The sequence below is a fragment of the Mesorhizobium sp. CA12 genome (assembly GCF_020165255.1).
Lineage (GTDB): Bacteria > Pseudomonadota > Alphaproteobacteria > Rhizobiales > Rhizobiaceae > Mesorhizobium.
In genome coordinates this window covers 113386-170027 of the sequence record NZ_JAIUHT010000008.1, presented here as the reverse complement: position 1 = coordinate 170027, position 56642 = coordinate 113386, and the positions used below count along the sequence as shown (strand labels likewise).

The 56642-nt window shown below is 63.9% G+C and carries 54 protein-coding genes and 1 pseudogene (1 of these 55 running past the window's edge); 31 read left to right on the top strand and 24 right to left on the bottom strand.

Going from position 1 to position 56642, the window contains the following annotated elements; all coding sequences use genetic code 11:
* Nucleotides 1-135 carry the 3' end of an AraC family transcriptional regulator gene (locus LB520_RS15590; RefSeq protein ID WP_224638073.1) on the top strand. The gene continues 726 nt to the left of window position 1, outside the view, so the window shows 135 of its 861 coding nt (coding positions 727-861); its start codon lies beyond the left edge, outside the window; its stop codon occupies nt 133-135.
* Nucleotides 136-312: 177 nt separating this feature from the next.
* Here LB520_RS15590 and LB520_RS15585 read toward each other — a convergent pair whose 3' ends face one another.
* Complete coding sequence (locus LB520_RS15585; protein ID WP_027169177.1) at nt 313-786, bottom strand: MarR family winged helix-turn-helix transcriptional regulator; 474 nt, start codon at nt 784-786, stop codon at nt 313-315.
* A 372-nt stretch (nt 787-1158) separates the two neighbouring features.
* Here LB520_RS15585 and LB520_RS15580 point away from each other — a divergent pair, with 372 nt between their 5' ends.
* The 5 genes from LB520_RS15580 (at nt 1159) to LB520_RS15560 (ending at nt 7143) form a co-directional block, all read left to right on the top strand.
* Nucleotides 1159-2184 (top strand): CobW family GTP-binding protein, encoded by a 1026-nt coding sequence (locus tag LB520_RS15580; protein ID WP_224602292.1) that lies wholly within the window; start codon nt 1159-1161, stop codon nt 2182-2184.
* 229 nt (nt 2185-2413) lie between these two features.
* Nucleotides 2414-3388: a WD40 repeat domain-containing protein gene (locus tag LB520_RS15575; protein WP_224602289.1), complete on the top strand. Its 975-nt coding sequence runs from the start codon at nt 2414-2416 to the stop codon at nt 3386-3388.
* Between the two features lie 138 nt (nt 3389-3526).
* Nucleotides 3527-4903: an aspartate aminotransferase family protein gene (locus LB520_RS15570; RefSeq protein ID WP_224638072.1), complete on the top strand. Its 1377-nt coding sequence runs from the start codon at nt 3527-3529 to the stop codon at nt 4901-4903.
* Nucleotides 4904-4914: 11 nt separating this feature from the next.
* Nucleotides 4915-6321 (top strand): glutamine synthetase family protein, encoded by a 1407-nt coding sequence (locus tag LB520_RS15565; protein WP_224638071.1) that lies wholly within the window; start codon nt 4915-4917, stop codon nt 6319-6321.
* Between the two features lie 48 nt (nt 6322-6369).
* Nucleotides 6370-7143, top strand: coding sequence for a UdgX family uracil-DNA binding protein (locus tag LB520_RS15560; protein WP_224638070.1), 774 nt, complete (start codon nt 6370-6372; stop codon nt 7141-7143).
* A 284-nt stretch (nt 7144-7427) separates the two neighbouring features.
* Here the strand turns inward: LB520_RS15560 and LB520_RS15555 are convergent, their stop codons facing one another.
* From LB520_RS15555 to LB520_RS15540, 4 genes are all read right to left on the bottom strand, one after another.
* Nucleotides 7428-8687, bottom strand: coding sequence for a glycerate kinase (locus LB520_RS15555; RefSeq protein WP_224638069.1), 1260 nt, complete (start codon nt 8685-8687; stop codon nt 7428-7430).
* Entirely contained in the window at nt 8684-9187 is a 504-nt protein-coding gene (locus LB520_RS15550; protein WP_224638068.1) for a heme-degrading domain-containing protein, read from the bottom strand. The genes LB520_RS15555 and LB520_RS15550 overlap by 4 nt, the downstream gene beginning before the upstream one ends.
* A gap of 305 nt (nt 9188-9492) precedes the next feature.
* Entirely contained in the window at nt 9493-10809 is a 1317-nt protein-coding gene (gene guaD, locus LB520_RS15545) for a guanine deaminase (protein ID WP_224638067.1), read from the bottom strand.
* Between the two features lie 2 nt (nt 10810-10811).
* Nucleotides 10812-12038, bottom strand: a complete 1227-nt coding sequence (locus LB520_RS15540) for a urate hydroxylase PuuD (RefSeq protein ID WP_224638066.1) — start codon at nt 12036-12038, stop codon at nt 10812-10814.
* Nucleotides 12039-12170: 132 nt separating this feature from the next.
* On the opposite strand from LB520_RS15540, the gene LB520_RS15535 reads away from it, so the two are divergent.
* The gene (locus LB520_RS15535; RefSeq protein ID WP_140844725.1) at nt 12171-13091 is read left to right on the top strand and encodes a LysR family transcriptional regulator; all 921 of its coding nucleotides are present in this window, start codon (nt 12171-12173) and stop codon (nt 13089-13091) included.
* 90 nt (nt 13092-13181) lie between these two features.
* Here LB520_RS15535 and LB520_RS15530 read toward each other — a convergent pair whose 3' ends face one another.
* Complete coding sequence (locus LB520_RS15530; RefSeq protein ID WP_224638065.1) at nt 13182-14012, bottom strand: PhzF family phenazine biosynthesis protein; 831 nt, start codon at nt 14010-14012, stop codon at nt 13182-13184.
* Between the two features lie 225 nt (nt 14013-14237).
* On the opposite strand from LB520_RS15530, the gene dps reads away from it, so the two are divergent.
* Nucleotides 14238-14726 carry a DNA starvation/stationary phase protection protein Dps gene (dps, locus tag LB520_RS15525; protein ID WP_140628686.1) on the top strand — a complete coding sequence of 163 codons (489 nt, stop codon included), beginning with the start codon at nt 14238-14240 and terminating at the stop codon, nt 14724-14726.
* 37 nt (nt 14727-14763) lie between these two features.
* On the opposite strand, the gene xdhC is transcribed toward dps, so the two are convergent.
* Genes xdhC through uraH form a run of 4 tightly spaced genes read right to left on the bottom strand, consistent with a single transcriptional unit; the run spans nt 14764 to nt 19936 of the window.
* Nucleotides 14764-15666 carry a xanthine dehydrogenase accessory protein XdhC gene (gene xdhC, locus LB520_RS15520; protein WP_224638064.1) on the bottom strand — a complete coding sequence of 301 codons (903 nt, stop codon included), beginning with the start codon at nt 15664-15666 and terminating at the stop codon, nt 14764-14766.
* Nucleotides 15667-15719: 53 nt separating this feature from the next.
* The gene (gene xdhB / locus LB520_RS15515) at nt 15720-18083 is read right to left on the bottom strand and encodes a xanthine dehydrogenase molybdopterin binding subunit (protein ID WP_224638063.1); all 2364 of its coding nucleotides are present in this window, start codon (nt 18081-18083) and stop codon (nt 15720-15722) included.
* Complete coding sequence (xdhA, locus tag LB520_RS15510; RefSeq protein WP_224638062.1) at nt 18083-19558, bottom strand: xanthine dehydrogenase small subunit; 1476 nt, start codon at nt 19556-19558, stop codon at nt 18083-18085. Before xdhA ends, xdhB begins: the two co-directional genes overlap by 1 nt.
* Nucleotides 19559-19561: 3 nt before the next feature.
* Nucleotides 19562-19936: a hydroxyisourate hydrolase gene (gene uraH, locus LB520_RS15505; protein ID WP_224532603.1), complete on the bottom strand. Its 375-nt coding sequence runs from the start codon at nt 19934-19936 to the stop codon at nt 19562-19564.
* Nucleotides 19937-20105: 169 nt separating this feature from the next.
* Here uraH and puuE point away from each other — a divergent pair, with 169 nt between their 5' ends.
* From puuE to LB520_RS15485, 4 genes are all read left to right on the top strand, one after another.
* Nucleotides 20106-21530 (top strand): allantoinase PuuE, encoded by a 1425-nt coding sequence (gene puuE / locus LB520_RS15500; protein ID WP_224638061.1) that lies wholly within the window; start codon nt 20106-20108, stop codon nt 21528-21530.
* Nucleotides 21531-21628: 98 nt separating this feature from the next.
* Entirely contained in the window at nt 21629-22489 is an 861-nt protein-coding gene (locus tag LB520_RS15495; protein ID WP_224638060.1) for a bifunctional allantoicase/(S)-ureidoglycine aminohydrolase, read from the top strand.
* Nucleotides 22486-22977, top strand: coding sequence for an ureidoglycolate lyase (locus LB520_RS15490; RefSeq protein WP_140844707.1), 492 nt, complete (start codon nt 22486-22488; stop codon nt 22975-22977). Before LB520_RS15495 ends, LB520_RS15490 begins: the two co-directional genes overlap by 4 nt.
* Before the next feature lie 15 nt (nt 22978-22992).
* A complete protein-coding gene (locus LB520_RS15485; protein WP_224638059.1) occupies nt 22993-23586 on the top strand; it encodes a nucleoside deaminase in 594 nt (197 codons plus the stop codon).
* A gap of 10 nt (nt 23587-23596) precedes the next feature.
* On the opposite strand, the gene LB520_RS15480 is transcribed toward LB520_RS15485, so the two are convergent.
* The gene (locus tag LB520_RS15480; protein WP_140679043.1) at nt 23597-23908 is read right to left on the bottom strand and encodes a BrnA antitoxin family protein; all 312 of its coding nucleotides are present in this window, start codon (nt 23906-23908) and stop codon (nt 23597-23599) included.
* Nucleotides 23895-24148 (bottom strand): annotated as a pseudogene (locus LB520_RS15475) (BrnT family toxin). The gene LB520_RS15480 and the pseudogene LB520_RS15475 overlap by 14 nt, the downstream one beginning before the upstream one ends.
* A gap of 185 nt (nt 24149-24333) precedes the next feature.
* Between LB520_RS15475 and LB520_RS15470 the strand changes: the two are divergent.
* The 9 genes from LB520_RS15470 (at nt 24334) to LB520_RS15430 (ending at nt 35530) form a co-directional block, all read left to right on the top strand.
* Nucleotides 24334-26319: a CocE/NonD family hydrolase gene (locus tag LB520_RS15470; protein WP_224638058.1), complete on the top strand. Its 1986-nt coding sequence runs from the start codon at nt 24334-24336 to the stop codon at nt 26317-26319.
* A 148-nt stretch (nt 26320-26467) separates the two neighbouring features.
* On the top strand, nt 26468-28054 hold the full coding sequence (locus LB520_RS15465) for an ABC transporter substrate-binding protein (RefSeq protein WP_095769414.1): 1587 nt from the start codon (nt 26468-26470) through the stop codon (nt 28052-28054).
* A 16-nt stretch (nt 28055-28070) separates the two neighbouring features.
* Entirely contained in the window at nt 28071-29030 is a 960-nt protein-coding gene (locus LB520_RS15460) for an ABC transporter permease (protein WP_095769415.1), read from the top strand.
* Between the two features lie 12 nt (nt 29031-29042).
* Nucleotides 29043-29867 carry an ABC transporter permease gene (locus LB520_RS15455; RefSeq protein WP_224532594.1) on the top strand — a complete coding sequence of 275 codons (825 nt, stop codon included), beginning with the start codon at nt 29043-29045 and terminating at the stop codon, nt 29865-29867.
* Entirely contained in the window at nt 29867-31522 is a 1656-nt protein-coding gene (locus tag LB520_RS15450) for an ABC transporter ATP-binding protein (protein ID WP_224638057.1), read from the top strand. Before LB520_RS15455 ends, LB520_RS15450 begins: the two co-directional genes overlap by 1 nt.
* A 220-nt stretch (nt 31523-31742) precedes the next feature.
* A complete protein-coding gene (locus tag LB520_RS15445) occupies nt 31743-32582 on the top strand; it encodes an alkaline phosphatase family protein (protein ID WP_224638056.1) in 840 nt (279 codons plus the stop codon).
* A gap of 281 nt (nt 32583-32863) precedes the next feature.
* Nucleotides 32864-33430: a sigma-70 family RNA polymerase sigma factor gene (locus tag LB520_RS15440; protein ID WP_224638055.1), complete on the top strand. Its 567-nt coding sequence runs from the start codon at nt 32864-32866 to the stop codon at nt 33428-33430.
* Nucleotides 33427-34092, top strand: coding sequence for an anti-sigma factor (locus LB520_RS15435; protein ID WP_224638054.1), 666 nt, complete (start codon nt 33427-33429; stop codon nt 34090-34092). The genes LB520_RS15440 and LB520_RS15435 overlap by 4 nt, the downstream gene beginning before the upstream one ends.
* On the top strand, nt 34082-35530 hold the full coding sequence (locus LB520_RS15430; RefSeq protein ID WP_224638053.1) for a S8 family serine peptidase: 1449 nt from the start codon (nt 34082-34084) through the stop codon (nt 35528-35530). The genes LB520_RS15435 and LB520_RS15430 overlap by 11 nt, the downstream gene beginning before the upstream one ends.
* Before the next feature lie 46 nt (nt 35531-35576).
* Here LB520_RS15430 and LB520_RS15425 read toward each other — a convergent pair whose 3' ends face one another.
* The 3 genes from LB520_RS15425 to LB520_RS15415 form a co-directional block, all read right to left on the bottom strand.
* Entirely contained in the window at nt 35577-36923 is a 1347-nt protein-coding gene (locus tag LB520_RS15425) for an NAD(P)/FAD-dependent oxidoreductase (protein WP_224638052.1), read from the bottom strand.
* 139 nt (nt 36924-37062) lie between these two features.
* A complete protein-coding gene (locus LB520_RS15420; protein WP_224638051.1) occupies nt 37063-38085 on the bottom strand; it encodes a substrate-binding domain-containing protein in 1023 nt (340 codons plus the stop codon).
* A gap of 16 nt (nt 38086-38101) precedes the next feature.
* Nucleotides 38102-38326, bottom strand: a complete 225-nt coding sequence (locus LB520_RS15415) for a hypothetical protein (protein WP_224638050.1) — start codon at nt 38324-38326, stop codon at nt 38102-38104.
* A 118-nt stretch (nt 38327-38444) separates the two neighbouring features.
* On the opposite strand from LB520_RS15415, the gene LB520_RS15410 reads away from it, so the two are divergent.
* From LB520_RS15410 to LB520_RS15390, 5 genes are all read left to right on the top strand, one after another.
* Entirely contained in the window at nt 38445-39800 is a 1356-nt protein-coding gene (locus LB520_RS15410; RefSeq protein WP_224638049.1) for an ABC transporter substrate-binding protein, read from the top strand.
* Nucleotides 39801-39965: 165 nt separating this feature from the next.
* A complete protein-coding gene (locus tag LB520_RS15405; RefSeq protein ID WP_095768190.1) occupies nt 39966-40979 on the top strand; it encodes a carbohydrate ABC transporter permease in 1014 nt (337 codons plus the stop codon).
* Nucleotide 40980: 1 nt separating this feature from the next.
* Nucleotides 40981-42135 (top strand): carbohydrate ABC transporter permease, encoded by a 1155-nt coding sequence (locus LB520_RS15400; RefSeq protein WP_224638048.1) that lies wholly within the window; start codon nt 40981-40983, stop codon nt 42133-42135.
* A 4-nt stretch (nt 42136-42139) separates the two neighbouring features.
* The gene (locus LB520_RS15395) at nt 42140-43804 is read left to right on the top strand and encodes an alpha-glucosidase (RefSeq protein ID WP_224638047.1); all 1665 of its coding nucleotides are present in this window, start codon (nt 42140-42142) and stop codon (nt 43802-43804) included.
* 35 nt (nt 43805-43839) lie between these two features.
* Entirely contained in the window at nt 43840-44952 is a 1113-nt protein-coding gene (locus tag LB520_RS15390) for an ABC transporter ATP-binding protein (RefSeq protein WP_224638046.1), read from the top strand.
* A gap of 185 nt (nt 44953-45137) precedes the next feature.
* On the opposite strand, the gene LB520_RS15385 is transcribed toward LB520_RS15390, so the two are convergent.
* Nucleotides 45138-45371 (bottom strand): DUF680 domain-containing protein, encoded by a 234-nt coding sequence (locus LB520_RS15385; protein ID WP_095768186.1) that lies wholly within the window; start codon nt 45369-45371, stop codon nt 45138-45140.
* 69 nt (nt 45372-45440) lie between these two features.
* A complete protein-coding gene (locus LB520_RS15380) occupies nt 45441-45647 on the bottom strand; it encodes a DUF680 domain-containing protein (protein ID WP_095768185.1) in 207 nt (68 codons plus the stop codon).
* A 621-nt stretch (nt 45648-46268) separates the two neighbouring features.
* On the opposite strand from LB520_RS15380, the gene LB520_RS15375 reads away from it, so the two are divergent.
* The 5 genes from LB520_RS15375 to LB520_RS15355 are packed head-to-tail and all read left to right on the top strand — an operon-like array spanning nt 46269 to nt 50672.
* Nucleotides 46269-46691 carry a PqqD family protein gene (locus LB520_RS15375; protein ID WP_224631468.1) on the top strand — a complete coding sequence of 141 codons (423 nt, stop codon included), beginning with the start codon at nt 46269-46271 and terminating at the stop codon, nt 46689-46691.
* A 33-nt stretch (nt 46692-46724) separates the two neighbouring features.
* Nucleotides 46725-47774 carry a serine kinase gene (locus LB520_RS15370; RefSeq protein WP_224638045.1) on the top strand — a complete coding sequence of 350 codons (1050 nt, stop codon included), beginning with the start codon at nt 46725-46727 and terminating at the stop codon, nt 47772-47774.
* Nucleotides 47771-48526: a glycosyltransferase family 2 protein gene (locus tag LB520_RS15365; protein ID WP_224638044.1), complete on the top strand. Its 756-nt coding sequence runs from the start codon at nt 47771-47773 to the stop codon at nt 48524-48526. The genes LB520_RS15370 and LB520_RS15365 overlap by 4 nt, the downstream gene beginning before the upstream one ends.
* Complete coding sequence (locus LB520_RS15360) at nt 48523-49200, top strand: glycosyltransferase family 2 protein (RefSeq protein WP_224638043.1); 678 nt, start codon at nt 48523-48525, stop codon at nt 49198-49200. Before LB520_RS15365 ends, LB520_RS15360 begins: the two co-directional genes overlap by 4 nt.
* Nucleotides 49200-50672: a nucleotidyltransferase family protein gene (locus tag LB520_RS15355; protein ID WP_224638042.1), complete on the top strand. Its 1473-nt coding sequence runs from the start codon at nt 49200-49202 to the stop codon at nt 50670-50672. Before LB520_RS15360 ends, LB520_RS15355 begins: the two co-directional genes overlap by 1 nt.
* Before the next feature lie 25 nt (nt 50673-50697).
* Here LB520_RS15355 and LB520_RS15350 read toward each other — a convergent pair whose 3' ends face one another.
* The 7 genes from LB520_RS15350 to LB520_RS15320 form a co-directional block, all read right to left on the bottom strand.
* The gene (locus tag LB520_RS15350; RefSeq protein WP_224545298.1) at nt 50698-51102 is read right to left on the bottom strand and encodes a type II toxin-antitoxin system VapC family toxin; all 405 of its coding nucleotides are present in this window, start codon (nt 51100-51102) and stop codon (nt 50698-50700) included.
* Nucleotides 51099-51332 carry an AbrB/MazE/SpoVT family DNA-binding domain-containing protein gene (locus tag LB520_RS15345; RefSeq protein ID WP_095768178.1) on the bottom strand — a complete coding sequence of 78 codons (234 nt, stop codon included), beginning with the start codon at nt 51330-51332 and terminating at the stop codon, nt 51099-51101. The genes LB520_RS15350 and LB520_RS15345 overlap by 4 nt, the downstream gene beginning before the upstream one ends.
* A 67-nt stretch (nt 51333-51399) precedes the next feature.
* On the bottom strand, nt 51400-52140 hold the full coding sequence (locus tag LB520_RS15340; protein WP_224638041.1) for a ferredoxin reductase: 741 nt from the start codon (nt 52138-52140) through the stop codon (nt 51400-51402).
* Nucleotides 52141-52164: 24 nt separating this feature from the next.
* Nucleotides 52165-52776: a molybdopterin-dependent oxidoreductase gene (locus LB520_RS15335; protein ID WP_224531746.1), complete on the bottom strand. Its 612-nt coding sequence runs from the start codon at nt 52774-52776 to the stop codon at nt 52165-52167.
* 113 nt (nt 52777-52889) lie between these two features.
* On the bottom strand, nt 52890-54428 hold the full coding sequence (locus LB520_RS15330; RefSeq protein ID WP_224531745.1) for a DegQ family serine endoprotease: 1539 nt from the start codon (nt 54426-54428) through the stop codon (nt 52890-52892).
* Between the two features lie 189 nt (nt 54429-54617).
* On the bottom strand, nt 54618-55364 hold the full coding sequence (locus tag LB520_RS15325; RefSeq protein ID WP_224610165.1) for an MBL fold metallo-hydrolase: 747 nt from the start codon (nt 55362-55364) through the stop codon (nt 54618-54620).
* A 14-nt stretch (nt 55365-55378) separates the two neighbouring features.
* Nucleotides 55379-56545, bottom strand: a complete 1167-nt coding sequence (locus LB520_RS15320) for a diphosphate--fructose-6-phosphate 1-phosphotransferase (protein ID WP_224638040.1) — start codon at nt 56543-56545, stop codon at nt 55379-55381.
* Between the last annotated feature and the right edge of the window lie 97 nt (nt 56546-56642).

Sequence of the window (56642 nt, the reverse complement as noted above, 5' to 3'; positions counted from 1 at the left end):
ATCGCCGAGGGCGAGTCGCTGGCGGAAATCGCCGCCGGCGCCGGCTTCAGCGACCAGAGCCATTTCAACCGGCATTTCAAGAAGGCGTTCGGCATGACGCCGGGGCGCTGGGCAGCGCTGGTGCGCGACGCGTAAGCGCGACGCGCAGCGTCGTCGCTCAGGCGCGAGGCGCAGCATCGTCGCCTTTTCCGCTAAGCCGTTGCTTAGATGGCGTGTGGAGCGACGATGCTGCGCATCGCGCTTAGCTCGAGACGACGCTTCGCGTCGATCGTTAATGGGAACGTCTCGCGGTTGAGCGATGACGCTCACGCGTCACGCTTCATCCAACTCCGCGTCATCGTCGATCAGCACCAGATCTTCGTTCGACAGATTCGCCTCGATGCGGGCGAGCAGCTTGAACAGCGCCTTCTGGTCCTTCTTGTCGAGGCCTCTCAGCGCCTGTTTCTCGGTCTTCTTGACCGACTTCTCGATGGCGCGGATGGTTTCACGGCCGGACTCGGTGAGGAAGATATGGGCCTGGCGGGCATCGGCGTTGGAGGCGCGCTTTTCCAGGAAACCCTGCGCCTGCAGCCGGTTGATGGTCTTGGTGATGGTCGGCGGGCGCACGCCGAGCCGGCCGGCGAGGTTGCCGGGGGTCTGGCCGTCCTCGCGGTCGAGCGCCAGCATGATTTGGTCCTGGCCGGCATAGAAGCCGTGCGCCAGAAGCCGCGCGGCGAGCGCTGTACGCGCCAGCCTTGCCGCCGAATGCAGCCGGCTCATTGTCGCTGTCTTGTCCGCCTTGGCCATGGTCGTTCCCTCTTCGGCCGAACCGGCGCGGACAAGCATAGAGGCTGTCCGACGGCTGGCAAATGACGATTTAAAGAGTCCGGCTTGCGGAACGCTTTGCCGGCAAGCATTGCGGTGCCCGCGCAGGTGATGCCAGATGTTTATTTCAGTTAGATGACAAACGACTTTTGCACCGGCGAGATTCACAGCGGACGCTGATGAAGGCGCTTGGGCGCCCGAGCAGTTCCTGCGTCTGGCCTGCCTCGGCCGCCGCCGATCCGTGCCTGGGGCCATTCCGCTTGGAGGGTCGGCCTGGCCCATCGGTTTGGCGCGTGCAAAAGCTCGACACCCATCCTATATCAGGCCGACAATCCAGGATTTTCGAGGCAACCCATGAGCGACGCACAGACGCAAATCCCCGTAACCGTTCTTACCGGCTATCTCGGCGCGGGCAAGACGACGCTGCTCAACCGAATCCTGTCGGAGAGCCACGGCAAGCGTTACGCCGTCATCGTCAACGAGTTCGGCGAGATCGGCATCGACAACGACCTGATCGTCGAATCCGACGAGGAAATCTACGAGATGAACAATGGCTGTGTCTGCTGCACGGTGCGCGGCGACCTGATCCGCGTGGTCGAAGGCCTGATGCGGCGACCCGGCCGCTTCGACGCCATCGTCGTCGAGACCACGGGCCTCGCCGACCCGGTGCCGGTGGCGCAGACCTTCTTCATGGACGACGACGTGCGCACCAAGACCAAGCTCGACGCGGTTGTGGCGCTGGTCGACGCCAAGCACCTGCCGCTGCGCCTTAAGGATTCCAAGGAAGCCGAGGACCAGATCGCGTTCGCCGACGTGGTGGTGCTGAACAAGACCGACCTCGTCACGCCCGATGAGCTTGAAAAGGTCGAAGCGACGATCCGCGCCATCAACCCGGCGGCAAAAATCCATCGCACGCAGCGTTCCGGCGTGGCGCTTGACGAAGTGCTCGACCGCGGCGCCTTCGACCTGTCGCGGGCCCTGGAGAACGATCCGCATTTCCTCGACGCGCACGACCATGACCATCATCATGATCATGACGGTCACGATCATCACCATCACGACCATGCTTCCGACATCCATGACGTGACGGTGAAGTCGGTGTCGCTGCGCGGCGGCGAGATGGACCCCAAGAAATTCTTTCCCTGGATCGAGAAGGTGACCCAGATGGAAGGGCCGAACATCCTGCGGCTGAAGGGCATCATCGCGCTGAAGGGCGACGAGGACCGGTATGTGCTGCAGGGCGTGCACATGATCCTCGAAGGCGACCACCAGCGCGCCTGGAAGGATGGCGAAAAACACGAAAGCCGGCTGGTCTTCATCGGCCGCGATCTCGACGCCGAGCGGCTCAGGAAGAGTTTTGAAGCCTGCCAGGCGGCTTGATTTCCTGGCTTTCAAACGCTAGCGCTGCCCGTTCTTCCTTCTCCCCTTGTGGGAGAAGGTGGCTTCGCGAAGTGAGGTCGGATGAGGAGTGCTCCAGTTCGGCGATGACGGCGTTCCGTCACCCACCCCTCAACCGTCTCGGCGCTGCGCGCCGATCCACCTTCTCCCACAAGGGGAGAAGGCAAGGCCGCACCTAGCCGCGCTGGCTAATCTCGAACGGACCGTTTGCATGCCCACAGTCGCCCCGCTTGATCTCGAAGGCCATTGCGTTGCCGCCGTCTTCTTGAATGACGTGCCGCATTTCGCGCTCGCCGACGGCGCAATCCACCGGCTCGATAATGGGCACAAGACGGTTCAGGCCAATGACGGCCTGCTTGCCGCCTTCCATGACGCGGCCAACGACCGGCTGATCACCGGCGGCGAGGATGGCAAGGTGTTTGCCGTGAAGGCCGGCGGCGAGGTGAGCGAGCTGGCCAGCGCCGGCAAAAAATGGATCACCAGCGTCAGCGCCGGGCCGCAGGGCGCGGTCGCCTATGCTTCGGGCAAGACGGCCTTCGTGCGTTTCGCCGACGGCAAGATCAAGGAATTTAGCCATCCGCGCTCGGTGGAGGGGCTGGCCTTCTCGCCCAAGGGCATGCGTTTCGGCGTCGCCCGCTACAATGGCGCGACGCTGCATTTCCCGGCCGCCGAGGGCAAGCCGGTGGAGCTCGAATGGGCCGGCGCCCATACCGGCATCACCTTTTCACCGGACGGCGCCTTCCTCGTCACCACCATGCAGGAAAACGCGCTGCATGGCTGGAAGCTCGCCGACGGCAAGCACATGCGCATGTCGGGTTATCCGGGCAAGGTGAAGAGCCTGTCCTGGAGCGTGAAGGGCAAATGGCTGGCGAGCTCCGGCGCGCCGGCGGCGATCGTGTGGCCGTTCGCCAGCAAAGACGGGCCGATGGGCAAGGCGCCGCTGGAGCTCGGCACGCGCGGCAATACTATGGTGACCTGCGTCGCTTGCCATCCGAGCCAGGATGTCGTGGCCATCGGCTACGAGGACGGCATGGTGATTGCGGCGCGCTTCGCCGACGCCAAAGAAGTGCTGCTGCGCCGGCCCGGCACGGGCGCCATCACGTCGATGATGTGGGACAAGGAAGAACGCCGCGTCGTGTTTGGCAGCGCCCCCGGCGATTGCGGCGTGATCGATATCACCGCGTAGCCAGTAGGGAATAGGCAGTAGGGCTTAGGGACGACGGCACCTACTGCCTACTGCCTACTGCCTACTGCCTACTGCCTACTGCCTACTGCCTACTGCCTACTGCCTACTGCCTACTGCCTTACTGCCTGAGGGGACTTCATGCATTCAATCGACCGGACTTCCATCGGCGGCATCGACGTCGCTCGCATCGCCGAATTGCGCGAGACGGAGGCGGCCGCCTTCCGCAAGGCGCGGCCGAAATCCGAGGCGAAGCTCGGCAACGGCATTGCCGGTTTCCTCGGCGGGGTGCCGATGCACTGGATGAGCGACTGGCCGACGCCGTTCCCGATTCTGGTCGACGGCGCCAAGGGCGCTATCATCACTGACATCGACGGCAATAGGCTCGACGATTTCTGCCTCGGCGATACCGGCTCGATGCTCGGCCATTCGCCGCCGGCGGTCGCCCGGGCGATCCGCCGGCAGGCCGCTCGGGGTCTGACCTATATGCTGCCAAGCGAGGATGCGCTGGCGATCGGCCCACTGCTGCAGCAGCGCTTCGGCCTGCTCTACTGGCAGATCGCCACCACCGCCACCGACGCCAACCGCTTTGCGCTGCGCGTCGCCCGCGCGGTGACCGGACGCGAGAAGATCCTGGTCTTCAACGGCTGCTATCATGGCTCGGTCGACGAGACGATGGTGCGGCTTATCGACGGCAAACCGGTCAACCGGCCTGGGCTGGCCGGCGAGTTCCGCGACCTGACGCGGGCGACCAAGGTCGTCGAGTTCAACGACATCCCTGCCCTGGAAGCGGCGCTTGCGGACCGCGACGTCGCCTGCGTCATCACCGAGCCGGTGCTGACCAATTCCTGCATGGTGCTGCCGGAACCCGGCTTCCACGACGCGCTGCGGCGCCTGACCCGCGCGGCCGGCACGCTGCTGCTGATCGACGAGACGCACACCATTTCGACGGGCCCGGGCGGTTATACGCGCAAGCACGGGCTGGAGCCGGACCTGTTCGTGCTCGGCAAGCCGGTGGCCGGCGGCGTGCCGGCGAGCATCTGGGGCATGAGCGAGGAGGTCGCCACGCGCTATGGCGCCTACAACCAGACCAAGGAGCCCGGCTATTCCGGCATGGGCACGACGCTGTCGGCGAACCCGCTGCAATTCGCGGCGATGCGCGCCACGCTGGAAGAGGTGATGACGGAGGCAGCCTACGCCCATATGGACCGGCTGGCGCGCCGCCTCGATGCGGGGCTCTCCGCCGTCATTCAGCGAAGCAAGCTGCCCTGGCATGTCGCGCGGGTCGGCGCCCGCGTCGAGTTCATCTGTGCGCCCGGACCGCTGCAAAACGGCGGCGAGGCCGAGAAGGCGCATGCGCCGGAACTCGAAGCCGCCATCCATGTCGCGCTGGTCAATCGCGGCGTGCTGATCGCGCCGTTCCACAACATGATGCTGATCTCACCGGCAACGACTTCGGCGCAAGTGAGCCGACTGATCGCCGCCTTCGCCGCGGTTGCGGGCAAGCTTGCGGCGTGAGAAAAGCGGCGATGGACAATCTGAACGCCGCTACCACCTCCCCTTCCGGCTCGGCTCCCGCCGAGGCGAAGGCGTTTCTCGACGCGCATCCCGAGATCGAGGCGTTCGACATCGTGCTCACCGACGCCAACGGCATCGGCCGCGGCAAGATCGTGCGCCGGCACGAGCTGATGGGCATTTTCGAGAACGGCCGGCATCTGCCGATCTCGATCCTCGGCCTCGACATCACCGGCGAGGATGTGCATGAAACCGGGCTGGTGTGGGACACCGGCGACGGCGATCTCAGGGCATGGCCGATCCCCGGCACGCTGGTCCCGCTCTTCGGCACCAACCCGCCGCGCGGCCAGGTGCTGATGTCGATGCACCATCTCGACGGCCAGCCGATGACCTCCGACCCGCGGCTAGTGCTGGCAAGGCAGGTGGAACTGCTGGCGGCACGCGGCCTGCATCCGGCCGGCGCCTTCGAGCTTGAGTTTTTCCTGCTGTCCAATGAGCGCGACGCGGATGGCAAGGTTCAGCCTGCCCGCGCGGTGCTCGACGGCCGCCGCTCGGCCAAGACCGAGGTCTATTCGGTCGACCATCTGCATGGCATGGAGCCGCTGTTTTCCGACATCTACGCAGCCGCGAGGGCGCAAGGCATTCCAGCCGAGACGGTGATTTCCGAATACGCGCCGGGCCAGTACGAACTGACGCTCAACTACCGCAGGGACGTGATGAGGGCGGCCGATGATCTCGTCATGCTGAAGCGGCTGGTGCGGGCGCAGGCGCGGCGGCACGGCGTCACCGCCTGCTTCATGGCCAAACCCATCGAGGCCTATGCCGGATCGGGCATGCATTTCCATGTCTCGCTGCAGGACGATGGCGGCCGCAACGTCTTCACCGAGGCAGCCGGCGAGAAATGGTCGCTAAGCCTGCTCAACGCGCTTGGCGGCCTCATCCACACCATGGCGGAATCCATGCTGGTGTTTGCGCCGCACGCCAATTCATGGCGCCGCTTCGTCTCGCAATCCTATGCCCCCGTGGCGCCCAGTTGGGGCGTCAACAATCGCTCGGTGGCGTTGCGCGTGCCGGCGGGCGACGCCAAGAACCGCCGCATCGAGCACCGGCCGTCGGGAGTCGACGCGAATCCGTACCTTGTCGCCGCAACGGTGCTGGCCGGCATCGTCAAGGGCCTGGACGAGGGTCTGGACCCCGGCCTCGAGACGATCGGCAACGGCTATGAACAGGCGACGGAGAAATCGTCCATGCCAGCCGACTGGCGCGCCGCAATCGAGGCGGCCAGAGGCTCCGATTTCCTGAAGTCGGCGCTCGGCTCCGACCTGCACAGAACCTTCGTGGCGATCAAGCAGGCGGAATATCTGCGCGTTGCGCGGACCGTCAGTGAGCTGGACTATCATCTCTATTTGCATGAGGTTTGAGCGCAGGGCCTGACAGGCGCGGCGATCACGTTTTGCCGACGACAGGAGATGCCGAAGAAATATTGGCGGAACCTTCCCGTGGCCTCGCTCATTCCAGATTTGATAGCAGGAGCAGACAGAGCCGCGTCAGAGATGATCGACCGGATGCCAACCACCCCAGTGCCGCGCCATGCCAAGGTGAAGGCCAAGCATTGGCCGACGCCCGAGCCGGCCGATGTGGTGGCGCCTGAAGCCGAAGATATTCCGGAGTTGTGCGAAGAGGCGAAAGGCTGCCGCCGCTGCCCGCTTTGGCATGACGCAACGCAGACCGTGTTCGGCGAAGGACCGGAAAGCGCGGACGTGGTCTTCGTCGGCGAACAGCCAGGCGATCAGGAGGATCTGGCCGGCAAGCCATTTGTCGGCCCGGCCGGCAGAGTATTCGACAGCATCCTGGACGACGCCGAAATCGATCGCCGCAAGGTCTATGTGACCAATGCGGTCAAACACTTCAAATTCGAGCCGCGCGGCAAGCGGCGCATCCATTCCAAGCCCAATGCCGGCGAAATCCAGGCCTGCCGCTGGTGGCTGGACAAGGAGCTCGACCTCGTCAAGCCGAACCTCGTGGTGGCGCTCGGCGCGACGGCGGCGCAGTCGCTGCTCGGCAAGGCCGTGCCGATCACCAAGATGCGCGGCGATGTGATCGAGCGCGAGGATGGCTTGCGCGTGTTCGTGACCATCCACCCGTCCTTCATCCTGCGCATCCGCGATCGGGAGGACAAGGAGGCTGAGAAGGAGCGGTTTTTGCAGGATATGCGGAAGGTGAAGCAGCTGATGGCTGCTTGATCGTTCTACGCACCCGAGGGACCGGTGGGCATGCGCTTTTGAACGGGTCTGCGGCGTTGGAGAGTAGCCGAAGCGCCTATGGCTTCGTCATCCACGGGCGGAGCAAGGAGCGAAGCGACGCGCGCAGACCCGAGGATCCATTCCGTGACTTCGATGCGCCGCAACGGTTCAGAATTCTGCTCCGCTGCATTCCTTGCCCGACGTCACGGAATGGATTCCAGGGTCTTCGCGACGGAGCTTCGCTCCTGCTTCGCCCTGGAATGACGACGTCAGCGCTTATCGCGCTACCTAACCAGAATCGCCCTCAGATCATTCACATTCGTTCCGGTCGGCCCCGGGACGAACAAATCTCCGACCGCATTGAAGGCCGTCCAGGCATTGTTGCCGGCGAGCATCGCCTTGGCGTCGACGCCTGCCACGCGCATGCGCGCCACGGTCGAGCCGTTGGCGAAGGCGCCGGCATTGTTCTCCGAGCCGTCGATGCCGTCGGTGTCGGCGGCCAAGGCATCGATGCCGTTCACGCCGTCGATGCCAATGGCGAAAGCGAGCAGGAATTCGGAATTGCGGCCGCCCTTGCCTTTTGCCCGCAACGTCACGGTCGTTTCGCCGCCGGAGAGGATCAGCACCGGCTTCGCGAAGGGGCGGTTGCGCGTCGCCACCTCGCGGGCGATCGCGGCATGGACGCCGCCGACCTCGCGCGCTTCGCCCTCGATCGCGTCCGACAGGATGACGGCCTCGATGCCTTGCCGATTAGCCTCGGCGGCCGCGGCTTCCAGCGACACGCCGGCCGACGCGGTCAGGTGCACTTCATTGCCCGCGAAGCGCGGATCGTCTGGACTCGGCGCGTCGGCCGCCGGCGACTGGATATGCGCCATGACCGAGGCCGGCAGCTTCATGCCATAGGCCGCGATCGAGGCCAGCGCATCTGCGCGGCTGCCGGTGTCGGGAACGGTCGGTCCCGAGGCAACCAGCGCCGGATTGTCGCCGGGGATATCGGAGACGACCAGCGACACCACCCTCGCAGGATGGGCAGCGGCGGCCAGGCGCCCGCCCTTGATGGTCGAGACATGCTTGCGGATGGTGTTCATCGCCGCGATCGGCGCGCCGGAGGCAAGCAGCGCTTCATTGACGGCGATCTCATCGGCAAGCGTCAGTCCCGGAGCCGGCGACGGCAGCAAGGCCGAACCGCCGCCGGAAATCAGCGCCACCACCAGGTCGTCAGCGGTCAGGCCCCGCACCTTCTCCAGCAGCCGGCGCGACGCCTCGAGGCCAGCGACATCCGGCACCGGATGCGCCGCCTCGATGATCTCGATGCGCTCGCATCTGGCGCCATAGCCGTAGCGGGTGACAACCAAGCCGTCGATCGGTCCGTCCCAGACCTTCTCGAAGGCGGCCGCCATTTGCGCCGACCCCTTGCCAGCGCCGATGACGACGGTGCGACCTTTCGGCTTCGCCGGCAAATGATTGCGGATCGTCTTTTCCGGGTCGGCGGCGGCGACGGCGGCGTCGAAGATCGAGGTGAGAAAGCTTTTCGGGTCAGTCATTTTTCTTCCGGCGGCAGCGCGAGCCCGCTCGCATCGATGCCAAGATGCGCGCAAAGCGCGTCGACCACGACGCCATGATCCTCGCGCTCGGGCAGGCCCGAGACGGCGATGACGCCGATGACGCCGGCACCCTTGACGGTGACCGGAAAGCCGCCGCCGGCGAGCACATAATCGGCAATGTCGAGCGCTTCGCCGACCTTGAACGTGCGGTCCGGGCGCTGCTGCTCCAGCACCAGGCGATAAGTGCTTCTGAGATAGCGCTTCACGACATTGATCTTGCGCCGCGCCCAATCGGGATTTGAGGCGTTGGAACCCGGCATGGCCGCATAGAAGAGCGGCCGATCGAAAGTCCTGATGTCGACGATGATCGGAAGATCTTCCTTCAGCGCCCGGTCCCTGATGGCGGAACCGATCTTGAAGGCGACAGCCTCATCGAAAGTCGGGAAGACCAGCGTGGCTTCCTGTTTCTTGATCAGAGCGATGTCGTCGGCGGTGGCCATGTCTCTTTCTCCGAAATCCCACCGTCGTTTGTACGACAAGCTCTGTCTGGTCAAGCACTCGTCGCGGGCGCGCCAGGGTCGACCCCCATTCCGTCGAGCTTCGCTCGACACCTCTCCCCCGATCGACGGGGGAGAGGAAAGGCGCGAAGCGATTCAAGCTGGCGCCTTTCCAGTTGGCCCCTTTCCTCTCCCTCCGGAGGGGGGAGAGGTGGCGCCGCGAAGCGGCGACGGAGTGGGGGAACCACTTGGCAACCAGGCGCAGTCATCATCTTGCCCTACTCGAAGATCTACCCCATTGTCGGGACTTATCCCGCCACAATCGCGCTCTTCGCCGGCCGGCCCGCCACATAGACCTCGCGCACGGCACGATCGTCGCCCAGCGTCTGCAGCAGGAAGAGCTCTTCCGCCAGCGTCTCCACAGTCTCCATCCTGAGCCGCATGCCCGGCGTGGCATGAGCATCGAGCACGACGATGTCGGCATCGCTGCCTTCGTCCAGCGTGCCGACCTTGTCGGCCACCGACAGCGCTTCGGCATTGCCGCGCGTCAGTTGCCAGAAGGACTGGAACGGATTGAGCTTCTCGCCGTTCAGCGCGATCACCTTGTAGCCTTCATCCATGGTGCGCAGCATCGAATAGTTGGTGCCGCCGCCGACATCCGTGGCCGCGGCGATCCTGAGCGGCTTCTCGCGCCGGCGGTAACGCTGATAATCGAACAGGCCGGAGCCGAGGAAGAGATTGGAAGTCGGACAAAACACCGCGACCGAACCCGACCGTGACATCGCGTCCGCCTCGCGCTCCGACAGGTGGATGCAGTGGCCGAACAGGCTCTTCTTGCCGAGCAGGCCGTAATGCTCATAGACGTCGGTGTAGTCGCGCGACCAGGGGCAGAGCTCCTGGGTGAAGGCGATCTCGGCGTGGTTTTCCGACAGGTGCGTCTGCATGTGGAGATCGGGATGCTCACGGCAGAGCACGCCGGCCATTTCCATCTGCTCGGGCGACGACGTGATGGCGAAGCGCGGCGTGATGGCATAGAGCTGGCGGCCCTTGCCATGCCATTCGGCGATCAGCGCCTTCGTATCGTCATAGCCGGTCTGCGGCGTGTCGAGCACGCCGCCGGGCGCATTGCGGTCCATCATCACCTTGCCGGCGATGTTGAGCATGTTGCGTTCATGCGACTCAGCGAAGAAGGCTTCCGCCGACGATCTGTGTACGGAGCAATAGGCCGCGACCGTCGTCGTGCCGTGGCGCAGCATTTCGTCGAGGAACAGCCGCGCGATGCGGCGGCCATGCTGCGCGTTCTGGAACTTCGCCTCTTCCGGAAAAGTGTATTTGTTCAGCCAGTCGAGCAGCTCCGCACCGTAAGACGCGATGATCTGCATCTGCGGCACATGCACATGGGCATCAAGGAAACCCGGCAGGATGAGATGCGGACGATGGTCGATCGTCTCGACACCGGCGCCGGCCTTCTTCGCGACTTCGGCATAGGAGTCGGCGGCAGCTATCCTGCCGTTCTCGATCAGCAGACCGCCATCTTCCTCGTAGCGCCAAGCGGAATGGTCGTCGATCGCTTCGGGCCAGCGCAGGAAGGAGAGAGTGCGGCCGCGCAGAATTTTCGCTGTCATGCTTACTTTCCGGCGCCTTCGAACCAGGCGACCAGAAGGGCCCTTTCCTGGTCGGTTATCTGGGTGACGTTGGCGGGCGGCATGGCATGCGCCCGGCCGGCCTGGATGTAGATCTCGCGCGCATGCTCGGCGATGCGCTCGTCGGTGTCGAGCAGCACGCCTTTCGGCGCATGGTAGATGCCTTCATAGACCGGCTCTTGCGTGTGGCACATCGAGCAGCGGCCCAGCACGGTGTCGCGCACGGCCGGGAAATGCGCCGAGGCGATGTAGGCCTGCGCTGCAGCGGATGCGGCCGAGGTCTTGGGCTCGGCGGTCAGCACCTTCGGCACTGTCGACAGCCAGATGATGATCATGAACAGCACGGCAGCGCCCAGCCAGGTCCAGGTCGGGTTGCCCTTCCTTGCATGCACGGTGTTGAAATAGTGCCGGATCAGCACGCCGATGATGAAGACCAGCGAGGCGATGACCCAGTTGAACTCAGTGCCGAAGGCCAGCGGGTAGTGGTTCGACAGCATCAGGAACAGGACCGGCAAAGTCAGGTAGTTGTTGTGCAGCGAGCGCTGCTTGGCGATCTTGCCGTATTTCGGGTCCGGCTTGCGGCCGGCGATCAGGTCGGCGACGACGATCTTCTGGTTGGGGATGATGACCATGAAGACATTGGCCGACATGATCGTGGCGGTGATGGCGCCGAGATGCAGGAAGGCGGCGCGGCCGGTGAACAGATGCGTCAGCCCCCAGGCGATGAACACCAGCACGCAATAAAGCACCAGCATCAGCCCGGTGTCGCTTTTGCCCAGCGGCGAGCGGCAGAGCAGGTCGTAGACGATCCAGCCGACGCCGATGGTGGCCAGCGACAAGAGGATGCCGACCGGCACCGAGATGTTGAGCACGTTGGGGTCGATCAGGAATAGATCGGCGCCGGCATAATAGACCACGCAGAGCATGGCGAAGCCCGACAACCAGGTGGCGTAGGATTCCCATTTGAACCAGGTGAGGTGCTCCGGCATCTCGGCCGGTGCCACCAGATATTTCTGGATGTGGTAGAAGCCGCCGCCATGCACCTGCCATTCCTCGCCGAAGGCGCCGGCGGGCAGGCCGGGCCGCTGGCGCAGGCCAAGGTCGAGCGCGACGAAATAGAAGGACGAGCCGATCCAGGCGATGCCGGTGATGACATGCAGCCAGCGGACCGCGAAGCTCAGCCAGTCCCAGAAAATCGCGAAATCCATCATTGCACTCGTCCCTGCCGATGAGAGCGACTTTACGGTCTGGCGCGCAAACGAAAAGAGGCGAGGTGCGCGATGACTTTCAAAAAAAAATGGAAAATACTAAGGTTGCCCCGCTCAGCCTTTTGAGAGCCACACATGGCCTATCTCGACAACATCGCTGTCTTCGTCCGCGTCGTCGAGCTCGGCAATTTGTCGGCGGCGGGGCGCGACATGCGCATTTCGCCGGCGGTCGCCTCCAACCGCATCAAAGAGCTGGAGAAGCATCTTGGGGTGCGGCTGTTCAACCGTACGACAAGGCAGTTGATGCCGACCGAGCATGGCACCGTGTTCTACACCGGCGCCAAGCAGGTGCTGGACGCGATCACTGAGGCGGAAGCGGCGGTCGCGGCGCTCTCCGGCCAGCCACGCGGGACCATCAGGGTCACGGCGCCGCTCGGCCTCGGCCGGAGGCTGATCGCGTCAGGCATCCCGGATTTCCATGACAAATATCCCGATATCGAGGTGCGGCTTCGGCTCTCCGACCACAATGTCGATATCATGAAGGAAGGCATCGACGTCGCCTTCCGGCTCGGCATCATCGAGGATTCGAGCCTCAGGATGCGCGGCATCATGGAATGCGAGCGCGTGCTGGTGGCGGCGCCGAAATATCTGGAAGCGCGCGGCGAGCCGACCGAGGCGCAGGAGCTGATCGGTAAAAAGCACGACTGCCTGATGCTGCGCTATGCCGGCGCGCGCGAATATGTCTGGACGCTGCAGACGCCGAACGGACCTCAGAAATTCGAGGTGCACGGTCCCTATGACACCGACGACGGCGACGTTCTGACCGGCTGGGCACTATCGGGGCGCGGCATCATCAACAAGCCGCGTTTCGAGGTCGAGCCGTTCATCCGCGACCGGCGGCTGAAGGTGATCCTGCCCCAGGCGCCACCGACGCCGGTGCAGTTCGCCGCCGTCTATCCGCACAAGAAGCTGCAGGATCCGAAGGTGCGGCTGCTGCTCGACTTCATGGCCGAGCGCTGCCAGCGGCTGATCAAGGACCTCCTGGCCGGGAAGTAACGGCCGGTGGCGTCGCCATTCCGGACGGAAGGCTACGGCGAAAGGCGCCGGGCCTAGCCGCGGCGCACTTTTTCCTGGAATGGCCTCGGATCAGTCCATTAGCCTGGCCGTGCCGGACACCCTGATCGAGCTGCCGGGGGCCGGTGGAATATCGGCATGAAGGCGCGAGCGCATACCCATATCCTCGCCTTGGACGATGTCGATGGCGCCGCCATGCGGCCAGCCGAGATCACGCAGATAGCCGGCAAAGGCAGCGGTCGCAGCGCCCGTCGCAGGATCCTCGTAGACGCCGCCGGACGCGAAGGGATTGCGCGTGTGAAAGAGGCGCGGTGTCTCGGCATGGGCGAGCAGGATGGTGACCAGGCCTTCGCGCCGCATGAAGGACTGGCCCTGCTTCAAGTCATAGGCCATGGCGGCCAACGCCGCGCGCGACTTCAGCGCCAGCACGAGATGATCGGCGCCGCCATGGATGAGCGCCGGCGGAATGGCGGGATCGAGATCGCCCGGCTGATAGCCAAGCAAGGCGAGCGCTTCGCCGACCAGTTCCGAGGATGCGGCCTTGCTGCGCGTCGGTGGCGACTGCAAGGCGGCGGCAAAGTTGGCGCCATCGCGAAAGCCTTCGACGGTGATGTCCGCCTGGTTGAGAATCAGCCTGAAGATGCCGTCGCCGAACTTTCCGACCAGCGCCGCGCCGAGCGCGATCGTGGCATGGCCGCAGAACGGCACTTCCGACTCCGGCGAAAAATAGCGCACGCGCCAGACGTCGCCCTCGGGCGCCGCGAAGGCGGTTTCCGAGAAACCGACATCCGCCGCGACACGCTGCATGTCGGCGACGTCGGGCAGCGTCTCGCCAATCACCACGCCGGCGGGATTGCCGCCGGTGTTCCCGTCCGAAAATGCGGCGATCTTCAATATGTCCATGTTCCTGACCCCGTTATCCGTGAGGCGCAACAAACACGTTTCGCGCCGCTTTGGGAAATGAGGAAAGCAGCAAGCAGCGGTGAGCGCCAGTCACACCTGCAATCGGGGATGGTGCCCCTCGATCCAACGCGGAACGAAATTCCGGTCATCACCGTTCTGACGGTTGGCGGTCGTTCGGGCCGCCTTCAGCTTTCATCATGCGACGCAGCGGGACAGGAGCCGACCATGGACGCCATCGTCACCAAGAACGACCTCAAATCCGATGCCAAGAAGGAATCGATCGATCTGCTCAACGCCAGGCTTGCCGACGCCATCGACCTGGCGCTGATCACCAAGCAGGCGCATTGGAACGTCAAGGGCCCGCAATTCATCGCCATCCACGAGATGCTGGACGAATTCCGCGAGGAGATCGACGGCCATGTCGACATCATCGCCGAGCGCGCCGTGCAGCTCGGCGGCACCGCGCACGGCACCTCGCAGGAAGTGTCGAAGGCGACCAAGCTGAGGCCTTATCCGACCGACATCCACAAGACCAAGGATCATCTGGCGGCGTTGATCGACCGCTATGCCACGGCCGCCAAGCTGACCCGCGAAGCAATCGACGAGGCCGACGACGCCGGCGATCGCGATACGGCGGACATCTTCACCGCCTATTCGCGCTCGCTCGACAAATTGCTGTGGTTCCTCGAGGCGCACACGCAGGAAAAAGAATAGCCAGGCGCTTCCCGGCTTTCACAACATGGCCGGCAGGTTAGCCCGCCATCGTCTTTTCGGGCGCGGCCGAAGCAGCCGGCTGGGCGCCGTGCGACACCAGCGCCGTCATGATCTCTGCGGCGGCGAGCGCTGCAATCACCGGCGGGCGCTTGTCCTTCACCGCATTGCCGCCGATCGGCGAGACGAGCCGGGCGAACTGCGCTTCGCTGCCCTCGGCGGATTTCAGGAACCAGTTCCTGAAGGTCGCCTTCTTGGTCTTCGAGCCGATCATGCCGACATAGGCGCTGTCGTCGCGCTTCAGCGCCTCGGCGACGATCAAGAAATCCAGCGCATGATCATGGGTCAGGATCGCGAAGGCCGATCCCGCCGGCGCCTCGCGCACCACGGCTTCGGGCAACGATGTCAGCCGCGTCTCCACCGTTTCCGGCATGCCTTCCAGCGCCTCGGCGCGGGTCTCGACGACGAAGACATGGATCGGCAGCAGCGCCAGCGAAGCTGCCAATGCCCGACCGACATGGCCGCCGCCGAACAGATAGACATGCGGCAGACGCGCCTCTTCCGATTCAGCGTTGGCGATCAGCTGCTGCTCCAGCGAAGCATCGACGAGGCGGATCGACACCTTCACGCGGCCGCCGCAGCATTGGCCGATCTCCGGCCCGAGCGGAACGTCAAGCGTTGCGCAGATCTCATCGACCTCGGTACGGGCTTCACCGGCCGGAGATCGCGACCGCTGCCCTGCATTCAATACCTGCCGCGCCTTGTCGATCGCCATGTATTCGAGCTGACCGCCGCCGATGGTGCCGAAAATCGACGATGCCGAGACAAGCATGAAGGCACCGGCTTCGCGCGGCGTCGAACCCTTCGTCGCCGCCACTTCAACCAACGCAGCCCGGCCGACCCGGCCGAGGAATTCCTTCAGCTGTTGCGCTTTCGAGTTCATCGTCTGCATTTCCACTTGGGAAATATAGGGTTTTTCGGCCCGAATTGCACGTTTTAAGCCGGCTTCGCGGCTTCCCGCTTCAACCTCTCGATCGCCATCAGCACCCGTTCGGGCGTCGCCGGCGCGTCGAGGCGCGGACAGATCTTGTGATCCGCGACGCTGGCCACCGCGTCCGACAGCGCATGCAGCACCGACATGCCGTGCGGCAGCGGCGGCTCGCCTACAGCCTTGGAGCGGTGGATGGTCGGTTCATAGGCAGACGACCAGTCGGTCAGCTTAACGTTGAATATCTTCGGACGGTCGGACGCGAGCGGAATCTTGTAAGTCGACGGCGCATGCGTACGCAGCCGGCCGCTGTCGTCCCACCACAGCTCCTCCGTCGTCAGCCAGCCCATGCCCTGGATGAAGCCGCCCTCGACCTGGCCGAGGTCGATAGCCCGGTTCAGCGAACGGCCGGCGTCATGCAGGATATCGGTGCGCTCGACGACATATTCGCCAGTCAGCGTGTCGACCGAGACTTCCGAGCAGGCCGCGCCATAGGCGTAATAGTAGAAGGCATGGCCGCGGCCCTTGCTGCGGTCCCAATGGATCTTCGGCGTCTTGTAGAAACCGGCCGCCGAGAGCTGGATGCGATTGATATAGGCCTGCTTGACCAGATCGTTGAACGCCACTTCCTGGTTGCCGATGCGCACCCGGTTGGGCAGGAACACGACCTGATCGTGCGGCACCTGATATTTGTCGGCGGCGAAATCGGTCAGCCGCTTGCGGATCTGGCGGGCGGCGTCCTGCGCCGCCATGCCGTTGAGGTCGGCGCCGGACGACGCGGCCGTCGGCGAGGTGTTCGGCACCTTGGCGGTGGTGGTGGCGGTGATCTTGACCCGGTCAAGATCGATCTGGAACTCCTCGGCCACGACCTGCGCCACCTTGAGGTGCAGGCCCTGGCCCATCTCGGTGCCGCCATGGTTCATATGGACGGAGCCGTCGGCATAGACATGCACCAGCGCGCCGGCCTGGTTGGCTTCCGTCTTGGTGAAGGAGATGCCGAACTTTACCGGCGTCAGCGCCAGACCACGCTTGATGAAGCGGCTGTTGTTGTTGAAGGCGCTGATCTCGCGGCGTCGCCGCGCATAGTTGGCGCTTTCCTCCAGCTCGGCCACGATGCGCTGGATGATGCAGTCCTCGACCTTTTGATGATAGGGCGTGACGCTGCGCTCGCCGATCGCCTCCATCGGATCGTAGAAATTCAGCTTGCGGATCTCGAGCGAGTCCTTGCCGACGGCGAAGGCAACCTCGTCGATGACGCGCTCCGCGCCGACCATGCCTTGTGGACCGCCGAAGCCGCGGAAGGCGGTATTGGAGACGGTGTTGGTGTAGAGCGGCGCCGATTTCGCATGCACCGCAGGATAGAAATAGGCATTGTCGCAGTGGAACAGCGCGCGGTCGCCGACCGGGCCGGACAGGTCGGCGGAAAACCCGCAGCGCAAGGCGTAGGTGAAGTCGACGCCGAGGATGTTGCCCTCGTCGTCGAAGCCGACCTCATAGTCGATGGCGAAGTCATGGCGCTTGCCGGTGGCGGTCATGTCCTCGTCGCGGTCGAGCCGGATCTTCACCGCCCGCTTCAGCTTCTTGGCGGCGATGGCCGCGATCGCAGCGCATTGGTTGGCCTGCGTTTCCTTGCCGCCGAAACCGCCGCCCATGCGGCGCACTTCGACCGTGACCGCATGGCTCGGCACGCCGAGCGCATGGGCGACCAGATGCTGCGTCTCGCTCGGCCCCTGCGTCGAGCAATAGACGATCACTTCGTCGTCCTCGCCAGGAACGGCGAGCGAAACCTGGCCTTCCAGGTAGAAATGGTCCTGGCCGCCGAGCCACATGCGGTTCTTGATACGGCGCGGCGCGGCGGCAATCGCCGCAGCCGCATCGCCGCGCTTCAGGATCAGCGGCGTGGTGACCTGCTTGTCGTTGACCGGGTCGAGATTCCAGATGTCGATGACGGCCGGAAGCTCGTCATATTCGATTTTGGCGAGCCGCGCCGCGCGGCGCGCTTCCTCACGCGTCTCGGCAACCACGGCGAAGATCGGCTGGCCGTAAAACTCAATCTTGCCCTCGGCGAGCACCGGATCGTCATGCATGTTGCTCGGCGAAACATCGTTCTCGCCGGGCACGTCGGCATAGGTCAGCACATCGACCACGCCCGGCGCCGAACGCACGGCCGACAGGTCGACGCTTTTCAGCGTGCCGTGCGCGATCTTCGACAGGCCGAGGCCAATATGCAGCGTGCCGGCAGGCTCCGGCATGTCGTCGATATAGACGGCGGCGCCGCTGACATGCTTGTGCGCGGAATCGTGCCGCTGGTCGGTGGCGACACCGCCTGCGATCTTTTCCGCCTTGAGATTGGGAGTGGCGTGCTTGTTCATCAGGCGGCCTCGTTGCGCGAGACCTGGAACGGCGCTTTCGTTCCGGTCGTCTCGATATAGAAGCGCAGCAGAAGGTTCTTTGCCGCCAGCGCCCGGTATTCGGCGGTCGCGCGCATGTCGGTCAGCGGCGTGAAGTCGCTGGCGTATTGCGCCATCGCGGCCTCTACCGTCGCTTCACTCCAGGTTTTGCCAATAAGCGCCTTTTCGACTGCCGCGGCGCGCTTCGGCGTCGCCGCCATGCCGCCATAGGCGATGCGGATGTCGGCTACCGCGCCATCCTTGGCCAAGGTCAGGTAGAATGCCCCGAGCGTCGCGGTGATATCCTCGTCGCGACGCTTGGTGACCTTATAGACGGCAAACTTCGTTTCCTTTGCCGGCACCGGCACATGCACGGATTCGACGAATTCGCCAGGCTGACGGTCCTGCTTGCTATAGGCGATGAAGAAGGTTTCGAGCGGTATGGTGCGGCGGGCCTCGCCCTTGCGCAGCGTGAGCTGCGCGCCGAGCGCGATCAATGGCGGCGGCATGTCGCCGATCGGCGAGCCGTTGGCGATGTTGCCGCCGATGGTGCCCATGTTGCGGACCTGCTCGCCGCCGATGCGGTCGACGAGCGGCCCCAATGCCGGGACACGCTTCGACAGCGTCTCGAAGGCTTCGGTGTAGGTCACGCCGGCGCCGATGGTGATGACGCCGTCTTTTTCCGAGGTCGTACGCAAGCCGTCGAGGCCGCCGATGAAGATCGCCGGCGAGATGTCGCGCATATGTTTGGTGACCCACAGGCCGACATCGGTCGAGCCGGCGACGATGGTGGCGCCCGGTTCCTTCTCGAGGAAGGCTGCGAAATCGTCGACGCTGGCCGGCACGATCAGCCGCGCCTTGCCCGACCCGATCTCGACCCTGGCGCCATCGCGCAGTGCCTTCAGCCGCGCGGTGATGTCGTCGCGCTCCACGGCCAGCGGATCCTTAGCCGCCCTGCCGTAGCTCGAAATGGCGTGCGCGGCGCGCATGATCGCCTCATAGCCGGTGCAGCGGCAGAGATTGCCCTGCAGAGCCTTTTCGATCGCCGCGTTGGACGGGTCGGGCGTCTTCATCCACAGTCCGTAGAGCGACATAATGAAGCCCGGCGTGCAGAAGCCGCATTGCGAGCCGTGGAAATCGACCATCGCCTGCTGCACCGGATGCAGTTTTTCACCGTCGCCGCGCAGATGCTCCACGGTGACGACATGGGTGCCGTCGAGCGAGCCCACGAAGCGGATGCAGGCATTGACGCTTTCATAGACGAGACCTTCGGTGGAGAGCTTGCCGACCAGCACCGTGCAGGCGCCGCAATCGCCCTCGGCGCAGCCTTCCTTGGTGCCGCGCAGCGAGCGGTTGAGCCGCAGCCAGTCGAGCAAGGTCGCATCGGGCGCGACGTCTTTCAGCGCCACGTCGCTGCCGTTCAGGATGAAGCGTATTTCGTTGCGGGTCTCAGCCATGTCTCAGCTCCCCCGATAGGTCGAGTAGCCGTAAGGCGAAATCAAGAGCGGGACGTGGTAGTGCCGTGCCTCCGCCATGCCGAAGCGGATCGGCACGATGTCGAGGAAAGCAGGTTGCGGCAGGTCGATCCCCTGGCCGCGCAGATAGTCGCCGGCGGCGAAGACCAGTTCATATTCGCCGGTGCGGAAATCGGCGCCGGCAAGCAGCGGCGCGTCGCAGCGCCCGTCATCGTTGGTGGCGACGGTCTTGAGGTGCGTGCGGCCCTGGCCCTCGATGCGAAAAAGGCCGATCGACAGGCCCTTTGCAGGCCGGCCGGCCGCGGTGTCGAGCACATGGGTCGTCAGGCGCCCGCCATCGGCTTTCGACGTCTCTGCCACTGGCCGCCTCCCATCCCGGTTCAGTTTCAGGTCAATTGTGCGCCAATTAAAGGCTATGCATAAGCCCCGGTCGAGCGGAGCGTGGCAAAAAGCACTTTCAAAAATTTTCGGGGGAATGCATGCGCACTCCTTTCGATATCTTCATCTCGACCATCGGGCAGGAGCGGCAATGCGTTACGATCGGGACATGCGCGGTTACGGGGCAAATCCGCCGGATCCGAAATGGCCCGGCGGCGCGCATGTCGCGGTGCAGTTCGTCGTCAACTATGAAGAGGGCGGCGAGAACTGCGTGCTGCATGGCGACAAGGCTTCGGAAGCCTTCCTGTCCGAAATCGTCGGCGCGGCGCCCTGGGTTGGCCAACGCCATTGGAACATGGAATCGATCTATGAATACGGCGCGCGGGCCGGCTTCTGGCGGCTCCACCGGCTGTTCACCGAAGCGCAGGTGCCGGTGACCTGCTATGGCGTCGCCACCGCGCTCGCGCGCTCGCCCGACCAGGTCGCGGCGATGCAGGAGGCCGGCTGGGAAATCGCCTCGCACGGCCTGAAATGGATCGACTATCGCGACCACTCGGCCGAGGACGAGCGGCGCGATCTCGAAGAGACGATCAAGCTGCATTACGAGGTGACCGGCGCGCGGCCGACCGGCTGGTACACCGGCCGCACTTCGGTCAACACGGTACGGCTCGTCGCCGAGGAAGGCGGCTTCGACTACGTCTCCGATACCTATGACGACGAACTGCCCTACTGGTTCGACCGCGACGGGCTGGAGAAGCCGCAGCTCATCATCCCCTACACGCTCGACGCCAATGACATGCGCTTCGCGACGCCGCAGGGCTTCAACTCCGGCGACCAGTTCTTCGCCTATCTGAAGGACAGTTTCGATACGCTCTATGCCGAGGGCAAGGCGGGCAGGCCGCGCATGATGAATATCGGCCTGCATTGCCGGCTGGTCGGCCGTCCCGGACGGGTCGCGGCGCTGAAGCGCTTCGTCGACTATGTGAAATCGCATGACAAGGTGTGGCTGACACGGCGCATCGACATCGCCAAACACTGGCGCGAGACGCACCCCTACGAGGCACCGGCGCTGCGGCCGTCGCGGATGGGGTTCGAGGAATTCGTGCATGCCTTCGGCGGAGTGTTCGAGCATTCGCCCTGGATCGCCGAGCGCGCCTACGAACTGGAACTCGGGCCCGCGCATGACAGCGCGGGCGGCCTGCACAATGCGCTCTGCCGCGTCTTCCGCGCGGCGAGCGAGGCCGAACGGCTTTCCGTCCTCAATGCCCATCCGGACCTCGCCGGCAAGCTGGCGGCGGCCAAGCGGCTGACGCCGGAATCGGCCAAGGAGCAGGCCTCCGCCGGGCTCGACGCGCTGACCGACAAGGAGCGCGAGCTGTTCTCGAAACTCAACGCCGCCTATGTCACCACCTTCGGCTTCCCCTTCATCATCGCGGTCAAGGGCAAGACCAAGGACGAAATCCTGGCGGAGTTCGAGGCGCGGATCGGCAACAGCCGCGGCGCCGAGTTCGAAACCGCCTGCAAACAGGTCGAACGCATCGCGCTGCTTCGCCTGAAAGACATGCTCCCACTCTAATGTTTGTTTTTCACGCAATTCCGTATGGAAGGCCACGGCGAAGCCGCCGACCTAACCGCTTCATACTTTTCCTGGAATTGCTCTGAGGGCCAGGACCGATGGATATGATCAAGACTGCCGAGCGAACCTATTACGCCCCGCATGGCGGCCATCCCGGCCAGAACGAGCTTCTGACCGGCCGCGCCGTCTTCACCGAGGCCTATGCAGTCATCCCCAGGGGCGTGATGAAGGACATCGTCACCAGCCCACTGCCGTTCTGGGACGAGACGCGGGCCTGGATCATCGCAAGGCCGCTCTCGGGCTTCGCCGAGACGTTCTCGCAATACATCGTCGAAGTTCTGCCTGGGGGCGGCAGCGACCGGCCCGAACTCGACGCTGGCGCCGAGGGTGTGCTGTTCGTCGTCGAGGGCGAGCTCACCGTTTCGCTTGCCGGCAAAAAACATGTACTTGCCCCCGGCGGCTTTGCCTTCCTGCCGCCGTCGAGCGGCTGGACGGTGCGCAACGAGAGCGGCAGCGCCGTTCGCTTCCACTGGATTCGCAAGGCCTATGAGGCGGTCGATGGCCTCGACGCGCCGGAAGCCTTCTTCTCCAGCGACCAGGACGTGGCGCCGAGCCCGATGCCAGGCACGGAAGGGCGCTGGGCAACGACCCGCTTCGTCGACCCGGCCGACATGCGCCACGACATGCATGTCACCATCGTGACGCTGAAGCCGGGTGCGGTTATCCCCTTCGCCGAAACCCATGTCATGGAGCATGGGCTCTATGTGCTGGAAGGCAAGGCGGTCTACCGCCTCAACCAGGACTGGGTCGAGGTCGAAGCCGGCGATTTCATGTGGCTGCGCGCCTTCTGCCCACAGGCCTGCTATGCCGGCGGCCCCGGCAATTTCCGCTACCTGCTCTACAAGGACGTCAACAGGCACGCCAGGCTTGCCGGCTATCTTGGGGGCAAGGCACGGTGAGCCGCATCGTCGCCCGACCGCTGACCCGCGAGAACTTCGCGCCCTTCGGCGACGTCATCGACATGGGCGGCGACAACCGCTACCCGATCAATGGCGGCAAGGCGATGCGCTATCACGACCTCGCCACCGCCGAGGCCGCAGGCCCGAATGCGCGCGTGCTGATCTCGATGGTGCGCGGCACGCCCTATGAGATGCCGCTCAAGCTCACCATGGTCGAGCGCCATCCGCTCGGCAGCCAGGCCTTCATCCCGCTGTCGCCGCGGCCGTTCCTGGTGGTCGTCTGCCATGACACCAAGGACGGTCCGGGTGAGCCGCATGCCTTTCTCGCCGGCCCCGGACAAGGCATCAACTACCGCCGCAACCTCTGGCACGGCGTGCTGACGCCGATCGGCGAGGAACAGGATTTCCTCATCGTCGACCGCGGCGGCGACGGCTCCAATCTCGAAGAGTTCCATTTCTCGCATCCTTACGAGATTCACCTTCCCTGAAAACTCGCGAATCCCATGACCGACATTTCGCTGATCGACCGCCTACTCGATGTGATCGAGCACGACATCGTGCCGAAGACGGCGCAAGGCGTCGCCCATGGCAACAAGCTGTTCGGCGCCGCGATCCTGCGGAAAGACGACCGTTCGCTGGTGCTGGCCGAGACCAACAACGAGATGGAAAATCCGCTCTGGCATGGCGAGGTGCACTGCCTGAAGCGCTTCTACGAGATGCCCAAGGCCGAGCGCATCGACACCAAGGATGCGCTGTTCGTCGCCACGCACGAGCCCTGCTCGCTCTGCCTGTCGGCGATCACCTGGACCGGTTTCGACAATTTCTACTACCTCTTCAGCCATGAGGATTCGCGCGACAGTTTTGCCATCCCGCATGATCTGAAAATCCTGAAAGAGGTCTTCACCCTGGATCCGGGCGGCTACAATGCTGAGAACGCCTATTGGAAGAGCTTTTCCATACGCAGGCTGGTCAGGGCTTTGCCCGACGCTGAGCGCAAGCGGCTGGAGGCTCGGATCGGCAGGATTTCGGCGCGCTATGACGAGCTGTCGGAGGCCTATCAGGCAAGCAAGGCCGACAACGACATTCCGCTGAACTGAAGTGTGTAGCCTACCTTACCTTCGCGTTTTTCAGCACTTCATTTATCCGAGCCTGCCAACCCTTGCCGGTCGCCTTGAATTTTCTGACAACGTCCTGGTCGAGGCGGATGGAGACGACTTGCTTTGGTTTCTCCAGGGCGGGTCGGCCACGGGAACGCCTTATGCTCTCGAAAAGTTCCGGGAGCGCTTCCGCGAAAGGCTTGGCTTGTGCCAGCTGTTCGTCGGTCGCCTCCCCGTCCTCGGGATCGGCAGCAATCTGTCTTTGAATTTCGGCTTCCTCGGCATCGGTAAGCCGCCGAATGTGTGACTTAGTGTTGCTCATATACGGACCTTTCCTTTCGGCTGGCATGACGCATCGAGATCACCGAGATCGCTTCGGAACCAAGCGGCTTGAAGATCACGGCGAGAATGATCTCTCCATATTCTCCAATCGCCTTCAGCCGACCGGCTTTGCCGGGAGGACGATTGACGTGGCAAAAAACTCGATATCGAGATCGGCGAAGTCGAGACCCCGGCTTGCGAGATTCGTCACCCGTTTTGGCTCATCCCAAACGATTTTCAGGCGAGATCATCCATTGTGTCTGCGTCGGACCACGTGAATAAACGTAATACATAAATTACCCGGGGGATGCAAGAGGAAGCCGGATAATCGAGGCTGCGTTCGCTAACGACCCAGGTCGCATTTTTTGATGCTCCAGTCGCGAATGGCGATTGAAAGTCGGCGCACCGCGTAGCGTTATGCGCCCCATGAAAACCGTCACCGAATTCCCCCGCAAAGTCGTCGAATTTCCCGATATGGGCATTGTCATGCCGGATGGCTGCCGGCTGTCGGCGCGCGTCTGGATGCCGGAGGACGCGACTGACGATCCGGTGCCGGCGATCCTTGAGCACCTGCCCTACCGCAAGCGCGACGGCACCATCTTTCGCGATCAGCTCACCCATCCCTATTTCGCCGGGCACGGCTACGCCTCGATCCGCGTCGACATGCGCGGCAATGGTGATTCCGAAGGGCTGATGGACGACGAATATTCCGAGCAGGAATTGCAGGACGCCTGCGACGTCATCGCTTGGGCGGCCGCGCAGCCCTGGTGCAACGGCAATGTCGGCATGATGGGCATTTCATGGGGCGGCTTCAACTGCCTGCAGGTGGCGGCGAAGCAGCCGCCGGCGCTGAAGGCGGTGATCAGCCTATGCTCGACGGTCGACCGCTATGCCGACGACATCCACTACAAGGGCGGCTGCCTGCTCTTGGAAAATTTCGGCTGGGCCTCGACGATGCTGTCCTATTCGTCGCGGCCTCCGGATCCGGCGATTGCCGGCGGCAACCGCTGGCGGGATTTGTGGCTTAACCGGCTGGAGAACCAGCCTTTCCTTCTGCCGCTCTGGCTCGGCCACCAGCATCGCGACGCCTATTGGAAACGCGGCTCGATCTGCGAGGATTTTTCGGCTGTTCAGGCGGCCGTGCTGTCGATCGGTGGCTGGCATGACGGCTACCGCAACACGATCTCCAATCTCGTCACCAACATCGAGTCGCCGGTCAAAGGTATCGTCGGTCCCTGGATCCACAAATACCCGCATTACGCCGGGCCCAAGCCGGCGATCGGCTTCCTGCAGGAAGCGCTGCGCTGGTGGGACCGCTGGCTGAAGGGCGCTGAAACCGGCGTCGAGGCCGATCCGGCCTACCGCGCCTACGTGATGGACAGCGTGCGCCCGGCGCGCTGGCATCCCGAGCGGCTGGGCCGCTGGGTGGCCGAGCAGACCTGGCCGTCGGCCAACATCAAGCTTGAGACGATCGAGCTCATCCCCGACGGCGCCAAGCCCGCGATCGTCGCGTCGCCGCAGACCTGCGGACTTGCCGGCGGCGAATATTTTCCCTTCACCTTCGGGCCGGAACTGCCGGGCGACCAACGCCCCGACGACGCGCTGTCGGTTTGTTTCGATCAACCCGAGCTCGGCGAAGCGATCGACATAGTCGGGGCGCCGGAGCTCGATGTCCAGCTTGCCTCCGACCGGCCGCAGGCCAACATCGCGGTGCGGCTCTGCGACGTGCATCCGGACGGCGCCTCGGAGCTGATCTCCTATGGCGTGCTCAATCTCACGCACCGCAACTCGCATGAATTCCCCGAACCGCTGGTTCCCGGGCAGACGGTTTCGGCGCGCGTCGTGCTCGACCAATGCGCCTATCGTGTGCCGGCCGGCCACAAATTGCGCATCGCCGTTTCGACCGCTTATTGGCCGATGATCTGGCCCTCACCGGAACCGGTACGGCTGGATCTCGTCAAGGCGACGCTGAAGCTGCCGCGGCGTCCGCTGGCAAGAGGGGATGAGGTTTCATTCCCTGAGCCGGAAGGCGCGACGCCGTGGGCGACCGAGACGATCAGGCAGCCGAATTCCGAACGCCATGTCGATCGCGACGAGAAGACCGGGCTGGTTAGGCTTTCCATAACCGACGATTTCGGCGAGGTGCGCGACATCGACCATGGGCTGGCCAATGGCAGCATCGTGCGCGAGACATGGACGATCCATCCCGACGACCCGCTGTCGGCCACCGGAGCCACGCATTGGACGCAGACCTTGTCGCGCAATGAATGGTCGGTGCGGACCGAGACTTTTGCCGAGATGCGATCGGACGCCGCAAACTTCATCGTCAGCGCCAGAATCGAAGCCTATGAGGGCGAAAAGCTGATCTTCAAACGCGACTTCGAGCAAGCGATTCCCCGCTCGCTGGTTTGAGTCGGAACAAGATTGGTCCAAATGCGACGTGCGATTTACGCCACCGTATGTCGCATTCGGTCTTGCCTGCCGCTTTCCCTTACGGTCATTATCTCCTCCAATAGCAAGAAACGACCATAAGGTCGGATACCCAGAGTGAGGAACCAGAATGTCCAACGAACTCGACTATCTCAGCCGGCGAGTCGCGGCCGGAAAACTTAGCCGTCGCGATTTTCTCGGTCGCGCCGCGGCGCTCGGCGTCACCGCTACCTTCGCCAACTCGCTGCTCTCCAGCGCCGTGCGCGCTGCCGGCCCGGTCAAGGGCGGCACGCTGAAGGCCGGCCTGGTCGGCGGAGAATCCACCAACAGCCTCGATCCGGCCCTGTTCATGACCCAGGTGCCCTTCGCCTTCGGCAAAATGTGGGGCGAATTGATCGTGGAGCTCTCGCCCGACGGCAAGCTGGAGAACCGCATCGCCGAGGAGATCGGCTCTTCGGACGACGCCAAGGTCTGGACGCTGAAAATCCGCGACGGCATCGAATTCCACAACGGCAAGACGGTTACCGCAGAAGACGTCGCTGCCACGCTCGAGCGTCATTCGGACGAGAAGTCCAAGTCCGGCGCGCTGGGCTACATGAAGGGCATCGACACCATCAAGGTCAACGGCAAGGAAGTGGTGCTGACGCTGAAGGAGCCCAACGCCGACCTCCCCTACCTCCTCAGCGACTATCACCTGATCGTGCAGCCGAACGGCGGCAAGGACAAGGCCGATGCGGGCATCGGCGCCGGTCCGTACAAGGTCAAGGTCAATGAGCCCGGCGTGCGCCATGGCGGCGAACGCTTCGCCAATTACTGGCAGGGCGACAAGATGGGCCACGCCGACCAGATCGAAATCATCGTCATCAACGATGCGACAGCGCGCACGGCGGCCCTGCAGGGCGGCCAGGTCAACATGATCAACCGCGTCGAGCCAAAGATCGTCGATCTGATCAAGCGCGTGCCTGGCGTCACCATCCGCAACCACTCCGGTCCGGGCCACTACGTGTTCATCATGCATTGCAACACGGCGCCGTTCGACAACAACGATCTCAGGATGGCGTTGAAGCTGGCGATCGACCGCGAGGAGATGTTGAAAAAAGTGCTACGCGGCTACGGCTCGCTCGGCAACGATTTCCCGATCAACGCCTCCTACCCGCTATTCACCGAGATCGAGCAGCGCAAGTACGATCCGGACAAGGCCAAATTCCACTACAAGAAGTCCGGCCATGACGGCCCTGTGCTGCTTAGGACCTCAGACGTCGCCTTCCCGGGCGCTGTCGATGCATCCCAGCTTTTCCAGCAGAGCGCCGCAAAGGCCGGCATCAAGATCGAGCTCAAGCGCGAGCCCGGCGACGGCTATTGGAACGAAGTCTGGAACAAGCAGCCCTTCTGCGCCTCCTATTGGGGCGGTCGCTCGACCCAGGACCAGATGTACTCGACCGCCTATCTGTCGACCGCCGATTGGAACGACACGCGTTTCAAGCGCCCGGACTTCGACAAGATGGTGCTGGCCGCGCGCGCCGAACTCGACGAGGCCAAGCGCAAGGCGATCTACCACGACATGGCCGTCATGGTGCGCGACGAAGGCGGCCTGATCCTGCCGATGTTCAATCAGTTCATCGACGCAACAGGCCCCAAGGTGGCTGGCTGGGTGGAGGATCCGCATCAGGAGCTTTGCAACGGCTACGCGCTGGCGAAGTGCTGGCTCGAAGCCTGAGCACGGCCTTGCGGAGATGTCCTCACCCATCGTGAAACTGGTGGCCCAGCGCATTGCGCTGGGCATCCTCCTTCTGCTGGCCGTTTCGGTCCTGATCTTCGCCGGCACGCAGATTCTGCCCGGCGACGTCGCGCAAGCCATCCTTGGACAATCGGCGACCCCGGAGTCGCTGGCCAATCTGCGCGAGCAGCTCGGGCTCAACCAGCCTGCCTATATCCGTTACTTCCACTGGCTGGGCGGCGTGCTGACCGGCGATCTCGGCACCGCCATGTCGAGCGGCCAGGACATCGCGACTTCGATCAAGGAACGGCTGTGGAATACGCTGTTCCTGGCCTTCTGGGCGGCCATCGTGGCTATCCCGCTGGCGATCACGCTTGGGTTGATCGCGGTGCGCTACCGCAATGGCTGGGTCGACAAGCTGATCTCCGGCGTGGCGCTTGCCTCGACCTCCTTCCCGGAGTTCTTCATCGGCTATCTGCTCGTCTTCTACTTCGCAGTCCAGCACCAGTGGTTCCCGGCCATCTCAACCGTCTATGACGGAATGCCTTTGGGTGAGCGCCTGCAGGCTATCGCGCTGCCTGCGGCGGCGCTGACTCTGGTGGTGCTCGCCCATATGATGCGCATGACGCGTGCGGCGATCCTCAACGTCATGCAGTCGGCCTATGTCGAGACGGCGGAACTCAAGGGGCTGTCGGCCGCTGCCGTTATCCGCAAGCATGCCTTCCCGAACGCGATCGCGCCGATCATTAACGTCGTCATGCTCAACCTTGCCTATCTGGTGGTCGGCGTCGTCGTGGTCGAGGTGATCTTTGTCTATCCAGGCATGGGGCAATATCTGGTCGACCACGTCACGAAGCGCGACGTGCCGGTCGTGCAGGCGGTCGGCTTGATCTTCGCCGCCGTCTATATCACCCTCAACATCATCGCAGACATTGCGGCGATCGTCGCCAATCCGCGACTCAGGCATCCGAAGTAGGGGGCGGCCGATATGCTCGATATCAGACGCATCCCCCTGCCATCGCTGGTCGGCCTGGTGCTGACCGCGCTGTTCGTGCTGGCGGCAATCTTCGCGCCCTTGATCGCGCCGCACGGCAACGCCGAGATCATCGGCGACGTGTGGGAGCCGATGTCGGCCGCGCACTGGCTGGGCACCGACAATCTCGGCCGCGATCTGTTGTCGCGCATGATCTACGGCGCCCGCATCACGCTGTTCATCGCAGTGCTGGCGACGGCGCTGTCGTTCTCGCTCGGCGCCATTCTCGGCTTTTCGGCGGCGGTATTCGGCGGCTGGTACGACACGATCCTGTCGCGGCTCGTCGACCTCCTCATGTCGATCCCGACGCTGATCATGGGCCTCGTCGTGCTTTCGGTGCTGCCGTCGAACCTAGTGACGCTGATCCTGGTCATGGGCATCCTCGATTCGACCCGCGTCTACCGACTGTCGCGCGCGGTCGCCGTCGACATCAACGTCATGGACTATGTCGAGGCAGCGAAGCTGCGCGGCGAAGGCAGCGGCTGGATCATCTTCCGCGAGATCCTTCCCAATGCGCTGTCGCCGCTGGTCTCGGAACTAGGCCTGCGCTTCATCTATGCCGTGCTGTTCCTGTCGACACTGTCCTTCCTCGGCCTCGGCGTGCAGCCGCCGGATGCCGACTGGGGCGGCATGGTCAAGGAGAACAAGGACGGCATCGTGTTCGGCATTCCGGCGGCGCTCATCCCGGCGGCGGCGATCGCGGCACTGGCGATCTCGGTCAATCTCGTCGCCGACTGGGTGCTCAATCGCACGACGAGCCTGAAGGGAGGACGCGGCTGATGGTTGACGGCAAAGCAAAGTCCGGTCCTCTCCTCGACATCCGCAACCTGCGCATCGAAGCGACGGTCTATCCGCCGGGCGAAGCACCTAGGACCATCACGCTTGTCCACGACGTTTCGCTGACGCTGGAGAAGGGCAAGGTGCTTGGGCTGATCGGCGAGTCCGGCGCCGGCAAGTCGACCATCGGCCTGTCGTCGATGGGCTATGGCCGCGGCGGCGTTCGGATTACCGGCGGCGAGGTCATCCTCAACGGCCGCGACATACTGAAAGGCGGCAAGGAAGGCCTGCGCAAGCTGCGCGGCCGCGAAGTCTGTTATGTCGCCCAGTCGGCTGCGGCGGCCTTCAATCCGGCGCACCGGCTGATGGACCAAGTGGTGGAGGCTACCCTCCTGCACGGCACCGCGACCCGCGCCGAAGCCGAGAAACGCGCCGTCGCCCTGTTCAGGAAGCTCAGCCTGCCCAATCCCGAAACGATCGGCCAACGCTTCCCGCACCAGGTATCGGGCGGCCAGCTGCAGCGCGTGATGACGGCGATGGCGTTGTGCTCGGAGCCGGACCTGATCGTCTTCGACGAGCCGACGACGGCCCTCGACGTGACGACGCAGATCGACGTGCTGTCAGCGATCAAGGATGCCATCCGCGACACCCATGTCGCGGCCCTTTACATCACCCACGATCTAGCCGTCGTGGCACAAGTGTCCGACGAGATCATGGTGCTGCGTCACGGTCGGCTCGTCGAATGGGGCGGCACCCGCCAGATCATCAAGGAGCCGCGCCAGGAATACACCAACGCCCTGGTCTCGGTGCATCAGATCGAACACCAGGAACAGCAGCCGGGCACGACGCCGATGCTATCGGTGAAGAACGTGACGGCCGCCTATGGCGGCGGCCACGTCAAGGTGCTGAAGAACGTTTCGGTCGACATCTTTCCGGGCCAGACGCTGGCCGTGGTCGGCGAGAGCGGTTCCGGCAAATCGACGCTGGCGCGCGCCATCACCGGTCTCTTGCCGCCCGAGAAAGGTAGCGTCGTCTTCGACGGCCGCACGCTTGCCAACAGGCTCGCCGACCGGCCGAAGGAGGACCTTCGCCAGCTGCAGATGATCTACCAGATGGCCGACGTGGCGATGAATCCGCGCCAGACGGTAGGCACCATCATCGGCCGGCCGCTGGAGTTCTATTTCGGCATGAAGGGCCGCGAGCGCGACAAGCGCGTCGCCGAACTGCTCGACGAGATCGAGATGGGCAAGGGCTTCATCGACCGCTATCCGGCCGAGCTTTCCGGCGGCCAGAAGCAGCGCGTCTGCATCGCCCGCTCGCTCGCCGCCAAGCCGAAGCTGATCATCTGCGACGAGGTGACCTCGGCGCTCGATCCGCTGGTCGCCCACGGCATCCTCAAGCTGCTGCTCAACCTGCAGCAGATCGAGGAGGTGGCCTACCTCTTCATCACCCACGACCTCGCGACGGTGAAGTCGATCGCCGATTCGATCGCGGTGATGTATCGCGGCGAGGTGGTGCGCTACGGCTCCAAGAGCAAGGTTCTGACGCCGCCCTTCGACGCCTACACCGACCTTCTGTTGTCCTCCGTTCCCGAAATGGAAATCGGCTGGCTGGAGAAGGCCATCAAGGGCCGGCGCATGGAAAGCGCCGGCAACTGACGCAATTCCCGCAGAACTGTTAAGCGGCTTTCCGCACGGAGTAGCGTCGCCGCCAACACCAAGAAGGTCGGTGGCTGGTGAAGAACCCCGATGGCGAGATGACGGACGGCTACGCGCTCTGCGAGTGCTGGCTGAACGCCTGATATCACGCTATCCAAGGGCGCCGCGTGTCCGCGACACGCGGCGCTCTCGTTTCGAAGAACAATCCCAGGAACGTTCCGTGGCGCTCAAATCCAAACTGCTGCTCATCATCCTCGACGGCGTGCCCTACCGGAACTGGCGCCGGCTGATGGGCAATCTCGAGGGCTGGGCACAATCGGGCGAGGCGCAGGTGTGGAAGATGCGCTCGGTGCTGCCGTCGACGTCCGCCTGCTGCTACGCCTCGATCCACACCGGTGTCACGCCGCAGGTGCACGGCATTCTTTCCAACGAGAACCGCTTTCGCGTCACGCAGCCGGACATTTTTTCGGAAGTGAGCAAGGCCGGCGGCAGGACGGGCGCCGTGACCCATTCCTACTGGTCGGAATTCTTCCGCTCGTATCCGTTCGACCTTATCGAGGACATGGAGTTCGACGAGCCAAGCGGGCCGATCACGCATGGCCGCTTCCACACCATGACCGGCTACAATCTCAAGAATCAGATGACGCCAAGCGATGTCGACCTGTTCGCGACGCTGACGATGCTGACCAAACGCCATCGCATCGACTACGGCATCCTGCACACCTGCACGCTGGATTCGATGGGTCACCGCTTCGGCCATGACTGCCACGAGATGGACCATGCCTGCTACGCCATGGACGGCATGCTCGCTGCCTTCCTGCCGCAATGGCGCCAAGCCGGCTATGAAGTGATCGTGACGGCCGACCATGGCCAGACCGATCGCGGCCACCATGGCGGCCATGATGACGAGATGCAGGATTTCGCGCTCTATTATTTCGGGCCTGCGAAGGGGCCCGAGGCCGACACGCTGCTCGACCAGCTGCAGCTCGCGCCAACAGTGCTGAGCCGGCTTGGCGTGACGATACCGGAGACGATGAAGGCGAAGGCGTTTTTGGGGTAAGCGCCACCTTCCCTTCTCCCCCCTGTGCGGAGAAGGTGGATCGGCGCGCAGCGCCGAGACGGATGAGGGGTGTTCCAGCGCAGTGAGACGTCGGCATTCCCTGGAGCACCCCTCATCCGTCGCCTTCGGCGACACCTTGTCCCACAAGGGGAGAAGGAAAAGCGTCCCTACTGGCAACCTCCCCGCTCTTCAGTTAGCCTCCAAAGAATCCTTGGCGGAGGGTGAACCTTTTTGGACCGATCAGCGACAGAGCTTCGAGGAGCCAGGCGGCTCGATCGGCCATGAATGCGGCGACGGAAACCGATCGCGCGCTTGTGGACCGGGTCGCGAAGGGCGACCGGGCCGCCGTCCGGCTCCTGTTCATGCGTCACCACGCGCGGATCTACCGCTTCGTGGCGCGCCAGACGGGATCGGAAATGATGGCCGACGATATCACGAATGAGGTTTTTCTGGAGCTGTGGAAACAGGCGCCCAGTTTCGAGGGCCGCTCTGAAGTTTCCACGTGGCTGCTCGGCATCGCCCGCTTCAAGGCGCTATCCATGCTGCGCAAGAAGAAGGAAGATTGGATCGACGACGACGACGCCGCGCAAGTTCCCGACGGCGCCGACACGCCGGAAGTCGTGACCATGAAGGAAGACAAGGCCGCCGCCTTGCGGCGCTTCATCGATGCCCTGCCGGAGGAACACCGCACGGTGATCGACCTTGCCTATTATCATGGCCAGTCGGTGACCGAGATCGGCGAGGTGCTCGACATCCCGGTCGCGACGGTCAAGACCAGGATGTTCTACGCCCGCAAGAAACTCGGCGAAGCCCTCAAGGCCGCCGGTTACGACAGGGGTTGGCCATGAGCGCCGCTGAAAAGATGTCGCGTCGCGACGAGATGGAAACGCTGCTGCCGTTCTACCTGAACGGCTCGCTGGAAGGCGCCGAGCTGGAGGCCGTCGAGGAGTGGCTGGCCACCGATCCGGCGGCGATGAATGCGCTTGGCGAAGCGGAGGCCGAGTTCTCCGGCACCGCAGCCGCCAACGAGGCGATCCGGCCGCCCGCCGACGCGTTCTCCCGCTTCTCCAAGGCGCTGGACGCCGAGGCCGGTCCGGTGCGAACGCCCGGCCAATCCTGGCTGGCAAGAGTCTTCGGCCGGGTGACGGCAATGCCTGCCGGTGTCGCCTGGGCGGCTGCCGCGGCGCTGCTTGCGTTGGTCATCGTGCAGTCCTTCGAACAGCCGGGCGGCAAGGGTAACGACTTCGAAGTGGCCGGCGCCCAGGACGATCTGGCGAAGCTGCCTTTCGCGCTGGTCAAGTTCAAGCCGGACGCCAAAATGGCCGATATCGCCGCCTTCCTGGGCCAGAACGGGTTGAAGATCGCCGGCGGCCCGACCGCGGACGGCGTATTCCACCTGACGATCCCGGCCAGCACGGCAGCCGACTATGACAGGCTCGTCGGCCTCATTGCTGCCCAGCCTTTCGCGGAGGCTGTGGTGCAGGGAAGGAAACCGGCCGATGGCGGCTAAAGCGGTCATTCTGCATGCGGCGCTCCTTGCGGCGGCGGCATTTGTCGCCGCGCCTGCCTCCGCGCAGACCAACGATCCGAACCTGACGCAAAAACAGCTCGATTGCCTGGACCGCACGACGGCGGCCGGCGGCGACTGCGACAAGGACGGCGGTGCCAGGAATGGCGGCGCGACGCCGGGCACGGCCACCGGCGGCGCGGTGTTCCTGCCGGCGCTGATCGTTGACCTGTTCCCGAATCCGCCGGCGGGCGCCGCCCCGCAAACGCCGGCGAACGGAACATCGTCATCGAACGGTTCCGGCACCACGCCGCCGCCCGCGCCGGCGCCGAGCGGACCCGTCACGGTGCCGCAAGGCCTCAACCTGGCGGAGCCGCCGCGCGCGATCGCCGGCGAGTTCGTGCCCGACGAGGTGCTGGTGACGGTCGACGGCGGCGCCGGCGTCGTACAGCAGATCGCCAATTCCTTCGGCCTGCAGGTGCGCTCGCAGCGCCAGTCGCTGCTGCTCGGCACCACCTTGGTGCGCTTCGGCATCACCGACGGGCGGCCGGTCGGCGTCGTGCTGGCGCAGCTGGCAGCCGATGGGCGCACGCAGCGGCGCGAGCCCAACCATATCTATTCGCTGCAGCAGGCGGCGGGCATCGTCAACTACGCCTTCGAGCGCATCGCGCTCGATGCCAAGCAGGCGAGCGGCGAGAATGTGCGGGTCGCCGTCATCGACACCGGCATTGACGACAGGAACCCGGCGCTCGCCGGCGTCATCGCCGGCCAATACGATGCCATGCCGAACGTGCCGATCGAGAAGCGCGACCACGGCACCTCGGTCGACGGACTGATTGCCGGTGTCGGTCCGCTGGAAGGCATGGCGCCCGGCGCCAAAATCTATCACGCCCGCGCCTTCGAAGGCGGCAAGTCGACCATGGACGTCATCCTGTCGGCGCTCGACTGGGCGGCCGAGCAGAATGTGCGCATCATCAATATGAGCTTCGTCGGCCCGAAGAACGACCTGCTCGGCACCGCCTGCCGCAATGCGCGGGCGATGGGCATGGTGCTGGTGGCCGCCGCTGGCAACAACGGCCCGAAAGCGCCCTATGGCTATCCGGCCGCCTTCGACGGCGTGATCGCGGTGACCGCCACCGACGCCAAGGACGGGCTGATGCCGCAAGCCAATCGCGGCGCCTATGTCTTCATCTCGGCGCCGGGCGTCGAGATGGTGGCGCCGAGCGGCGCCGGCTCGGACGTCGTCACCGGCACCTCCTTCGCCGCCGCGATCGTGTCCGGCGCCATCGCCAATCTGATCCACGCCGCGCCCGACCGCTCTGCCGACGACATCGAGAAGGCGCTGGCGGCCACGGCCAAGGATCTGGGGCCGAAGGGGCGGGACAGTGATTTCGGCTATGGGTTGCTGGACATCAAGGCGGCCGGAGCGGCGAAGGAGTAAATCAAAGCAGTCGGCTATCAAAACGCCGCAGCAACCAGTTGCCCATTTAAAGCGCGGGACCTAGCCGGACAGGACTTCCATCATAGAAACGCGACAATCGAAAACGGCTGAGGTCGTGGCCGGTTTCATTTCCCTGGATCATGTCGCAGACGACGCGGCCGATGCCAGGCCCGATACCGAATCCGTGGCCGCTCATGCCCGTCGCGACGAAAAGACCGCCGATCGCCTGGACCCGATCCACGACGGGAACGACATCGGGCATGGCGTCGATCATGCCGCCCCAGCCGGCCTTCAGGCGAACCGTCTCGAACCGGGGGAAAAGCTGTTTGAAATTGCGCTCGATCGAGCGAAGCTTTGCCGGCTCAGGGGCTGGGTTGAGCACGCGCATTCTTTCGAAAGGGCTTGCGGAATCCGGCGCCCAATCGCGTGGCGTCGACCAGCCGTCCGGGTAGCCTGACGGAGCGAACGGGAAATAGCGCGTTCCGAACGGATTGTCCCTGAGGGCGGGAATATACTTGGTGAAGTGCCGGAATGCGTCAGGCCCCAGGTAAAGCAAGTGGCTGCCGCCCGCAGCGAGCGTATATCCGCCATCCTGCCTGCGCCTGAAAGCGATGTGGTCGTTAGCGGCCGCGCCTCGATAGACCTCAGGCATGGGTTCTGTGGCGGCCACGGTAACGCGGACGCTGAGCTGGGGGATGGCTACGCCATGTCTCGCCAGGAACAGGGACGACCAGGCGCCGCCCGCGACCAGCACGGTTGAGGTCTCGATATATCCCGCCTCGGTCCAAACGCCCTTGATCCTGCCGGCTGCGATCTCGAGGGTGCGCGCCGCGCAATTCTCCACGATCCTGGCGCCTTTTCGCACGGCAAGCCTGGCTAACGCAGGCACCGCCAACCAAGGTTCCGCGCGCATATCGGAGGGCGTCGTCATCGCGCCCTTGAACCTGCGCGACATGCCGGTGATGAGTTTTGCGGTCTCGTCGGCGCCCAGGAGGCGTGTGTCGAGCTCATGGATCGCGGCGATCCTCATGAATTCTTCGAACTTGGCCATATCCTTGTCGGCGTTCGCCAGGTAGGTCACGCCTGTCTGGTTGAGCCCGATGTCCTCGCCGCATTCCTCGGCCAGTTGCCGCCATAGGCGAATGGCCTCGATGACGATCGGCAGCTCATCCGCGTCCCGTCCCTGCTTTCTGATCCACCCCCAATTGCGAGAGGACTGTTCGGCCGCAACGCGGCCTTTTTCCAGCAGCGTCACCGGAATGTTTCGGGAAGCAAGGAAGAGGGCCGTCGTTACGCCGATGATCCCGCCGCCGACGATCACCACCTCCGAAGCCTTCGGCGGAGGACCGGGGTACTGGACTGGATCCGCTTCGGTGAATGGGAATGTCGGCAAATGGCGCATCCGGAAGGACTGGTTGACGGTTCTGGCTTACCGGTTGTCACCGTCCAATATCAGGAGCAGCCGAAGGCTGACCGTTGTCCCACGGCAGTTGCCCGGAATGAGTCAGTGGCGAAGCTGTTGGATTAGGCGCCTATATCGGCGCTCCGGCCACCGATCCCCTGACGATCAGATCTACCGGCCAGACCTCACCGCGAGCCCCCTCTTCCAACCCCGATATCCGCGCCGCGAGCCGTTCTGCGACACGTGCGCCGGCGAGGCGGATCGAGGAGCGTGTCGTCGACAGCGGCACCGGGAAATTCTCCGGCCGCAGCCAGGGGAAGACGTCGTCATGGGCGATCAGCGAGAGGTCTCCCGGAACGGTGAGGCCGAGATCGCGCACGGCGCGCACCACACCCAGCGCCATGATCAGGCTGGAGCAGACGATCGCCGTCGGCGGCTCAGCCTCCTCGAGCAGGCGGCGGGCGGCCCGGTAGCCGTTTTCCTCGGTCATCGCCACCGAGCGGATGTGGCGTTCGCCGAGCGTCAGTCCGTTCGCGGCAAGCGCGCGGCGCATGCCGCGCTCGCGGTGGATGGCGAAGGTCTCGCGCTCGTTGCCGTTGATCAGCGCCAGGCGCTTGTGGCCGAGCTGGATCAACAGCCTCGACGCTTCGTGGAAGGCGCCCTCATTGTCGATGTCGAGATAGGGATAGTCGAAATCGAAGCCTTCGCTGCGGCCATGGACGATGAAAGGGATGCCCAGCGTGTTGACCAGCGCCAGCCGCTTGTCGGCCGGCCGCGGCGAGGACAGGTAGACGGCGTCGACCTGGCGGTTGGCGACGATGCGCCGGTAGGTCGTCTCTTCGTCATCAGCATCGGCGGGCGAAAGCACAAGGTCGAGCTCGTGCGCACGGGCATAGTCGCCGAGGCCGGAGAGGAATTCGACGAAGTGCGGATCGATGTCGACGGCGGCCCCGGTCGGCAGCACATAGCCGATCATTCCCGACTTGCCGGTGGCGAGCCGGCGCGCGCTGGGGTTCGGCCGGTAGCCATGGCGCTTGGCGGCATCCATAACCCGGCGCCGGGTCTCCTCGTTGACCTCGGGGTAGCCGTTCAGCGCCCGGCTTACCGTGGTCTGCGAGAGCGACAGCATATGCGACAGCTGCTTGAGGTTCATCGGAGGCCCTCCAGCCTCAAAGCGCTTTCAATTTTGAATCGATCTGACGATTGTTGGCGAGATCATCAAGCAGGACGACCTTAGAGGCCAGACAGCGTCGTTTGAAGCAAAATTGCTGCTGCAGCGCCAAAAAAGCATGCTGCGCTGCACTTTTTTCGCTTAATCGTCTCCCATTTAAATCGATTAATGACGTCGCCCACTTGACTCCAAGGCGATTCAATGGCGAGATCAAAATAGCCAAAGCGCTTTGGAAGTCTCTTCGAAAGGTTGCGGTTGCCCTTTCGCTGAGTCACAGTTCCGCGGCGTCGGCGGACGAAATGGAGGTTTCGTCCTTTTTGTGATCACTGGGAGGACTTGCGATGAAGAAAATGCTTCTCTTGGGTGCGGCGTTCGCGGCACTCACCCTCAGCCTGCCGGCGCAAGCCGAACTGAAGTTCAAGCCGGGCGAGGATTCGAAATTTCATTGGGCCAATTACGACGACCTCAAGAAGGTCGACCTCAAGGGCGAGACGCTGACGATCTTCGGGCCGTGGCGCGGCGAGGACGAGGCGCTTGTCCGATCCGTTCTCGACTATTTCCAGGAAGCGACCGGCGCTGAGGTGAAATATTCCTCGTCCGAGAATTATGAGCAGCAGATCGTCATCGACACCCAGGCCGGCAGCCCGCCCAACATCGCCGTCCTGCCGCAGCCCGGCCTCATCCAGGATCTTGCTTCCAAGGGCGTGCTGACCCCGCTGGGCGACGACGTCGCGGCCTGGATCAAGGAAAATTACGCCGCCGGCGACTCCTGGGCCAAGCTCGGCACCTATACGGGCAAGGACGGCAAATCGGGCTTCTATGCCTTTCCCTACAAGATCGACGTGAAGGGGCTCGTCTGGTACTCGCCCGACAATTTCGACGAGGCCGGCTACAAGGTGCCGAAGACCCAAGAAGAACTCGCCGATCTGGAGAAGAAGATCGTCGCCGACGGCGGCAAGCCCTGGTGCATCGGGCTGGGTTCGGGCGGCGCCACCGGTTGGCCGGCGACCGACTGGGTCGAGGACATCATGCTGAGGACGCAGCCGCCGGAAGTCTACGACAAGTGGGTGAAGAACGAGATCCCGTTCACCGACCCGGCCGTGGTCAACGCCATCGACATCTTCCGCAAGATCGCCACCGACGACAAGATGGTGGACGGCGGCGCCAAGGCGGTCGCGGCGACCGACTTCCGCGACAGTCCGAAGGGCCTCTTCACCGTGCCGCCCAAGTGCTACATGCACCACCAGGCATCGTTCATCCCGTCCTTCTTCCCGGAAAACGTGAAGCTCGGCCAGGACGCCGACTTCTTCCCCTACCCGCCTTACGCCTCCAAGCCGGAACTGGGCACGCCGCTGGAAGTGGCCGGAACGCTGGTGATGATCACCAAGGATTCCAAGGCCTCGCGCGAGTTCATCAAGTTCCTCGAGATGCCGCTCGCGCATGAATTGTGGATGGCGCAGAAGAGCTTCGTCACCCCCTTCAAGGCAGCCAACAAGGAGGCCTATGGCAGCGACGCGCTGAAGAAGCAGGGCGAGATCCTGGTCGGCGCCACGACGGTTCGGTTCGACGGATCCGACCTGATGCCGGGCAAGATCGGCGCGGGTTCGTTCTGGACCGGCATGGTCGACCTGGTGGGCGGCAAGTCCGCGCAGGACGTCGCCGCCGACATCCAGAAAAGCTGGGACGGCATCAAATAGCATCCTGAAATCTTCCTAATCCTCCTATTGGACCCGGGCTACGGCCCGGGTCCGACCGGCGGTCCGCGCCGGAAGCCTTCGCGTTTCGATTGTTCCGAATAACCGAAAGTCGGTGCATCCGATCGCCAGCCTCGGCCGGCCGGTCATGCGCAGGGAGAGGGACCCATGGCGGCTCAGATTTTCTCGGCCATATTCGTCATCATCATCGGCGTCGGCGGCTGCGTCGCCTATTTCTGGGGCGCCAACAAACTGCTCGATCTAGTCTTCCCGTCACGCGGCGTCTCAGGCACCGCCGCCGTCGACAATTTGCGCCGCCAGGGAATGGTGCGGCCCTGGCTGTTCGTCGGGCCGGCGATGATCATCCTAGCCATCTACCTGATCTACCCGGTGATCGCGACGCTGTGGCTCTCCTTCTTCGACCGCGGCGGCACCAATTTCGTCGGGCTCGCCAATTATGAATGGGCGGTCAGCGATCATGATTTGCGCAATTCGATCTTCAACAACATCCTGTGGCTGGCCGTGGTGCCGGCTGCCTGCACCTTCCTCGGCCTGATCATCGCCGTGCTCACCGACAAGATCTGGTGGGGCACCATCGCCAAGAGCCTGATCTTCCTGCCGCTGGCGATCTCCTTCGTCGGCGCCAGCGTGATCTGGAAATTCATCTACGAGTACCGTGGCGAGGGCCAGGTGCAGATCGGCCTGCTCAACGCCATCATCCAATATTTCGGCGGCCAGCCGCAGGTCTGGATATCGCTGCCGTTCTGGAACAATTTCTTCCTGATGATCATCCTGATCTGGATCCAGACCGGCTTTGCGATGGTCATCCTGTCGTCGGCGCTGCGCGGCATTCCGGAAGAGACGCTGGAAGCGGCCGTGATCGACGGCGCCAACCCGTTCCAGATCTTCTGGAAGATCATGGTGCCGCAAATCTGGGGCACGATCGCCGTGGTGTGGACCACCATCACCATCCTGGTGCTGAAAGTGTTCGACATCGTGCTGACCATGACCAACGGCCAGTGGAATACACAGGTGCTCGCCAATCTGATGTTCGACTGGATGTTCCGCGGCGGCGGCGATTTCGGCCGCGGCGCGACCATCGCCATCATCATCATGATCGCGGTCATCCCGATCATGGTCTGGAACATCCGCCAGGCCAACAAAGAGACGGGAGGGCACTGAGATGGCGACCAAGACAGGAAAGTCCTTTGCCGGCCGCTTCGGCGTCCATATCGCCGTGCTCGTCTTCGTGGCGATCTGGACCATCCCCACCCTCGGCATCCTCGTCTCGTCGCTGCGCGACAAGGACCAGATCGTCGCCTCCGGCTGGTGGAACTCCTTCGCCAGCTCCAGCCAGAGCGAGGCGGGACGGCTGCCGGGCGCGTCGGCGCAAACCCAGAAGGACGGCAAATACGTCATCGAGGGCAATATCTTCGGCGATGGCCTCAAGCGCGAGATCAGCGCCTTCGGCGTCAAGTCCTCCGCGCCGACGCAGTACAAGGCGGGATCGGTTGCCGACCTCGATGACGGCGTCACGCTGCAGATGAATGCCGACGGCGGCTTCGTGCTGTCGTCGCCGAAGGCCTTCGAGGGCGACCGCGGCCAGCGCGTCTATTTCGCCTCCTCGGCGCCGCCGAAATTCACCACGGACAACTACGATGCGGTGCTGTTTTCCGAAGGCATCGGCCGCTCGTTCATGAACTCGCTGACGGTGACCATCCCGGCGACGATCATCCCAATCCTGATCGCAGCCTTCGCAGCCTACGCCCTGGCCTGGATGCGCTTTCCCGGACGGCCGCTGCTGATCGCGGTGATCATCGGCCTTCTGGTGGTTCCGCTGCAGATGTCGCTGATCCCGCTGCTCAGGCTCTATAACGGGGTCGGCGCCTTCTTCGGCGTGCCGTCCAAGACCTATCTCGGCATATGGCTGGCACATACCGGCTTCGGCCTGCCTTTCGCCATCTACCTGCTGAGGAGCTATATCGCCGGCCTGCCGCGCGAGATCATGGAATCGGCACGCATCGACGGCGCCAGCGACTTCGAGATCTTCGTCAAGATCGTGCTGCCGCTGTCCTTCCCGGTGCTTGCCTCCTTCGCCATCTTCCAGTTCCTGTGGGTATGGAACGATCTACTGGTGGCGATGGTTTTCCTCGGCACGGCGCCCGATCAGATCGTGCTGACGGCCAAGCTCAACGCGCTGCTCGGCTCGCGCGGCGGCAAGTGGGAGATCCTGACCACATCGGCGTTCATCACCATTATCGTGCCGCTGTTCGTGTTCTTCTCGCTGCAGCGCTATTTCGTCCGCGGGCTGCTTGCCGGCTCGGTGAAAGGAGGTTGAAGACATGCAATCGGCTTTGAAGGCGACGTCGCAGCCAGACCCGGCCGTGGACCGCGACTGGTGGCGGGGCGCGGTGATCTACCAGATTTACCCGCGCTCCTATCAGGACTCCAACGGCGACGGCATCGGCGACCTGAAGGGCATTGTTCAGCGCCTGCCCTATATCGCTTCGCTCGGCGTAGACGCCATCTGGATCTCGCCCTTCTTCAAATCGCCGATGAAGGATTTCGGCTATGACGTGTCGGACTATTGCGACGTCGACCCGATGTTCGGAACGCTCGCCGATTTCGACGCGCTGGTGACGGAAGCCCATCGGCTGGGGCTCAAGGTGATGATCGACGAGGTGCTGTCGCACACCGCCGATATCCACCCCTGGTTCAAGGAAAGCCGTTCCAGCCGCAACAATCCGAAAGCCGACTGGTATGTGTGGGCGGACGCAAAGCCCGACGGCACGCCGCCCAACAACTGGCTGTCGATCTTCGGCGGCTCGGCCTGGCAGTGGGACACCAGCCGCCAGCAGTATTACATGCACAATTTCCTGGCCGAGCAGCCCGACCTCAACTTCCACAACGCAGAAGTTCAGGACGCGCTGCTCGACATCACCCGCTTCTGGCTGGAGCGCGGCGTTGACGGCTTCCGCCTCGACACGATCAATTTCTACTTCCACAGCCAGGGGCTGGAGGACAATCCGCCGCTGCCGCCGGAACAGCGCAACGACCAGACGGCGCCGGCGGTCAATCCCTACAATTACCAGGACCATATCTACGACAAGAGCCGGCCGGAGAATCTCGGCTTCCTGGAGCGCTTCCGCGCGCTTCTCGACGAATATCCGGCGCAGGCGGCCGTCGGCGAGGTGGGCGATTCCCAGCGCGGCCTGGAGGTGGTCGCCGCCTACACCGCCGACGGCAAGCGCGTCCATATGTGCTATTCCTTCGACTTCCTGGCGCCGGAGAAGATCAGCGCGGCGAAAGCGCGCGCGGTGCTGGAGGCCTTCGGCACGGTCGCCAGTGACGGCTGGTCGTGCTGGGCCTTCTCCAACCATGACGTGATGCGGGTTGCCTCGCGCTGGGCCGCCAACGAGGCGGATCCGACCGCCTATCTGAAGGTGATCTCGGCGCTTTTGATGTCGCTGCGCGGCTCGGTCTGCATCTATCAAGGCGAAGAGCTCGGCCTTGGCGAGGCGGAGCTGAAGTTCGAGGACCTGCAGGATCCCTACGGCATCCGGTTCTGGCCGGAGTTCAAGGGTCGCGACGGCTGCCGCACGCCGATGGTTTGGGACGCGGCCGCCAAAAATGGCGGTTTCTCGACCGCCAAGCCGTGGCTGCCGGTGCCGGGCAAGCACCTGTCGCAGGCGGTCAACGTGCAGCAAGGCGACGCAAGCTCGCTGCTCGAACATTACCGCCGCTTCCTAGCCTTCCGGCGCCAGCATCCGGGGCTGACCAAGGGCGACATCAACTTTATCGAAAGCGATGGCGACACCGTCGCCTTCACGCGCCGCGAGGGCAATGAGCGGATCGTCTGCGCCTTCAATCTCGGCAGCAAGCCCTCCGAGGTCGATCTCGGCAAAGGTGCGCTGCAACCCTTGCCCGGGCACGGCTTTTCGGGACAGACTGGCAGCGGGCCGGTCCGCCTCGGCGGCTACGGCGCCTGGTTCGGACGCATCGACTGAACTTCTAAAACAGGGATCAACGGGAGAAGAAAAACATGGCCGATGTCACGCTCAGCCAGGTGAAGAAATCATACGGCAACCTCAACATTCTCCACGGCATCGACCTCGATATCAAATCAGGCGAGTTCATCGTCTTCGTCGGGCCGTCGGGTTGCGGCAAGTCGACCTTGCTGAGGTCGATCGCCGGCCTCGAGGAGATCACGTCGGGCGAGCTGAAGATCGACGGCGAGGTGGTGAACGACGTGCCGCCGTCGAAGCGGGGCATCGCCATGGTGTTCCAGTCCTATGCGCTCTATCCGCATATGACAGTTTACGACAACATGGCCTTCTCGATGAAGATCGGCAAGGAAAGCAAGGCCGAGATCGACAAGCGCGTGCGCCAGGCGGCGGAGATCCTGCAACTGACCAAATATCTCGACCGCCTGCCCAAGGCGATGTCGGGCGGCCAGCGCCAGCGCGTCGCCATCGGCCGTGCCATCGTGCGGAACCCGAAGGTGTTCCTGTTCGACGAGCCGTTGTCGAATCTCGACGCAGCACTGCGCGTCGCCACCCGCATCGAGATCGCCAAGCTCAAGGAATCGATGCCGAACACCACCATGATCTACGTCACGCACGACCAAGTCGAGGCGATGACGCTGGCGGACCGCATCGTGGTCTTGAAGGAAGGCGTTATCGAGCAGGTCGGCACGCCGATGGAACTCTACAAGCGGCCCGGCAACCTGTTCGTCGCCCAGTTCATCGGCTCACCGGCCATGAACATATTGCCGGCAAAGATCGAGAAGGCCGGCAATCCGACCGTGGTCAGCCATGTCGGCGGCCGCAAGGCGACGGTGCCGATCGCGACGCCGGCCTCGGCCAATGGCGCGGCGGTCAGCTTCGGCGTGCGGCCGGAGGATCTGGCGATTGCCACAGGCGCGGACTTTCTGTTCGAAGGCAAGGTCGACTATATCGAGCAGCTCGGCGAGGTTCAGCTCGTCTATATCGATATCGGCCGCGCCGACCTGCCGCTGGTTGCCAAGCTGCCGGGCAATGTCGAGGTCAAGCGCGGCGAGACGCTGCGGCTCAACGCCGGCGCCGGCGATCTGCACATCTTTGACGCCGACGGCCATTCCTTCACGCTGCATCGCGAGGAAGCAAAGGCTGCCTGACGCTAGAGAGTTTCACCGTTTCACCGAAACGGCGAAACTCTCTATCTCTTTGTTTTCACGCAATTCCGGACGGAAAACCGCTTACACTTTTCCTGGAATTGCTTTATCGGCAGGCTGGCTTTCCCGGCAAAAAAGAGAGCGGCGGGCCTGGCCCGCCGCTCTCTCTTTCAAATCACAGTCGGCTGTCAACGGTTGCCAAAGTGGTCGCGGTCGGCACCCTGAGGCGCCGACTTCTGCACGTCGCGCGACGAGTTCAGCAGCTTGTAGACAGGCGAGTCGGTGCCGATCGACGACGTAGGGGTGGTATCGACCGCCGGGGCCGGCTGGTTGACGCCACTGTTGTTGTAATTGTCGCTGCCCGCAAAAGCAGCGCCGGAAACGGCCAGCAGGGCGGCCGTGGCAAGAACGATCTTCTTCATTTCAGTGCTCCTGAATCTTGTGGTCCGACCGATGCGGCGGGCGAGCCCGCCGCCGGTTCAAGTCGACCGTTAGTTGTTGCCGAAAAGGTTGTGGTCGGCGCCCGTCGTGGCAGGCTGCTGAGTGGCCGGCGCAGACTGGCGGACCGCAGCCGTGTAGGACGAGTCGACCTTGGCCGCCGCCTGATTGGCTTCATTCGGGTTGTAATGGTCGCTACCAGCAAAGGCGCTGCCAGAAATTGCCAGAAGGGCTGCGGCAGTGAGAACAATCTTTTTCATTTTTGCTACTCCAGTATCTTTATTCAGTCCGTCTAGCGGCGTGTCTTGGGAATGAAATCGCGTCGTTCGGACAGCGCTGATTTGGGTGAGCCGAGGGCGGGATTCCAATCACGAAGTTTTTCCGTCTGGACCATGATTGCGCATCTTGAAGTTTTGATAAGCATGCCTATGACTTTATTTTTATCGCATTTAATCAAGGACTTATGCAGATTTGACCGTTGGCTCACCAAATGTATCGGAGCGCCAACGTTCACACCGTCCTGCACGCACCGTCAACAGAAACGAACCGTTCAGTTCGATTTTAGAATCTCCTAATAGTCACTTTTCGATACTATTAACCGTCATACCCCGGTTCCACAGGCCGATTCGGCCCGCTCCATGACCATGTTCAGACTGCAGGCCAGCGGGTATTCGCGCCGGGAGGGTCGCGGTCGCCCTGCTTGTCGGCGCCCAAAAATCGGGGCTCGAACCGCGAATTGAACACCAAAATGGTCGAGATGACGCCGTTATGCCCTGCCTTGCCAAGCAAGGATCGAGTGTTTACAGGCGTTGTCCAGGGGTCAGGGCAACGATACGACCGGCGCAGCCGCCGGCCGGAATTGCAGAGCGGGGGTCAAGAACATGCCTCTTTCCGACGTCTACGCCGTTGCGAGCCGGGACATCGTCTTCGAATCCTTCGACGGCGAAGCTGTCGTGCTCGACCTCTCCAACGGCAAGTATTTCGGCTTCTCCGATTCCGGCAGCAAAATGTGGCAGGCGCTGTCCTCGGGTGTCGGCACCGAAGCGCTGATCCGATCGGCCGCTGGCAGGATCGACGCCGCCGCCATCGAGGCATTCATTACGCAGCTGGTCGAGTTCGGGCTGCTGACGCCTTCCAGCGCAACGCCGCTGCCGTCATCCGACGATTTGCCGGCGGCGCTGGCTGCGGCGAGCGAACCGCTCACCGTGAGCGTCCATGACGATCTTGCCGACTTGATCATCGTTGACCCGATCCATGAAGTCGAGGAGCCGCTCGGCTGGCCGGCCGTCAGGCAGGTTTCCTGAACCGGCGAAGGGTCAGGGCGGCCGGAACAGACCATGCCACATGTGACGCTCGAGACCCTGCCGGACTATGCCCGCTTTCTCATCGCCGCTGCCGAAGGCGCGGCCGGGCAGTTTCCGGTCCGGCGTGCTGTCCGCCTGCCAGGGCTGGAATTGATCGCGCATCTCGATCCCGGCGCGCTCGCTGATGCCCTTGGCCAGGCCTTCATCGAAGCCGAAGGCGATCCGCGGGACTCCCGCCAATGCCGTATCTTCATCGGCCATCCAGGCATCGGCGACATGCCGGAACCGGCAAGCTGGGGCGATGCGCATTTCACCGAGCACGGCTTTGCCCGGAAACTTGCCGAGGCAGGGCTGCGCGGCCATCATTACCACGATCTGGATTTCTGGCAGGTCTACGATCCCGCCCGACGGATCGGCGTCCAGTTGATGCGGTCTCCCGACGCGTTTCCGCCTTGGGAGCAGGGGTCGCCGCTGCGCGCCTTCCTGCACTGGGAATACGCCGCGCGCGGCATGCGCCTTGGCCATGCCGGCACGCTGGGCCTCGACGGCAGGGGCGTGCTGCTGGCAGGCGCCGGGGGTGCGGGAAAATCCGGAACCGTCGTTGCAGGACTGCTCAACGGACTGGACAGCGTCGGCGACGATTACGTGCTGATCGATCTTTCCGGCGGCGTGACAGCGCGACCGCTGTTTTCGATCCTGAAGCAGGATCCGCCGGGTTTCGCCCGGCTCGGGCTGGAAAGGCGGCTGGGAACCGGCCGCCCGCTCAACTGGCAAGGCAAGCATGCCTTCCACATTCACGAGATCGCGCCCCGGCCAGTAGGTGAGAGTCTGGACATTTGCGCGTTGCTGGTGCCACATGTCAGCGGCGGAAAGATAAGTTCGATCGCACCGATTTCGCGCAAGGATGCCATCATCGCGCTGGCGCCGTCCGGCATCGCCCAGATGCCTGGCGAACGCGAAAGCGGTTTTCGCTTCTTCAGCGATCTGACCCGGCTACTGCCATGCTACCGGATTTCGCTTGGGTCACGCCCAGGAGAAATCGCCGCTACGATTGCGGATTTCCTTGTCCGGAGCGCCCAGTGAAGTTGAGCGTGATCATGCCTGTCTATAACCGCGAGCGCTATGTCGTTGCGGCATTGCGTTCGCTCATCAGGCAGCGCGACGCCGCCGATCTCGACATCATCGTCATCGATGACGGCTCGACCGACGGTTCGGCCCAAGCGGTGCGCGCGATGATGGACGAAGCGCCTTGCATCCGGCTGTTTCGGCAGGAAAACATGGGCGTGACCCGGGCGCGCAACAGCGGGCTCAGCCGGCTCAAGCCGGAGACGGAACTGGTGTCCTTTCTCGATTCGGACGACATCTCGCCGGCCGGGCGCTTCGCGGCGGATCTGGACCTTTTCAGGCGCGATCCTTCTCTCGAGCTCACCTATTCCAGGATGATGCTGGTCGACACGATCGACGACGAGACGCTGGAGCCGACCCGCGACAGCACCAGCATCACGGTTCGCGGCATCCATCTCTCGGCGGCGATCTTCTCGCGCCGTCTGGTCGACCGGATCGGCGCTTTCGACGAGGACTTCGTCCAGGCCGAGGATACGGACTTCCTGCTGCGCAGCTTTGAGGTCGGCCCCCGATGCGCGCTTCCGGACACGCTGGCGCTTTATTACCGGCGGCACGCCGGCAACATGACAAGGCAGCAAGATGTCCAGTCGCGCGAGTTCATGCGCGCGATCTACAAGTCGATGAAGCGGCGCAGGGCCAACCCTTCGCTCAAGCCGATCGAAGGCATCTTCGAACTGAAGAAACTCGCGGACTGGCAGTTCATGTCATGAGCGCATACGGCGTCGTCATTCCGGCCTACAACGCCAGCGCTACGATCGCGGAGACGCTGCGATCGGTGGCGGCGCAGACGTTGCGGCCCGAACTGGTTGTGGTGGTCGACGACGGCTCGACCGACGATCTCGCCGGCGCGATCGGCGGCATCGACCTGCCGCTCAGGCTTTTGCGCCAGGACAATGCCGGACCCGGCAGCGCGACCACCCGCGGCATCGCCGCGCTGTCGACGCCCTTCGTCGCCACGCTCGATGCCGACGACCTTTGGCTGCCTGGAAAGATCGCGGCGCAGCTTGCCCATCTCGAACGGCTTCCCGGCGCATCCGGGGTCTTCACCCATATGCGCGCCTTCCGCGACGGAGAGCCCGACGCGATAGCCCCGACCGCAACGCCCGGCTGGTCGCGCTCAACGATGCTGATGCGCCGGGAGACCGCGGAGAGCGTCGGCCCGATGGTCGATCCGCCGGGCGGCCGCGGCGAGATGATCGACTGGATCGCCCGCGCGCGGGAAAGCGGTTTTGTCCTCGACATGATGCCTGATGTCCTGGCGCTGCGGCGCATCAGGCCGGGGAGCCTGTCCTATGGGCGCGACGCGGCACGCGACCGCGGTTACCTGGAAGTGGCACGCCTGGCCATGCTGCGACGGGCACAAAGCAAAGCCAGCTCCAGCTGATGGCGAAGATCCGTAGCATCGGCAGGCGTTTTCCGGACTATGGCTGGTCCTGGCCGACCGGCTCGCTCGACCGGTTGCTCAAGGCAGCACTTCTGCCCGACGAAGAGGCGGCGCGCCTTTGCGCCGCCGGCTGGCTGAACGAGAACGACATCGACCACGTCTCGTTCCGGGAACACCGGTTGCTTGCCGCGATTTCCGACAGGTTCGGACGCAAGCTTGCCGGCAACGCCGCTTATCCGCGCCTGGTTGGCCTGCAGAAGATGCTGTGGACGAAGTCGCGCATGGCCATGCGCGAGGCCGAGCCCGCACTGAAGGCGATGGTCGATGCCGGCTGCACGGTGATGTTGATCAAGGGCGCCAGCCGCACCGCGCTCGATGCCGCCGCGCAGCGCGGGCGCGTGGCGCATGACATCGATATACTGGTGCGGCCGGGCGATATGCAGCCGGCCTTCGATGTGCTGCGCGACCGCGGCTGGCAGATCGCCAGCGGTGTTTCCCCGCAATATCTGCGCGCACGGCTGGGATCGCTGCGCTCGATGAATTTCTTCAAGGGCAATTACGGCGACATCGACCTGCATCAGCTTGCCTATGACGGGTCGCAGCAGAACACCGAGGACGACCTCGCCATCTGGCGCCGCGCGATTGCCGCCAAATTCAGCGACGTCAGCGTAGTCGTCCCCTCGGCCGCCGACCGCATCGCGCTCGCCATCGCGCATGGCGGCCTCGACGCACATACGCATAGCGACTGGCTGGTCGATTGCACCGTGGCCATCGAGGGCGGCACTGTCGACTGGACCATATTCCTCGATGTCATCGCCAGGCGCAGTCTCGCCGTCGCCGCGGCGGTGGCGCTTTCCTATCTTGCGCTGGAGATCGGCATCGCTATGCCGGAGGACGTGCTGGCCAAGGTGGTGGACATGGCTGACCGGCGCGGCGCGGCGCGGCTGTCGTCGGTTCTGCAGGCCAAGCCGCGCACCGATTTCGGCGCGCTGACCTGGCTGTCGCGGGGATTTGCAAAGCAGTTGCGCCTGCAGCGCAAGAAAGGCCGGCTGAAGCAGACCGAGCCTGACATCGTGTGGCGCGGCAAGTCCGTGACGACGAAGGCGACAGGCGGGCCTGCCGCATTTGTGCTCTCGCAAACCCTGGACGGACCGCAGGGCGAAGCCAGCGAGATGATGCTCGATCTTGTCGTGCGCATCGTCGTCCCGCCGGTCAGGCGACGCATCGAGATGGAGATCAATGCGGGCGACCGGCACGTGGCCCGGCTGCGGTCGATGGCAATCAGCCGTTCCGGCGGGGAGCGGATGCTGCGCTTTCGCGGCAAGGTGAAGCTTGAGCGGACAGGACGGGCCCTGGTGCTGGAGGCTCGGCCGTCACGCCAGTTTCGCGTCTGGGACAACGAGCAGGCCGTCGCCAGCTACGGCGCGCTGCCTTTCCAGCTCGTTTCGGCGAAATTCTCTCCGACCGGCTGACATCAGCGCAACAGTCCGGGACGGCTCAAGAGCCTGGGGTAATCAGCTTCAGGGAGGGGAAATAGGTTCGATATCGGCCGATATCGCGGGTCAGAAGTGGAAGATGGCCGACCGCAGCGTGCGCACCAATGAAGAAGTCCGGCAAAACACCAGTCTTTTGTCCTCCTGACCGGTGGTACTGTGTAAATACCTTTCCGGCAAGGAAAAGAGCGGCCCTCGGCATGGGAGCCATTTCAAGACCGGCCGCATCGAGAAAAGCGTCAAGATCCTCGATGCGGGCATAGCGTACGGCGAGCTCCGCATAGACCGCATCGTTGATCAACAATGGTCCGTTGAGGCTCGCCGCCTCAAGCTGAGCAACCGACCAATCTGCCCAGTTTGGATCGTCAGTAACAAGGTCAAGCAGGACGTTGGTGTCGATGAGCGTCACGCTTCACCACGCGTCAGCGCCATGATCGCGTCGGTCGTAAGCCCCTCGCCGGCATGGCCGCGCAACTTGGCGAAGCGGCTCGCCGTTTGCTTTCTGTCGACACGAGCAAGCACTACGCTCCCATCGGCGGCGCGCCGGAAATCGACCCTGCTTCCCGGAACGATCCCCAACAGATCGCGGACCGGTTTTGGAATGGTGACCTGTCCTTTTGACGTAACGGTGGTGGCCATCTTCGCTCCTCAGTAATACCAATTGTAGTAAGGTATTACCTTTCGGTCGAATTTCAACGGGCTTCTGTCAAACTCCATAGCGCTCGGTGCGGATAATCCCCGCCGGAACGCCGGCGCCAATCAGGGCATCAGCGGCGGCCGAGACGAAGGCGTTTGAGCCGCAGACATAGGCGAGCCTCGGCGCCTTCGGCAGGCGCTCGACGGCCTGCACCATCATGCGGGCGTCGACGCGCCGGGAATAGTCGGACGGCCGCCTAGCCGGCTCGCGGGTCAGCGTCAGCACCAGATCGAAACCAACGCGGCGATCGTCGAGACCGATCAGCTCGTCGCGAAAAATCACCTCGTCCCAGACCCGCGCCGAGAACACCAGCACAACGGGTACCGCTTTGTTGCGCAGCGTGCGATGGCGCACCATCGCCATCAGCGGCACGACGCCCGAGCCGCCGCCGACCAGAAGGATCGGCCCGCCGTCGCTCTCCTCCCAGATGAAATGGCCCCCCAGCGGTCCGCGCAGCTCGATCTCGTCGCCGACGGCAGCCACGTCGTGGAAGAAGGGCGAGACCTCGCCGTCGTCGAGCCGCTCGATCGCGAGCTCGATGCCGCCACCCGGCGCCGAGGCAATAGAATAGGAGCGGCGCGCCTGATAGCCGTCCGGCGCCGTCAGCCTGATGTCGACATGCTGCCCGGCCAGATGGGCGAAGGGCCGCGTCGGCTGGAACCAGAAGCTGGTGACGCGCGGCGTGCGCTTTTGGATGCGGGTGATCGTGGCTGCCTGCCAGGGCGATTGCGGCGACGGCTCGGCGCTCATCGATTGCTGCTCACAAATCGCCCCTCACGGGTCACTGGAATAGCGCTGCTCGCGCCAAGGGTCGCCATACATGTGATAGCCGCGCAGCTCCCAGAAGCCCGGCTCGTCGCGCTCGGTGAACTGCAGGCCGTTCACCCATTTGGCCGATTTCCAGAAATAGAGATGCGGCACCAGAAGCCGGGCCGGCCCGCCATGATCAGGCGTGATCGGCTTGCCTTCGTAAAGCAGCGCCACCATCGCCTTGCCGGTGATGAGGTCCTTGGTCGGCACATTGGTGGAATAGCCGTCAAACGACAGCGCCAGCGTGTAGGCCGTCGGCGGCTCGATGCCGGCATCGGCGAGGATGTCGTCGATCATCACGCCCTGCCAGGGCGTGTTGAACTTGGTCCAGGCCGTCACGCAATGGATGTCGCGCGTCATCTTGCTTTGCGGCAGGGCGTTGAACTCGGCCCAGTTCCATTTCTTGAGCGGTCGCGGCCCCTGCTTCAAGGTGAAGGACCAATTTTCGGTGCGCACGCGCGGCGTCGGCCCGGCCGAGAGAACCGGGAAACCTTGTTCCAGGTACTGGCCCGGCGGGATGCGCGCGTCGGCGTCGGAAGGAGGACGCCGTCCGGAAAAAAAGCCGCGCGTGACCATCGAGACGCCTCCTGCACCGGTGGAAGGATGCGGGGAGTGTTCTCGAATATACCTCTACGGGCAACAAGAATCTTGGCGACCCGCCTTGCAACAGGCAGGTCGCCACGACGTCGTCAGCCGGCCGCGAAAGGCACTGCGACGAAGATCTGCTGGTCGCCGCGATCGACAAGCAGCAGCACCGACTTCTTGCCCGACTTGGCTGCCTCGGCGATCGCCTGGTTCGCCTGTCTGGCGTTCTTTACGGGCGTCTGGTCGACGCCGATGATCACGTCTCCCGGCTGGAGGCCCGCCGCCGAAGCCGCCTTGTCCGGATTGACACGCTCAATCACGGCGCCGTGCTGGTTGTCGGCAAGGTTGAGCTCCTGCCGGATATCGGGAGTGATATCGGTCAGCCCGAGGCCGAGCGACGGCACGCCCTGGCCCGCTGACGGCTTGCCGCCTTCGCCATTCGAGGCGGTCTGCACCTCGTCGGTGTTGCGGCCGACGTCTGCGGAGACCTGAACCGCCTTGCCCTTACGCCAGATGTCGACGGTTTCCTTGTTGCCGGGCGGGACATCTGCGACGGCGCGCGACAGGTCCTTCGGATCCTTGATCTCCTGGCCGCCAAAGCCGGTGATCACATCCCCGACTTCAATGCCCGCCTTGGCCGCCGGCGAGCCCGGCGTGACCGACGAAACCAAGGCTCCGGCAGGATGGTCGAGGCCGATGGCGCCGGCAACATCCGGAGTGACCGGCTGGATCTGCACACCGAGATAGCCGTATTCGATGTCGCCGCCCTTCATCAGCTTGGCCACGACTTTCTGGGCCTGATCCGACGGGATGGCGAAGCCGACGCCGACGCTGCCGCCATTGGGCGAGTAGATGGCGGTGTTGATGCCAATCACATTGCCATGGATGTCGACCAGCGGACCGCCCGAATTGCCGTGATTGATCGGCGCGTCGATCTGTATGAAATCGTCGAACGGCCCGCTATGGAGATCGCGGCCGCGCGCCGACACGATGCCGGCGGTAACCGTGGTGCCGATGCCGAATGGGTTGCCGATCGCCAGCACCTGGTCGCCGGTCATCAGCTTGCTGGAATCGCCCCACTTGACGGTCGGCAACGGCTTGTCTGCCTTGATCTTGAGCACAGCCAGGTCATGCTTCGCATCGTGGCCGACAAGCTTGGCCGGAAGCTCGGTGCCGTCGTCGAGCGTCACCTTGATCGAGCTGGCGCCGTCGATGACATGGTTGTTGGTTACGATTGTGCCATCCGCGCTGACGATGAAGCCGGAGCCGAGCGCCTCGCTACGTGGTGCCCGCTGAGGGGGCGTCTTGGGCATCGGCATGCCCTGGTCGCCGAAGAATTGCCGGAAATAGTCGTCGAAAGGCGAGTTGCCGTCGAAGGGCGAACCCTCGCTCATGGCGTCCGGCTGGCCCTTCATCATTGTCGTGACTGTTACGACTGCCGGCTTTGTGGTGGCAACGATGGGAGCGAAGGAGCCGTTAGGCGCGGTAACGCCGGCGGCGGGAGTTTGCGTGGTGGCGACGGCGTTGCTCAATCCGGCGTTGTTCGTGCTCTCGGCAAAGGAACCAATAACGGGAGAAATGATCAGCGCAGCGCCCAACAGGGCCGCGACGCGATGTCTGCGAAGAATGTTCATGGGTGACATGGTCGTTTCTGTCCGGGCGAGAGGTTGATCGGGCACCCCGGATGTGTCTCGAAGCACGCATCCGTTGGCGTGTCGGCGACCGGGATTGCCTGCCTCGCCTTGCATGGCAGCCGGCCGGATCGACAATCAGGATTTAGGGTGCGGAATGGCCTGAATCAGGGCCTTTGGATGACCTTACGAAGATTTAATTCAGAGAGCGCTTACGAACCGCTCTCTCCGACGCAGATAAGCGGAGGCGATCTCACGCATTCGCTGGCCGGTAAAACTCGGGCCATGGCCGCCATGGCCGATGCGGATCGGCAGGTCGAGCAGGCGCCGCATGGTGCGGCAATAGGCCGTGCGGTCCGAATCCGGCAGATCGTCGATCAGCATGCCGTCATAGATGGCATCGCCGGCGAGGAAGAGGCCATCGGCCTCGTCGAAAAGCGCGATCGAATCCGGCGAGTGTCCAGGCAGATGCAGCACACGGAATTTGCGGTCGCCGAGATCGACGATGTCGCCTTCGTCGAGCGCACGCGTCAGCGGTGCTGAGGGAATCCGGTAATCGGCCGCCTTCCAGTCCGGCGCCGGCAGTTTCGAGACGGCGCCGTCGAGATTGTGGAACATGTAAGCGTAGGTGACGGCATCATCCATGGCGTCGAACCGCGGCGCGCTCATCTTCGGGCCTAGGCGCAGCGGGAATTCATGCAGCGAGCCGACATGGTCGAGATGGATGTGCGTGGCGACGACGATGAGCGGCTTGCCGGGCGGCGTGTCGATCTCAGGCGCCAGCGGACGGATGCCCATGCCTGTGTCGACCAGCAGATCCGCCTCGCGGCCCTTCAGATGCCACATATTGGCGCGCACGAAATCATGCACGAAAGGCTCGGTCAGCATCGTCGTGCCGGCATCGACTTTCGCCTTGCCGAACCAGTCGCCAACCTCAAGCTCGGGCATCGAGCCGCCGCCCATCAGATGAACGGCTTCCCGACCTTGTATTTTTCCGGCACCAGCCGCTTCAGGTAGGCCATGCCGGCTTCCGAAAGCTGATTGGCGTCCGGCTTCATGAAATCGTCGGGCATGTGGCGGGTCTTGCCGGCCACCGCCTTCAGCGGCACCTTCTTCAACACCGTCTTCGACCCGTCATATTGCAGCGCGACCGAGCCGCCGCCTTCGCCTGCGACAGCAACCGCGAAAGCGCCGGCGTCGAAGGCTTCCTTGGCGTCCACGGCGCTGATCGCGCCGACGTAACCGCGCGGCATGTAGCCCAGCGCGTCGACCCGCGCGCGCTTGCCGGGCAGGCCCTCGGCCAAGGCCCGTTCGAGCGCCGCCGGCAGGTCGCTGCCCGACAATTTGACATTGCCGTGCTGATCGCGCTCCAGCTTGTCCGGCGGCACCAGGCTTTCGACCAGCGCCTTGCCGTCGGCAGTGCTGACGCCCTCCGAGACAGCGACGATGCAGCGCTTGTGGCGGTCCAGCTTTTCGCGCACTTCCTCGATGAAGCGCTTCGCCGAGAAGGCGCGCTCCGGCACGTAGATCAGATGCGGTCCGCTGTCGGGATCGAGCTGCCATGCGGCCGCGGCGGCGGTCAGGAAGCCGGCATGCCGGCCCATGACGATGCCGACGTAGATGCCGGGCAGGGCGCGGAAATCGAGGTCGACGGAGAGGAAGGCGCCAGCGACGAATTCTGCCGCCGAGATGAAGCCCGGCGTGTGGTCGTTCTCCTCGAGGTCGTTGTCGATGGTCTTGGGCGCGTGCACGAAGGCGATCGAGCCGCCGGCGGCATCGGTCAGGATCTGCTGCGTGCCCGAGGTGTCGTTGCCGCCGATATAGATGAAGGCGTCGGCGCCGGCCTTTTTCAAGCCGTTGAGGATGACCTCGCAATAGGCGGCGTCCGGCTTATCGCGGGTCGAGCCGAGGGCGGCGCTCGGCGTGCCGGCAATCAGCCGCAACCTGTCCTCGGGGATGGCGGAGAGATCGACATAATTGCCGTCGCGGATGCCGCGCACGCCGTGGAGCGAGCCCAGCACCTTGGCGCCTGGATGGCGTTTGCGGATTTCCAGCGTGGCGCCGACGACCGTCTGGTTGATGACGGCGGTCGGGCCGCCGCCCTGCGCGATGACGAAGGTTCCAGCCATGTTTTCTCTCCCGAGGCGAAGGTTTTCACGGCACCTTCGCCTGTCTTGCGGCATCGCGCAACGGAAGAAACGGGATCTCGAAATGGCGGCCAGACAG

Bases quoted from the DNA above. Each gene is read 5' to 3' on its own strand.
- LB520_RS15585 (WP_027169177.1), bottom strand. From the start codon at position 786: ATGGCCAAGGCGGACAAGACAGCGACAATGAGCCGGCTGCATTCGGCG.
- LB520_RS15580 (WP_224602292.1), top strand. From the start codon at position 1,159: ATGAGCGACGCACAGACGCAAATCCCCGTAACCGTTCTTACCGGCTAT.
- LB520_RS15575 (WP_224602289.1), top strand. From the start codon at position 2,414: ATGCCCACAGTCGCCCCGCTTGATCTCGAAGGCCATTGCGTTGCCGCC.
- LB520_RS15570 (WP_224638072.1), top strand. From the start codon at position 3,527: ATGCATTCAATCGACCGGACTTCCATCGGCGGCATCGACGTCGCTCGC.
- LB520_RS15565 (WP_224638071.1), top strand. From the start codon at position 4,915: ATGGACAATCTGAACGCCGCTACCACCTCCCCTTCCGGCTCGGCTCCC.
- LB520_RS15560 (WP_224638070.1), top strand. From the start codon at position 6,370: ATGCCGAAGAAATATTGGCGGAACCTTCCCGTGGCCTCGCTCATTCCA.
- LB520_RS15555 (WP_224638069.1), bottom strand. From the start codon at position 8,687: ATGACTGACCCGAAAAGCTTTCTCACCTCGATCTTCGACGCCGCCGTC.
- LB520_RS15550 (WP_224638068.1), bottom strand. From the start codon at position 9,187: ATGGCCACCGCCGACGACATCGCTCTGATCAAGAAACAGGAAGCCACG.
- guaD (WP_224638067.1), bottom strand. From the start codon at position 10,809: ATGACAGCGAAAATTCTGCGCGGCCGCACTCTCTCCTTCCTGCGCTGG.
- LB520_RS15540 (WP_224638066.1), bottom strand. From the start codon at position 12,038: ATGATGGATTTCGCGATTTTCTGGGACTGGCTGAGCTTCGCGGTCCGC.
- LB520_RS15535 (WP_140844725.1), top strand. From the start codon at position 12,171: ATGGCCTATCTCGACAACATCGCTGTCTTCGTCCGCGTCGTCGAGCTC.
- LB520_RS15530 (WP_224638065.1), bottom strand. From the start codon at position 14,012: ATGGACATATTGAAGATCGCCGCATTTTCGGACGGGAACACCGGCGGC.
- dps (WP_140628686.1), top strand. From the start codon at position 14,238: ATGGACGCCATCGTCACCAAGAACGACCTCAAATCCGATGCCAAGAAG.
- xdhC (WP_224638064.1), bottom strand. From the start codon at position 15,666: ATGAACTCGAAAGCGCAACAGCTGAAGGAATTCCTCGGCCGGGTCGGC.
- xdhB (WP_224638063.1), bottom strand. From the start codon at position 18,083: ATGAACAAGCACGCCACTCCCAATCTCAAGGCGGAAAAGATCGCAGGC.
- xdhA (WP_224638062.1), bottom strand. From the start codon at position 19,558: ATGGCTGAGACCCGCAACGAAATACGCTTCATCCTGAACGGCAGCGAC.
- puuE (WP_224638061.1), top strand. From the start codon at position 20,106: ATGCGTTACGATCGGGACATGCGCGGTTACGGGGCAAATCCGCCGGAT.
- LB520_RS15495 (WP_224638060.1), top strand. From the start codon at position 21,629: ATGGATATGATCAAGACTGCCGAGCGAACCTATTACGCCCCGCATGGC.
- LB520_RS15485 (WP_224638059.1), top strand. From the start codon at position 22,993: ATGACCGACATTTCGCTGATCGACCGCCTACTCGATGTGATCGAGCAC.
- LB520_RS15480 (WP_140679043.1), bottom strand. From the start codon at position 23,908: ATGAGCAACACTAAGTCACACATTCGGCGGCTTACCGATGCCGAGGAA.
- LB520_RS15470 (WP_224638058.1), top strand. From the start codon at position 24,334: ATGAAAACCGTCACCGAATTCCCCCGCAAAGTCGTCGAATTTCCCGAT.
- LB520_RS15465 (WP_095769414.1), top strand. From the start codon at position 26,468: ATGTCCAACGAACTCGACTATCTCAGCCGGCGAGTCGCGGCCGGAAAA.
- LB520_RS15460 (WP_095769415.1), top strand. From the start codon at position 28,071: ATGTCCTCACCCATCGTGAAACTGGTGGCCCAGCGCATTGCGCTGGGC.
- LB520_RS15455 (WP_224532594.1), top strand. From the start codon at position 29,043: ATGCTCGATATCAGACGCATCCCCCTGCCATCGCTGGTCGGCCTGGTG.
- LB520_RS15450 (WP_224638057.1), top strand. From the start codon at position 29,867: ATGGTTGACGGCAAAGCAAAGTCCGGTCCTCTCCTCGACATCCGCAAC.
- LB520_RS15440 (WP_224638055.1), top strand. From the start codon at position 32,864: ATGAATGCGGCGACGGAAACCGATCGCGCGCTTGTGGACCGGGTCGCG.
- LB520_RS15435 (WP_224638054.1), top strand. From the start codon at position 33,427: ATGAGCGCCGCTGAAAAGATGTCGCGTCGCGACGAGATGGAAACGCTG.
- LB520_RS15430 (WP_224638053.1), top strand. From the start codon at position 34,082: ATGGCGGCTAAAGCGGTCATTCTGCATGCGGCGCTCCTTGCGGCGGCG.
- LB520_RS15420 (WP_224638051.1), bottom strand. From the start codon at position 38,085: ATGAACCTCAAGCAGCTGTCGCATATGCTGTCGCTCTCGCAGACCACG.
- LB520_RS15410 (WP_224638049.1), top strand. From the start codon at position 38,445: ATGAAGAAAATGCTTCTCTTGGGTGCGGCGTTCGCGGCACTCACCCTC.
- LB520_RS15405 (WP_095768190.1), top strand. From the start codon at position 39,966: ATGGCGGCTCAGATTTTCTCGGCCATATTCGTCATCATCATCGGCGTC.
- LB520_RS15400 (WP_224638048.1), top strand. From the start codon at position 40,981: ATGGCGACCAAGACAGGAAAGTCCTTTGCCGGCCGCTTCGGCGTCCAT.
- LB520_RS15395 (WP_224638047.1), top strand. From the start codon at position 42,140: ATGCAATCGGCTTTGAAGGCGACGTCGCAGCCAGACCCGGCCGTGGAC.
- LB520_RS15390 (WP_224638046.1), top strand. From the start codon at position 43,840: ATGGCCGATGTCACGCTCAGCCAGGTGAAGAAATCATACGGCAACCTC.
- LB520_RS15385 (WP_095768186.1), bottom strand. From the start codon at position 45,371: ATGAAGAAGATCGTTCTTGCCACGGCCGCCCTGCTGGCCGTTTCCGGC.
- LB520_RS15380 (WP_095768185.1), bottom strand. From the start codon at position 45,647: ATGAAAAAGATTGTTCTCACTGCCGCAGCCCTTCTGGCAATTTCTGGC.
- LB520_RS15375 (WP_224631468.1), top strand. From the start codon at position 46,269: ATGCCTCTTTCCGACGTCTACGCCGTTGCGAGCCGGGACATCGTCTTC.
- LB520_RS15370 (WP_224638045.1), top strand. From the start codon at position 46,725: ATGCCACATGTGACGCTCGAGACCCTGCCGGACTATGCCCGCTTTCTC.
- LB520_RS15360 (WP_224638043.1), top strand. From the start codon at position 48,523: ATGAGCGCATACGGCGTCGTCATTCCGGCCTACAACGCCAGCGCTACG.
- LB520_RS15355 (WP_224638042.1), top strand. From the start codon at position 49,200: ATGGCGAAGATCCGTAGCATCGGCAGGCGTTTTCCGGACTATGGCTGG.
- LB520_RS15345 (WP_095768178.1), bottom strand. From the start codon at position 51,332: ATGGCCACCACCGTTACGTCAAAAGGACAGGTCACCATTCCAAAACCG.
- LB520_RS15340 (WP_224638041.1), bottom strand. From the start codon at position 52,140: ATGAGCGCCGAGCCGTCGCCGCAATCGCCCTGGCAGGCAGCCACGATC.
- LB520_RS15335 (WP_224531746.1), bottom strand. From the start codon at position 52,776: ATGGTCACGCGCGGCTTTTTTTCCGGACGGCGTCCTCCTTCCGACGCC.
- LB520_RS15330 (WP_224531745.1), bottom strand. From the start codon at position 54,428: ATGTCACCCATGAACATTCTTCGCAGACATCGCGTCGCGGCCCTGTTG.
- LB520_RS15325 (WP_224610165.1), bottom strand. From the start codon at position 55,364: ATGCCCGAGCTTGAGGTTGGCGACTGGTTCGGCAAGGCGAAAGTCGAT.
- LB520_RS15320 (WP_224638040.1), bottom strand. From the start codon at position 56,545: ATGGCTGGAACCTTCGTCATCGCGCAGGGCGGCGGCCCGACCGCCGTC.